At 58.9% G+C, this 54030-nt stretch carries 63 protein-coding genes (2 of these 63 running past the window's edge); 30 read left to right on the plus strand and 33 right to left on the minus strand.

Translation table 11 applies throughout. The annotated features are described in order from the left end of the window. Positions 1–760, minus strand: the 5' portion of a protein-coding gene (locus tag ACR0FG_RS14930; protein ID WP_170714344.1) for a porin. The gene continues 188 nt to the left of window position 1, outside the view; the window shows 760 of its 948 coding nt (coding positions 1–760); the start codon lies at positions 758–760; its stop codon lies beyond the left edge, outside the window. A gap of 280 nt (positions 761–1040) precedes the next feature. Between ACR0FG_RS14930 and ACR0FG_RS14935 the strand changes: the two genes are divergently transcribed. The 4 genes from ACR0FG_RS14935 (at position 1041) to holA (ending at position 5633) form a co-directional block, all read left to right on the plus strand. Continuing rightward, a complete protein-coding gene (locus tag ACR0FG_RS14935; protein ID WP_480893786.1) occupies positions 1041–1523 on the plus strand; it encodes a DUF3576 domain-containing protein in 483 nt (160 codons plus the stop codon). A gap of 72 nt (positions 1524–1595) precedes the next feature. After that, entirely contained in the window at positions 1596–4130 is a 2535-nt protein-coding gene (gene leuS, locus ACR0FG_RS14940) for a leucine--tRNA ligase (protein ID WP_480893787.1), read from the plus strand. Next, a complete protein-coding gene (lptE, locus tag ACR0FG_RS14945) occupies positions 4117–4608 on the plus strand; it encodes an LPS assembly lipoprotein LptE (RefSeq protein WP_480893788.1) in 492 nt (163 codons plus the stop codon). Before leuS ends, lptE begins: the two co-directional genes overlap by 14 nt. Then, the gene (holA, locus tag ACR0FG_RS14950) at positions 4605–5633 is read left to right on the plus strand and encodes a DNA polymerase III subunit delta (RefSeq protein ID WP_480893789.1); all 1029 of its coding nucleotides are present in this window, start codon (positions 4605–4607) and stop codon (positions 5631–5633) included. The genes lptE and holA overlap by 4 nt, the downstream gene beginning before the upstream one ends. On the opposite strand, the gene ACR0FG_RS14955 is transcribed toward holA, so the two are convergent. Next, a complete protein-coding gene (locus tag ACR0FG_RS14955; protein WP_480893790.1) occupies positions 5630–6811 on the minus strand; it encodes a TIGR03862 family flavoprotein in 1182 nt (393 codons plus the stop codon). The genes holA and ACR0FG_RS14955 overlap by 4 nt on opposite strands. A 45-nt stretch (positions 6812–6856) precedes the next feature. Between ACR0FG_RS14955 and ACR0FG_RS14960 the strand changes: the two genes are divergently transcribed. After that, complete coding sequence (locus tag ACR0FG_RS14960) at positions 6857–7153, plus strand: HNH endonuclease (protein WP_480893792.1); 297 nt, start codon at positions 6857–6859, stop codon at positions 7151–7153. Here ACR0FG_RS14960 and ACR0FG_RS14965 read toward each other — a convergent pair whose 3' ends face one another. The 3 genes from ACR0FG_RS14965 to ACR0FG_RS14975 are packed head-to-tail and all read right to left on the minus strand — an operon-like array spanning position 7154 to position 9242. Continuing rightward, complete coding sequence (locus ACR0FG_RS14965) at positions 7154–7891, minus strand: VOC family protein (protein ID WP_480893793.1); 738 nt, start codon at positions 7889–7891, stop codon at positions 7154–7156. Continuing rightward, positions 7888–8496 (minus strand): enoyl-CoA hydratase/isomerase family protein, encoded by a 609-nt coding sequence (locus tag ACR0FG_RS14970; protein ID WP_480893794.1) that lies wholly within the window; start codon positions 8494–8496, stop codon positions 7888–7890. The genes ACR0FG_RS14965 and ACR0FG_RS14970 overlap by 4 nt, the downstream gene beginning before the upstream one ends. Then, complete coding sequence (locus ACR0FG_RS14975; RefSeq protein ID WP_170714665.1) at positions 8493–9242, minus strand: SDR family oxidoreductase; 750 nt, start codon at positions 9240–9242, stop codon at positions 8493–8495. Before ACR0FG_RS14975 ends, ACR0FG_RS14970 begins: the two co-directional genes overlap by 4 nt. Positions 9243–9374: 132 nt before the next feature. On the opposite strand from ACR0FG_RS14975, the gene ACR0FG_RS14980 reads away from it, so the two are divergent. The 5 genes from ACR0FG_RS14980 to lpxK all read left to right on the plus strand — a co-directional run bounded on the left by ACR0FG_RS14980 (position 9375) and on the right by lpxK (position 15433). Next, entirely contained in the window at positions 9375–10904 is a 1530-nt protein-coding gene (locus ACR0FG_RS14980) for a DUF2125 domain-containing protein (protein ID WP_480893795.1), read from the plus strand. A gap of 178 nt (positions 10905–11082) precedes the next feature. After that, on the plus strand, positions 11083–12429 hold the full coding sequence (locus ACR0FG_RS14985) for a TldD/PmbA family protein (protein ID WP_480893797.1): 1347 nt from the start codon (positions 11083–11085) through the stop codon (positions 12427–12429). After that, entirely contained in the window at positions 12416–13216 is an 801-nt protein-coding gene (locus ACR0FG_RS14990; protein WP_480893798.1) for an inositol monophosphatase family protein, read from the plus strand. Before ACR0FG_RS14985 ends, ACR0FG_RS14990 begins: the two co-directional genes overlap by 14 nt. Continuing rightward, positions 13213–14448: a 3-deoxy-D-manno-octulosonic acid transferase gene (locus tag ACR0FG_RS14995; protein WP_480893800.1), complete on the plus strand. Its 1236-nt coding sequence runs from the start codon at positions 13213–13215 to the stop codon at positions 14446–14448. Before ACR0FG_RS14990 ends, ACR0FG_RS14995 begins: the two co-directional genes overlap by 4 nt. Continuing rightward, positions 14435–15433 (plus strand): tetraacyldisaccharide 4'-kinase, encoded by a 999-nt coding sequence (lpxK, locus tag ACR0FG_RS15000; RefSeq protein WP_480893802.1) that lies wholly within the window; start codon positions 14435–14437, stop codon positions 15431–15433. The genes ACR0FG_RS14995 and lpxK overlap by 14 nt, the downstream gene beginning before the upstream one ends. Before the next feature lie 47 nt (positions 15434–15480). On the opposite strand, the gene ACR0FG_RS15005 is transcribed toward lpxK, so the two are convergent. Together ACR0FG_RS15005 and ACR0FG_RS15010 are read right to left on the minus strand one after the other, a co-directional pair. Beyond that, positions 15481–16143 carry a DsbA family protein gene (locus tag ACR0FG_RS15005; RefSeq protein WP_170714297.1) on the minus strand — a complete coding sequence of 221 codons (663 nt, stop codon included), beginning with the start codon at positions 16141–16143 and terminating at the stop codon, positions 15481–15483. 13 nt (positions 16144–16156) lie between these two features. Further along, entirely contained in the window at positions 16157–16663 is a 507-nt protein-coding gene (locus ACR0FG_RS15010; protein ID WP_170714294.1) for a DciA family protein, read from the minus strand. 81 nt (positions 16664–16744) lie between these two features. Between ACR0FG_RS15010 and mutY the strand changes: the two genes are divergently transcribed. Together mutY and ACR0FG_RS15020 are read left to right on the plus strand one after the other, a co-directional pair. After that, entirely contained in the window at positions 16745–17800 is a 1056-nt protein-coding gene (gene mutY, locus ACR0FG_RS15015; protein WP_480893803.1) for an A/G-specific adenine glycosylase, read from the plus strand. A gap of 61 nt (positions 17801–17861) precedes the next feature. After that, positions 17862–18998 carry an alkane 1-monooxygenase gene (locus ACR0FG_RS15020; protein ID WP_480893805.1) on the plus strand — a complete coding sequence of 379 codons (1137 nt, stop codon included), beginning with the start codon at positions 17862–17864 and terminating at the stop codon, positions 18996–18998. A gap of 28 nt (positions 18999–19026) precedes the next feature. Here the strand turns inward: ACR0FG_RS15020 and ACR0FG_RS15025 are convergent, their stop codons facing one another. The 3 genes from ACR0FG_RS15025 to ACR0FG_RS15035 form a co-directional block, all read right to left on the minus strand. Next, a complete protein-coding gene (locus ACR0FG_RS15025; RefSeq protein WP_480893807.1) occupies positions 19027–20409 on the minus strand; it encodes an adenylate/guanylate cyclase domain-containing protein in 1383 nt (460 codons plus the stop codon). A gap of 132 nt (positions 20410–20541) precedes the next feature. Continuing rightward, on the minus strand, positions 20542–21645 hold the full coding sequence (locus ACR0FG_RS15030) for a DNA methyltransferase (protein WP_480893809.1): 1104 nt from the start codon (positions 21643–21645) through the stop codon (positions 20542–20544). Between the two features lie 105 nt (positions 21646–21750). After that, entirely contained in the window at positions 21751–22368 is a 618-nt protein-coding gene (locus ACR0FG_RS15035; protein ID WP_480893811.1) for a ribonuclease HII, read from the minus strand. Between ACR0FG_RS15035 and ACR0FG_RS15040 the strand changes: the two genes are divergently transcribed. Beyond that, positions 22367–22489: a hypothetical protein gene (locus ACR0FG_RS15040; RefSeq protein ID WP_480893813.1), complete on the plus strand. Its 123-nt coding sequence runs from the start codon at positions 22367–22369 to the stop codon at positions 22487–22489. The two genes, ACR0FG_RS15035 and ACR0FG_RS15040, sit on opposite strands and share 2 nt — an antisense overlap. Here the strand turns inward: ACR0FG_RS15040 and ACR0FG_RS15045 are convergent. After that, the gene (locus tag ACR0FG_RS15045) at positions 22483–22983 is read right to left on the minus strand and encodes a hypothetical protein (RefSeq protein WP_480893815.1); all 501 of its coding nucleotides are present in this window, start codon (positions 22981–22983) and stop codon (positions 22483–22485) included. The two genes, ACR0FG_RS15040 and ACR0FG_RS15045, sit on opposite strands and share 7 nt — an antisense overlap. A gap of 176 nt (positions 22984–23159) precedes the next feature. Between ACR0FG_RS15045 and ACR0FG_RS15050 the strand changes: the two genes are divergently transcribed. The 3 genes from ACR0FG_RS15050 to ACR0FG_RS15060 all read left to right on the plus strand — a co-directional run bounded on the left by ACR0FG_RS15050 (position 23160) and on the right by ACR0FG_RS15060 (position 25774). Continuing rightward, entirely contained in the window at positions 23160–23447 is a 288-nt protein-coding gene (locus ACR0FG_RS15050; RefSeq protein ID WP_480893817.1) for a hypothetical protein, read from the plus strand. Beyond that, the gene (locus tag ACR0FG_RS15055) at positions 23419–24120 is read left to right on the plus strand and encodes a helix-turn-helix domain-containing protein (RefSeq protein ID WP_170714270.1); all 702 of its coding nucleotides are present in this window, start codon (positions 23419–23421) and stop codon (positions 24118–24120) included. The genes ACR0FG_RS15050 and ACR0FG_RS15055 overlap by 29 nt, the downstream gene beginning before the upstream one ends. A gap of 82 nt (positions 24121–24202) precedes the next feature. Continuing rightward, entirely contained in the window at positions 24203–25774 is a 1572-nt protein-coding gene (locus ACR0FG_RS15060; RefSeq protein ID WP_480893820.1) for a DUF427 domain-containing protein, read from the plus strand. A 216-nt stretch (positions 25775–25990) separates the two neighbouring features. Here the strand turns inward: ACR0FG_RS15060 and ACR0FG_RS15065 are convergent, their stop codons facing one another. From ACR0FG_RS15065 to ACR0FG_RS15090, 6 genes are all read right to left on the minus strand, one after another. After that, positions 25991–26782 (minus strand): DUF1217 domain-containing protein, encoded by a 792-nt coding sequence (locus ACR0FG_RS15065; RefSeq protein WP_480893822.1) that lies wholly within the window; start codon positions 26780–26782, stop codon positions 25991–25993. Beyond that, complete coding sequence (flbT, locus tag ACR0FG_RS15070; RefSeq protein ID WP_480893823.1) at positions 26779–27180, minus strand: flagellar biosynthesis repressor FlbT; 402 nt, start codon at positions 27178–27180, stop codon at positions 26779–26781. Before flbT ends, ACR0FG_RS15065 begins: the two co-directional genes overlap by 4 nt. Next, a complete protein-coding gene (flaF, locus tag ACR0FG_RS15075; RefSeq protein ID WP_480893824.1) occupies positions 27180–27554 on the minus strand; it encodes a flagellar biosynthesis regulator FlaF in 375 nt (124 codons plus the stop codon). Before flaF ends, flbT begins: the two co-directional genes overlap by 1 nt. Before the next feature lie 77 nt (positions 27555–27631). Then, entirely contained in the window at positions 27632–28843 is a 1212-nt protein-coding gene (locus ACR0FG_RS15080) for a flagellin N-terminal helical domain-containing protein (protein ID WP_480893825.1), read from the minus strand. Positions 28844–29052: 209 nt separating this feature from the next. Beyond that, positions 29053–29400, minus strand: a complete 348-nt coding sequence (locus tag ACR0FG_RS15085; protein ID WP_480893827.1) for a flagellar biosynthesis protein FlgN — start codon at positions 29398–29400, stop codon at positions 29053–29055. Next, the gene (locus ACR0FG_RS15090) at positions 29390–29665 is read right to left on the minus strand and encodes a rod-binding protein (RefSeq protein ID WP_480893828.1); all 276 of its coding nucleotides are present in this window, start codon (positions 29663–29665) and stop codon (positions 29390–29392) included. Before ACR0FG_RS15090 ends, ACR0FG_RS15085 begins: the two co-directional genes overlap by 11 nt. Positions 29666–29776: 111 nt before the next feature. Between ACR0FG_RS15090 and ACR0FG_RS15095 the strand changes: the two genes are divergently transcribed. From ACR0FG_RS15095 to ACR0FG_RS15105, 3 genes are read left to right on the plus strand one after another with little or no spacing between them, the layout of a single operon-like run. After that, entirely contained in the window at positions 29777–30976 is a 1200-nt protein-coding gene (locus ACR0FG_RS15095) for a flagellar hook-length control protein FliK (RefSeq protein WP_480893830.1), read from the plus strand. Positions 30977–30979: 3 nt separating this feature from the next. Continuing rightward, a complete protein-coding gene (locus tag ACR0FG_RS15100; protein ID WP_480893831.1) occupies positions 30980–31645 on the plus strand; it encodes a flagellar hook capping FlgD N-terminal domain-containing protein in 666 nt (221 codons plus the stop codon). Between the two features lie 57 nt (positions 31646–31702). Then, on the plus strand, positions 31703–32566 hold the full coding sequence (locus ACR0FG_RS15105; RefSeq protein WP_480893833.1) for a phosphotransferase: 864 nt from the start codon (positions 31703–31705) through the stop codon (positions 32564–32566). 180 nt (positions 32567–32746) lie between these two features. Here the strand turns inward: ACR0FG_RS15105 and ACR0FG_RS15110 are convergent, their stop codons facing one another. Beyond that, positions 32747–34057 (minus strand): lytic murein transglycosylase, encoded by a 1311-nt coding sequence (locus tag ACR0FG_RS15110; RefSeq protein WP_480893835.1) that lies wholly within the window; start codon positions 34055–34057, stop codon positions 32747–32749. A 63-nt stretch (positions 34058–34120) separates the two neighbouring features. Continuing rightward, positions 34121–34834 carry a helix-turn-helix transcriptional regulator gene (locus ACR0FG_RS15115; protein WP_170714240.1) on the minus strand — a complete coding sequence of 238 codons (714 nt, stop codon included), beginning with the start codon at positions 34832–34834 and terminating at the stop codon, positions 34121–34123. Positions 34835–34916: 82 nt separating this feature from the next. Between ACR0FG_RS15115 and ACR0FG_RS15120 the strand changes: the two genes are divergently transcribed. Both ACR0FG_RS15120 and ACR0FG_RS15125 read left to right on the plus strand, forming a co-directional pair. Beyond that, complete coding sequence (locus ACR0FG_RS15120) at positions 34917–35615, plus strand: glutathione S-transferase family protein (protein ID WP_480893837.1); 699 nt, start codon at positions 34917–34919, stop codon at positions 35613–35615. Further along, the gene (locus ACR0FG_RS15125; RefSeq protein WP_480893839.1) at positions 35612–35998 is read left to right on the plus strand and encodes a DUF1801 domain-containing protein; all 387 of its coding nucleotides are present in this window, start codon (positions 35612–35614) and stop codon (positions 35996–35998) included. Before ACR0FG_RS15120 ends, ACR0FG_RS15125 begins: the two co-directional genes overlap by 4 nt. Here ACR0FG_RS15125 and rnr read toward each other — a convergent pair. Genes rnr through dapE form a run of 3 tightly spaced genes read right to left on the minus strand, consistent with a single transcriptional unit; the run spans position 35989 to position 40013 of the window. Next, a complete protein-coding gene (gene rnr / locus ACR0FG_RS15130; RefSeq protein WP_480893840.1) occupies positions 35989–38247 on the minus strand; it encodes a ribonuclease R in 2259 nt (752 codons plus the stop codon). The genes ACR0FG_RS15125 and rnr overlap by 10 nt on opposite strands. A 47-nt stretch (positions 38248–38294) precedes the next feature. After that, a complete protein-coding gene (locus ACR0FG_RS15135; protein WP_480893842.1) occupies positions 38295–38870 on the minus strand; it encodes a TIGR04282 family arsenosugar biosynthesis glycosyltransferase in 576 nt (191 codons plus the stop codon). 3 nt (positions 38871–38873) lie between these two features. Continuing rightward, positions 38874–40013 (minus strand): succinyl-diaminopimelate desuccinylase, encoded by a 1140-nt coding sequence (gene dapE, locus ACR0FG_RS15140; RefSeq protein WP_480893843.1) that lies wholly within the window; start codon positions 40011–40013, stop codon positions 38874–38876. A 208-nt stretch (positions 40014–40221) separates the two neighbouring features. On the opposite strand from dapE, the gene ACR0FG_RS15145 reads away from it, so the two are divergent. Next, on the plus strand, positions 40222–41280 hold the full coding sequence (locus ACR0FG_RS15145; RefSeq protein ID WP_170714227.1) for a transporter substrate-binding domain-containing protein: 1059 nt from the start codon (positions 40222–40224) through the stop codon (positions 41278–41280). Here ACR0FG_RS15145 and ACR0FG_RS15150 read toward each other — a convergent pair. Then, the gene (locus ACR0FG_RS15150; protein ID WP_170714224.1) at positions 41277–41621 is read right to left on the minus strand and encodes a hypothetical protein; all 345 of its coding nucleotides are present in this window, start codon (positions 41619–41621) and stop codon (positions 41277–41279) included. The two genes, ACR0FG_RS15145 and ACR0FG_RS15150, sit on opposite strands and share 4 nt — an antisense overlap. Positions 41622–41720: 99 nt before the next feature. Here ACR0FG_RS15150 and ACR0FG_RS15155 point away from each other — a divergent pair, with 99 nt between their 5' ends. Continuing rightward, on the plus strand, positions 41721–42056 hold the full coding sequence (locus ACR0FG_RS15155; protein WP_480893845.1) for a cupin domain-containing protein: 336 nt from the start codon (positions 41721–41723) through the stop codon (positions 42054–42056). Between the two features lie 87 nt (positions 42057–42143). Here the strand turns inward: ACR0FG_RS15155 and dapD are convergent, their stop codons facing one another. Together dapD and ACR0FG_RS15165 are read right to left on the minus strand one after the other, a co-directional pair. Further along, entirely contained in the window at positions 42144–42971 is an 828-nt protein-coding gene (gene dapD, locus ACR0FG_RS15160) for a 2,3,4,5-tetrahydropyridine-2,6-dicarboxylate N-succinyltransferase (protein WP_480893846.1), read from the minus strand. Between the two features lie 107 nt (positions 42972–43078). After that, on the minus strand, positions 43079–43990 hold the full coding sequence (locus tag ACR0FG_RS15165; protein WP_480893847.1) for a threonine/serine dehydratase: 912 nt from the start codon (positions 43988–43990) through the stop codon (positions 43079–43081). A 79-nt stretch (positions 43991–44069) separates the two neighbouring features. Here ACR0FG_RS15165 and ACR0FG_RS15170 point away from each other — a divergent pair, with 79 nt between their 5' ends. Together ACR0FG_RS15170 and ACR0FG_RS15175 are read left to right on the plus strand one after the other, a co-directional pair. After that, positions 44070–44912 carry an LOG family protein gene (locus ACR0FG_RS15170; protein ID WP_170714213.1) on the plus strand — a complete coding sequence of 281 codons (843 nt, stop codon included), beginning with the start codon at positions 44070–44072 and terminating at the stop codon, positions 44910–44912. 3 nt (positions 44913–44915) lie between these two features. Then, positions 44916–46013 (plus strand): cystathionine gamma-lyase, encoded by a 1098-nt coding sequence (locus ACR0FG_RS15175; protein WP_480893848.1) that lies wholly within the window; start codon positions 44916–44918, stop codon positions 46011–46013. Here ACR0FG_RS15175 and ACR0FG_RS15180 read toward each other — a convergent pair whose 3' ends face one another. Next, positions 46014–46397 (minus strand): hypothetical protein, encoded by a 384-nt coding sequence (locus ACR0FG_RS15180; RefSeq protein ID WP_480893849.1) that lies wholly within the window; start codon positions 46395–46397, stop codon positions 46014–46016. It abuts the gene before it with no gap. A 162-nt stretch (positions 46398–46559) separates the two neighbouring features. On the opposite strand from ACR0FG_RS15180, the gene ACR0FG_RS15185 reads away from it, so the two are divergent. After that, positions 46560–47486 (plus strand): J domain-containing protein, encoded by a 927-nt coding sequence (locus tag ACR0FG_RS15185; protein WP_170714206.1) that lies wholly within the window; start codon positions 46560–46562, stop codon positions 47484–47486. Beyond that, a complete protein-coding gene (locus ACR0FG_RS15190) occupies positions 47483–47827 on the plus strand; it encodes a hypothetical protein (RefSeq protein WP_170714203.1) in 345 nt (114 codons plus the stop codon). The genes ACR0FG_RS15185 and ACR0FG_RS15190 overlap by 4 nt, the downstream gene beginning before the upstream one ends. An 18-nt stretch (positions 47828–47845) precedes the next feature. Here the strand turns inward: ACR0FG_RS15190 and ACR0FG_RS15195 are convergent, their stop codons facing one another. The 4 genes from ACR0FG_RS15195 to ACR0FG_RS15210 form a co-directional block, all read right to left on the minus strand. Then, positions 47846–48469 carry a cytochrome P460 family protein gene (locus tag ACR0FG_RS15195; protein WP_480893850.1) on the minus strand — a complete coding sequence of 208 codons (624 nt, stop codon included), beginning with the start codon at positions 48467–48469 and terminating at the stop codon, positions 47846–47848. A gap of 221 nt (positions 48470–48690) precedes the next feature. Further along, the gene (gene rlmN / locus ACR0FG_RS15200) at positions 48691–49878 is read right to left on the minus strand and encodes a dual-specificity RNA methyltransferase RlmN (RefSeq protein WP_480893852.1); all 1188 of its coding nucleotides are present in this window, start codon (positions 49876–49878) and stop codon (positions 48691–48693) included. A gap of 79 nt (positions 49879–49957) precedes the next feature. Next, on the minus strand, positions 49958–50335 hold the full coding sequence (locus tag ACR0FG_RS15205; RefSeq protein ID WP_170714195.1) for a lysozyme inhibitor LprI family protein: 378 nt from the start codon (positions 50333–50335) through the stop codon (positions 49958–49960). 69 nt (positions 50336–50404) lie between these two features. Then, a complete protein-coding gene (locus ACR0FG_RS15210) occupies positions 50405–50938 on the minus strand; it encodes an invasion associated locus B family protein (RefSeq protein WP_480893853.1) in 534 nt (177 codons plus the stop codon). Positions 50939–51118: 180 nt separating this feature from the next. On the opposite strand from ACR0FG_RS15210, the gene ACR0FG_RS15215 reads away from it, so the two are divergent. After that, the gene (locus ACR0FG_RS15215) at positions 51119–52117 is read left to right on the plus strand and encodes an asparaginase (protein WP_480893855.1); all 999 of its coding nucleotides are present in this window, start codon (positions 51119–51121) and stop codon (positions 52115–52117) included. A 3-nt stretch (positions 52118–52120) separates the two neighbouring features. On the opposite strand, the gene ACR0FG_RS15220 is transcribed toward ACR0FG_RS15215, so the two are convergent. From ACR0FG_RS15220 to ACR0FG_RS15230, 3 genes are read right to left on the minus strand one after another with little or no spacing between them, the layout of a single operon-like run. Further along, positions 52121–52441, minus strand: coding sequence for a YciI family protein (locus ACR0FG_RS15220; protein ID WP_170714187.1), 321 nt, complete (start codon positions 52439–52441; stop codon positions 52121–52123). Positions 52442–52464: 23 nt separating this feature from the next. Continuing rightward, positions 52465–52893, minus strand: a complete 429-nt coding sequence (locus ACR0FG_RS15225; protein ID WP_480893857.1) for an SRPBCC family protein — start codon at positions 52891–52893, stop codon at positions 52465–52467. After that, on the minus strand, positions 52881–53210 hold the full coding sequence (locus ACR0FG_RS15230; protein WP_170714181.1) for a metalloregulator ArsR/SmtB family transcription factor: 330 nt from the start codon (positions 53208–53210) through the stop codon (positions 52881–52883). Before ACR0FG_RS15230 ends, ACR0FG_RS15225 begins: the two co-directional genes overlap by 13 nt. Positions 53211–53398: 188 nt before the next feature. Here ACR0FG_RS15230 and ACR0FG_RS15235 point away from each other — a divergent pair, with 188 nt between their 5' ends. Both ACR0FG_RS15235 and ACR0FG_RS15240 read left to right on the plus strand, forming a co-directional pair. Next, positions 53399–53710 (plus strand): hypothetical protein, encoded by a 312-nt coding sequence (locus tag ACR0FG_RS15235; RefSeq protein WP_170714178.1) that lies wholly within the window; start codon positions 53399–53401, stop codon positions 53708–53710. A 17-nt stretch (positions 53711–53727) separates the two neighbouring features. Further along, positions 53728–54030, plus strand: the start of a protein-coding gene (locus ACR0FG_RS15240; RefSeq protein WP_480893859.1) for a caspase family protein. 2016 nt of this gene lie beyond the right edge of the window; 303 of the gene's 2319 nt are visible here — the first part of the coding sequence; the start codon lies at positions 53728–53730; the stop codon falls past the right edge of the window.

The following is a 54030-nucleotide window of genomic DNA, read 5'->3' on the forward strand; positions in this document are numbered from 1 at the left end:
CAACGTTATAGGCCAGCGACAGACCGTATGCGGTACCGTTGCGCGAGTCGTCTGCAACGTCATCGTCTGCAACAAACAGGGTACCCGAGAAGTCGCCGAATTCAGCGCCCAGGGTCAGAACCAGCAGGCTCTGATCGTCGGTTCCGCTGTCACCTTCGTCGGTCTGACCATAGGCCAGAGCGGCGGTCACGTTGTTGAAGGTGTAGGTTGCGCTGATGTCCCAGCGGTCTGCACCGTCGGTTGCGTCGGTGTCATACGATGCACCAAATGCGAAGTCGCCAACTGCGTACTGGAAGAACACAGCGTTTGCGCCTGCGCCGGTCGACGAATAGCCCAGGAAGTCATAGTCAACGCCCGAGTACTGGCCGATGAAGTTTTCCAGGCCAGGCTCGTTACCGTAGTAGTTTGCCAGGTTGTCGAACGAACCTGCGACGTTGCCCGCGTCAACACGCAGACCGCCGAAGATTACCGAGAAGCGCGCGCCGTTCAGGCCAGCTTCACCGGCTTCACCGGTCGATGCGTCTTCGTCTGCCTGCAGACGAACACGGCCTTCAAAGCGTACGCCACCGTCAGTTTCGGTGATGCCGTCGATGTTCAGACGGAAGCGCGAAACCAGGATGGTGTCGTCTACGTTGTCATCGGTTGAACGGTCTTCCAGGTAGCCAATACCAAAACGGCCGTAACCGCCCAGTTTGACTTCAGCTGCTGCAACGCCCGCGGTCGCTACCAGCGCCGTTGTTGCGAAGAGAACTTTTTTCATCTTGTTTCCCTCGGTTTCAAAGATTTTTCTACTCGACACATGCAAAGCACATGTCTCAGCACGGACACCGTTTCGCTCGTTTTGCCCCCGATGCGCAAGCTCGGCATGAGCGGGTTTCCGTCATTCGGCCCAAATTGGTGCAAGGATGCCACAGTCGATTTTGACGCCAAACGCGGGCCATGCACGGAGAATTCAAAAGAATAGGCTTGTTGCCTGCAGGGTCCTTGGCTAGGAGTATGCCCCAGCATATGCCTTACCAGTGATACAGGACCCACTTACAATGCGCCTGCCAAGGATTTTGTCTTTGATCGTGCTGACCGCGGCCCTTTCCGCGTGCGGACAGAATCGCAGCACATCGACGGTCAACCCCAACCTTGTGGGCGGCACTTCGGATGAACGCGAACTGAACGACCCCAATCGGTCGACTATCTGGGATATCTTTGATCGCGACGAAGGCGAGCGGATTACAAATGTGAACCGCTATCTCTGGACCGCATCGCTGGATGTGCTGAACTTTTTGCCCGTGCAAGAGGTCGATCCTTTTACCGGCGTGATTATAACGGGATACGGTACCCCGCCCGGTGGCGGACGTCAGTATCGCGCCACTGTGCATATCAGCGATCCGGCACTTGCCGCACGGTCGTTGTCGGTTGCCCTGCAAACCAGCGGCGGAGCACCCGTCAGCGCCGCAACCACCCGAGCGGTCGAGGATGCGATTCTGTCCAGGGCGCGTCAGCTACGCATCGCGGACAACAAGTTCTAGCAACCCGCCGCAATTCGCAATATTACCACGCCGGGTTCCTACCCGGCGTTTTCATTCACGAAGGACCGCACGATGTCGCGCTACTCGGCCACCGAAATCGAAGCAAAATGGCAAGAGGCCTGGGACAAGGCCGGGATTTTTACCGCCAACCACAAGGCGGACAAGCCGAAATACTATGTGCTCGAGATGTTCCCTTACCCGTCTGGCCGCATCCATATGGGCCACGTGCGCAACTATACGATGGGTGACGTGATCGCGCGGCATAAGCTGGCAACCGGCCATAATGTGCTGCACCCGATGGGCTGGGATGCGTTTGGGATGCCTGCAGAAAACGCTGCGATGGCCATTGGCGGCCATCCCAAAGACTGGACCTATGGCAACATCGCCGACATGCGCGGCCAGATGAAGCCCTTGGGTCTCTCGATCGACTGGTCGCGTGAATTCGCCACTTGTGACCCGGAATATTACGGCCAGCAGCAGGCTTTGTTCCTGGATATGCTCGACGCAGGGCTGGTTTATCGCAAGAACGCCGTGGTGAACTGGGATCCGGTCGACATGACCGTTCTGGCCAACGAACAGGTTGAAAACGGGCGCGGCTGGCGTTCGGGTGCCTTGGTCGAACGGCGTGAGCTGACGCAATGGTTCTTCAAGATTTCGGACTATTCCGAGGAACTGCTGGACGCGCTGGATACGCTGGACAATTGGCCTGCCAAGGTCCGTCTGATGCAGGAAAACTGGATCGGCAAGTCGCGCGGGCTTCAGTTTTCCTTTGACCGGACGGACGGCGCAGACCCGATCACAGTCTATACGACTCGCCCCGACACGCTGCTGGGAGCATCGTTTGTTGGTATCTCGCCCGATCATCCGATTGCCAAACAGCTTGAGGTTGAAAACGCCGAAGTCGCTGAATTCGTTGCCGAATGCCGCAAGGGTGGCACCACCGAAGAGGCCATCGAAACGGCCGAGAAGCTTGGCTATGACACCGGCATCCGGGTCAAGCACCCGCTGGACGCCAATTGGGAACTGCCGGTCTGGATCGCCAATTTCATCCTGATGGATTACGGCACCGGTGCGATCTTCGCCTGCCCTGCTCATGATCAGCGTGACCTCGATTTCTGCCGCAAATATGGCCTGCCAGTGGTGAACACGTTCTTTGCGCTCGACGATGACACCCCGGTCGACAAGATCGCGTTCATTCCGCCAAAAACCGAAAAAGTCCGCTGGGTGAATCACTTCGCCGGCCTGACCGAAGCGACGGGCGACGAGGCGATCAACGCGACCGTCGATTTCGCCGAAAACGCCGGTTGGGGCGAAGGCGTCACCAAGTATCGCCTGCGCGATTGGGGTCTCAGCCGCCAACGCTATTGGGGCTGCCCGATTCCGGTGGTGCATTGCGATACCTGCGGCGTGGTGCCTGAGAAGAAAGAGAACCTGCCGGTTCGCCTGCCCGATGATGTAACTTTCGACAAACCCGGCAACCCGCTGGACCGTCACCCGACCTGGCGCGACTGCGCCTGCCCGAAATGCGGTGCCCCAGCCCAGCGCGAAACGGACACGATGGACACGTTCGTTGATTCGTCGTGGTATTTCGCCCGTTTCACCGCCCCGCGCGCCGAAACGCCTACCGATCTGGCCGAGGCCGAATACTGGATGAATGTCGACCAGTATATCGGCGGAATCGAGCACGCGATTCTGCACCTGCTTTATTCCCGGTTCTTCGCACGGGCGATGAACATCACCGGGCATCTGCCGAAAAAAGCCATCGAGCCGTTCAATGCGCTGTTCACCCAAGGCATGGTGACGCATGAGATTTATCAGACCCGCGACGCCAATGGCCGCCCGGTCTATCACCTGCCCGAGGATGTAACCGACGGTAAACTGGCAGACGGCACCGAGGTTGAGATCATCCCCTCGGCCAAGATGTCCAAATCCAAGAAGAACGTGGTGGATCCGGTCAGCATCATCTCGGCTTTCGGCGCAGACACCGCCCGCTGGTTCGTCCTGTCCGATTCGCCGCCTGAGCGCGATGTGGAATGGACCGCATCCGGGGCCGAGGCCGCGTTCAAACACCTCAGCCGCGTGCATCGCATCGCATCAGAAATCGCAGAAGCGGATGTTCCGGCTAACACCGAGGACGAAAGCCTGCTGCGTGAGATGCACAAGGCGATCCACGATGTATCGGGCGGCGTCGAATCCTTTGGCTTCAACGCCTCGATCGCTAAGCTCTATGCTTTCACGAACACTTTGGCGAAATCCAAGGCCGGCACTGACGCCAAGCGTCAAGCCGCCAAGACGCTGGCACAGCTGATGTCGCCAATGACACCGCACCTGTCCGAAGAACTCTGGCAGTTGCTGGGTGGCGAAGGGCTGGTGGCGACTGCGCCATGGCCCGTCGCAGATGAGGCGATGCTGGTCGATGACACCGTCACCCTGCCCATTCAGATCAACGGCAAGCGCCGTGCGGAAATCAGCGTGGCCAAGGATTTGGACAAGGCTGAGGTTGAAAAAATCGCGCTTAGCATTGAAGCTGTGCAAAAGGCGCTGGATGGTGCCGCCCCGAAGAAAGTGATCGTTGTTCCAGGTCGGATTGTGAATGTCGTCGTTTGATCGCAGAACCCTGCTTTTGATGCCGTTTGCCTTGGCGGCCTGCGGCTTTCAGCCGGTCTATGCACCCGGCGGTGCCGGTGCAGCGCTGAACGGCAAGGTCGCCGTCTCGGCCCCTGACACGGTCGAAAGCTTTCTGCTGGTCCAAAACCTTGAGCGTAAACTGGGCCGCAGCGCCACGTCAGGCAGCGAATACAAGCTGACGGTTGGCGTGACGACGACAACGGCTGCGGTCTCGATCACAACATCAAACGAGACCGATCGCCTTTCCATCAACGGCCGCGCGACCTATTCGCTGGCATCCGAAGAAACCGGGCAGGTTCTGGCCTCGGGGTTGGTTTCGGATATCGTCTCGTACTCTGCTGCCGGATCGACCGTATCCACCTTGGCGGATGAACGTGCCGCGACCGAGCGGTTGATGTCGATCCTGTCGGATCACATCGTCACCCGGCTTTATACAATTCCCGGTGTCACCGCATGAAGCTGAACCCGCGCGAGGCCGAAGGATACTTTGCCAAGCCAGACGCGGACAAACTCGGTTTGTTGATCTACGGGGCCGATGCGATGCGGGTTGCGCTTAAGCGCCAACAGGTTCTTTCCGCACTGCTCGGTCTCGGTGCGGAAGAGGAAATGCGGCTCACCCGGATGCCGGGTGCCGATCTGCGCGGCGATCCGGCGCTGTTGCTTGATGCGGTTAAGGCAGTGGGTTTCTTCCCCGGCCCGCGCGCCGTATTGGTCGAGGACACAACAGATGCGGCTGCACCCGCTTTGCTGGCCGCGCTGGAAGATTGGGCCCCCGGCGATGCACAGATTATCGTCACGGCAGGGCAGCTGAAGCCAAGTTCCAAGATTCGCAAAGCGTTCGAGACCCACCCAGCGGCCTACGCGGTCGGAATTTATGACGACCCGCCGTCGCGTGCCGAGGTTGAGAGGGTTCTGGCCCAAGCTGGCCTGCAGAACATCCCACGCGATTCTATGGCTGCACTGTCTGAACTGGCTGTGACGCTCAGCCCCGGTGATTTCGCGCAAACCGTTGAAAAATTGTCTCTTTACAAGCGCGGCGACAGTTCTGAACTGTCGATTGATGATATCGAGGCTTGCGCACCGCGATCGACCGAAGCCGCGCTGGACGATGTGCTGAACGTCGTCGCCGAGGGCCGCGCCGGTGAGATCGGGCCGCTGATCCGGCGATTGCAGGCACAGGGCACCAATGGGGTGACGCTGTGTATCGGTGCGACCCGCCACTTTCGCACCCTCTACGCCTGCGCCGCCGATCCCGGCGGGGCGACGCAGGGCATCGGCAAGCTGCGCCCGCCGGTCTATGGCAAACGACGTGACCGTATCCTGCGACAGGCGCAAGGATGGGGCGCGCCCAAGCTGCAAACGGCGCTGACGGTTTTGACGGATACCGATCTGTCGCTGCGATCCGCAGGTCAGACCGCACCGGCAATGGCTGTGGTTGAACGCGCGATGATTCGGCTAGCCATGCTGGCGCGCTCGCGCTAGGTGCGGTCTATCCAATCTAGGGCCGAACGGCCTGCCCATCGCCCCGTCGCCAGACAGGCCGTCAGCAAATATCCCCCAGTGGGCGCTTCCCAATCCAGCATTTCTCCTGAGCAAAAGACACCCGGCATCTTGCGCAGCATCAGCCCATCATCCAGCGCTTCGTTTGAAATACCCCCGGCGGTCGAAATCGCCTCGTCCATCGGGCGCAAGCCGGAATGCAGGATCGGAAGGTGTTTGAGTGTTTTGACCGGATCGGTCTGCGAAAGGTCTGATCGCTTTGCCATCTCATGATATATGGCAATCTTCTGCGAAGACAGGTGCAGCGACTTTCTAAGCCATTGAGAAAAAGTGGTTTTGTGGATCTTTTGCAAAAACCGACGATGCAGAGAATCTGCGTCCAGATCAGGCACCAAATCGACGAACAGCGGCTCTTTGGCCCGCAAAGCAGGGGTCAGAGAATACAACCCGCCCCCTTCCAGACCCTTGGCTGACAGGATCGCCTCACCTCGGCTGCCCAAATCGCCCGCGGTCCAACGCACCGATTTCAGGGCCGCGCCAAAATGGGGTTGCATGTGGGGGCTCCAGTCCACCGAAAGGGCGGAATTGGAGGGGGAGAACGGTGTCAGGGGTATGTCTTTTGAACCTAAGATATCGGCCCATTTCCCATCGGACCCTAATCGCGCCCAGCTTGCTCCGCCCAGGGCCAAAACCGTTGCATCTGCCGGAATAGATAGTCGCCCTTCCGGTGCATCAAATAGCAATGCATCCCCGTCCCAACCCAGCCAGCGCCAGAGCGTTCTGACCTGAACCCCGGCCTGATCAAGCCGCGCCAGCCACGCGCGCAGCAACGGTGAAGCTTTCATAGCTGAAGGGAATACGCGCCCTGTCGTGCCGGTGAACAGATCCTGACCCAGACCTTTCGCCCAAGCCTGCACCGCCTGTGCGTCCATCTCGGCAATCATGGGACGCAACCAGTCGGAAGCCTCGCCATATGCCTGCATCAGGACTTCGAAGGGTTCGTCCTTGGTCAGGTTCAACCCGGACTTTCCCGCCATCAGAAACTTGCGCGCAACCGAGGGTTTCGCGTCGGCCACCAGAACGTCGTGACCGGCTGCCGAGAGTTGCTCGGCCGCCATCAGCCCGGCCGGGCCGGCCCCGATCACAACTGCTTGCGCCATATTCGTCCTCTTGCCTTGTCCGTCCAACAACGCGACTTTGCGATCATGAGTGACAGTGATCCGATCTGCCCGCTTTGCGACCGCCCTATCCCCGAAGGCGGCGGCAGTCTGCACCATCTGATCCCAAAACTCAAAGGAGGCAAGGGCGGGCCAACTGTTCTGTTGCACCAGATTTGCCACAAAGAGGTGCACGCCACCCTGACTGAGGCCGAACTGGCGCGGGATTTCCATACGGTCGAGGCATTGCGCAGCCATCCGCGGCTTGCAAAATTCCTGAACTGGGTCCGAAAACGCCCGCCGGGATTCCGCTCAAAAGTCCCCGGAAAACGGCGCGGACGCTGATCAACCGGGCAGAACCGGGTCGCCGAAGGGATCTTGCAGAGGCTCGGAAAGCCCTTCGACCTCAATCCCCAGATAGTCTGGCACCCGGGCGAACTGCGCCCCCGCGATATGCTGAAATTCCAGCGTGGTGTAGGGACGTTTCCACAGCCATTCCCGGTTGTTTGCCGACCAGAGGTCGGTTTCTGGCGGGGTATCCCGGGTGAACGCATAGAAATGCAGATCGAACCCATAAGGCGCAACGTCTTGCATCGACAGCAGGCGCATACCCAACCCGTGGCAGAACGTATCCTCGGCAGCTATGTCCCCGGTACGCAAGGTGATCTGGCCGATCCGCGCTTGTGCGAACGGGTCATCTGGGTCCGCCGCACCTTCGGGGCGGTTGCCCTCGAAATCATGTTGCAGCAATTCGATTGAAAACCCCTCGGGATCAGTCAGATGGCACATATAGCCGATGTCCAGAAACTGCCTTGGCGCGCTGACCTCGATGCCCAAGCGGCGCAGATGGGCTGCCGCCAGATCGACGTCTGGCAGAGTGATCCCGATCTTCCAGTACCTATGGCCGCGATCATGGCTGTATCCGCCGCCGCCAGTCATCAGCAGCAGATCAGCGTCTCGCCCGGGATAGCCAACGCGCCAGTTGGCCCCGTCGACCTGAACGGTCATGCCAAGCGTATCGCGGTAGAACGCGGCCAGACCGTCAGTATCGGCAACGCGCAGGCAAAGCGCTGACATCCTCATCGGCACAACTCCACAATGCTTTTGGCGATGTTCGGATCGGCGGCCAGACTGTCGGCGACCAGATCACGGGCCGTGGACATCAGGTCGTCTGGCTCGACGATCCGGTCGACAAGGCCGAAATCATAGGCTTCGCTTGCCGTGATCTTTTGCCCCGCCATCAAAATCAGTTTTGTCCGCGCAGGACCAATCAGGGCCGCCATACGTTTCGGGTCGGATGGCTGAGGCAGGAAGCCCAGCTTCATCACCGGATAGAAGATTTTGGCGGATGGTACGGCGATCCGCAGATCACAGGCCAGAACCATGCCATTGGCCCCACCGGCCAGCGTCCCGTTCAGGGCCGCAACCGTCAGACAGGGCAATGCCGCAATCGCGCCCGAGAGTTTTTCCCAGAGGCCCGATGTAGCAAGCCCCGCGCGCGCCTCGTCCAAATCGGCACCCGCGCTGAACACGGTGCCCGCGCCGGTCAGGATCAGCGCCTGCGCAGACGTGGCGGCCTCGGCAATCTCGACCAACTTTTCAAGCATCGCGCGAGTCAGCGCGTTGGCCTTGTCCGGTTTATTCAGAGTGACGGTCCAAAGCCCGTCCTCTTGCTGCAGGTCGATCACGTCAGACCGATCCGCTTGCGAATATCATCTTGCCGCAGCGAAATTTCGGTGCCCAGAAAGTCATCCGCATCCGCTGAACACATCCAGAGCAACGCCCGCGCCGGCCAATCTGCGGGGATGTGGACCTCCCAATCCAACTGGCTTACGGGGTTGATACCGCTGGCCTTGATGACCCGCTGCATGTCCGTGGCAACCGTACCCGGCGACAGTCCCATCGCGCGGATACCATTATGCGCCTCTTCCAGATGCAGACACTCGGTCAGCATTTTTGCCCCCGCCTTAGAGGCGCAATAATGGCTCCACGCCTCAATCGGGTTCGAGGCTGCGCCGGACGAAATGGTCAGCACGGTTCCCCCGCCCGCAGCACGCATCAACGGCAAGGCGGCACGCATTCCGTAGAATACGCCTTTGAGATTGATGTCGATCGCCTGCCCCCAGGCCGCAACATCGGCATTGGACAGGTGGAAAATCGGGTCGATCACGCCCGCATTGCCGATCAGAACGTCCAGACCGCCGAACCGGTCGACGCAATCTGCAACCGCTTGTTCCACCTGCGCAAAATCACTGACATCGCAGGACAGCGCGATTGCATTCTCGCCCAGCGCCTCGGCCAGCGCCTCAATCTGATCGCTACTGCGCGCCACAAGGGCCACATTTGCACCGGCTGCGGCAAAAACGCGCCCAGCCTCTGCCCCGATCCCCCGGCTGGCACCGGTAATAAGTACAGTTTTGCCTTGCATCGTCACCCTCTGACCCTGTTGGTTTGATTTTGTGTCCAGTCGTAGCCCGCAAACGGGGAAATGGTCCAGCCCTTGCCCCTTGACGATACCCGCCACAGGCACGACCATGCCGCAAAATTGATCGAGAAGGGTTCTCTTATGTCTGTTTACTTCCGCCGCAGTTGCGGTGCTGCCCTGGCCTATGTCGTTGCGACCCAGGGTGCATTTGCCGATTTGACCGCCAATGACGTCTGGGCCGACTGGCAAGCCTATCTGGGCGGCATGGGCTATGACGTGACGGGGAATGAGAGCACCTCGGGCGATGTGACAACCATCTCGAACATGACCATGAGCCTGGCCATTCCGGACACCGAAGGCCAGTTCAGCATGGTCATCCCTGAAATGACACTGACCGAGAACGGCGATGGCACGGTGCAGATCGGCTTTCCCGAAAGCTTTCCGATCACGATTTCGGGTGAAGGCGAAGACGGCGGCGACGGTTTTGCGGCCGAGCTTCTGTATACCACCGTCGCGCTGGACATGATCGTCTCGGGCACCCCCGACGATATGACCTATGACTATAGCGCCGACAGCCTTGATGTTGCGCTGACATCACTGGATGTCGAAGGCGAAGACATCCCCGAAGACGCGCTGGCCGTCAACCTGACGATCAACGATGTGACCGGAACCTCGCGGATGCAGGTGGGTGAAAACCGAGATATCGCCCAAAGCTTTACGGCGACTGATCTGGTTTACGACCTTGCCTTTCAGGACCCCGAGACCGGCGAAGATGCGCGGATCAACGGCCAGATGGAGCAGCTGGAGTTCGAAGGCGACACCGTTGTTCCCGCCGAGTTCGATCTGGAGAACATTCAGAACATCTATCAGGCCGGTTTTGCCGCATCCGGGACCTTTACCTATGGCGCGGGCAATACCGAAGTTGCAGGTGTCTCGGAAGGGGAATCGTTCTCGCTGGGCAGTTCCTCGGAAGGGGGCCGCTTTACCGGCAGCATCGATGCCGAGCGCATCGTGTACGATCTGACGCAGAACAGCACCCAACTGGCTGTGACAACTGCCGATCTTCCCTTTCCCATTGAAATCGCAATGGAAAATGCAGGGTTGAAATTCGAGTTCCCGGTCAAAGCCTCGGAAGAAATCCAACCCTTTGCTTTCGGCCTGAACCTGACGGATTTCACCATGTCCGACGTGCTGTGGAGCATGTTTGACCCCGCCAGCGCCCTGCCCCGTGATCCAGCGACCATCGCGCTGGATGCAACAGGAACGGCCAAGGTTCTGGTCGACTTCATGGACCCCGCCGTGGCCGAAACGCTTGAAAGCGGCGATCTGACTCCGGGCGAGCTGCATTCGCTGAAGATCAGCGAATTGCTGGTCTCGCTGGTGGGTGCAAAGCTGACCGGGGACGGCGATTTCACCTTTGACAACTCCAATACAGACGAGTTCGGCGGCGTACCTGCACCGACCGGCGTGGCGAACCTGCAATTGGTGGGGGCAAATGCACTGATCGACAAGCTGATCGAGATGGGTTTTGTGTCGGATGAAGACGCGCTTGGCGCGCGGATGATGATGGGGCTGATGGCGGTTCCGGGTGAAGAACCCGACACGCTGAATTCAAAGATCGAATTTACCGAGGACGGTCAGATTCTGGCCAATGGCCAACGCATCAAGTGATCTTGCAGAACCGGTTGGCCGTGTCTGCGGCCGGTCGAAACGGGCCGCATTCGGAAACGGATGCGGCTTTCTCTTTTCCCGACCCGTTTCAGACCGTTACCATCGTGAAGATTACGGCGAAAGACTTGCGGGCCGGACGGTCCAAGGCTAGGTCCATTGGGGTCAGACCGGAGGCCAAATGGCACACACACCTGAAGAAATCAGTCAGAACCTGCTGGACGCGGCCCGCAAAGCCGGGGCGGAAGCCGCTGATGCAATTGTCATCGATGGCGCATCGGTATCGGTCGAGGTGCGCGAAGGCGCGTTGGAACATGCCGAACGATCCGAGGGCACCGATCTGGGGCTGCGGGTGTTTCTGGGCAAGCGTCAGGCGATCGTTTCAAGCTCGGACAGCCGCCCCGAAACGCTGACGGCGATGGCGGAACGCGCCGTGGCCATGGCCCGCGAAGCGCCCGAGGATCCGTTTACGGGCCTGGCCGATGCGGATCAACTGGTATCAGCATGGGATATAGATGCGTTAGAGCTGTTTGATCCCACCCCCGAACCCGACGCCGAAACGCTGATGCAGGACGCGCTGAGGGCCGAGGCGGCAGCCAAGGCGGTATCAGGCGTCACGCAGGTTTCGGACGCGGCGGCGGGCTTTGGCACCCACCGGGTTCATCTGGCCGCGACAAACGGATTTTCCGGCGGCTATGCCCGCAGCAGCCGCTCGACCTCATGCGTAGCGATTTCGGGCACCGGAACCGGGATGGAGCGTGACTATGACGGTGATGGTCGCACCTTTCAAAGCGATCTGCGCGACCCGGATGAGATCGGACGAACCGCCGGAGAGCGCGCCGTTGCCCGCGCAGGTGCGCGCAAGCCGGAAACAGGCAGTTTCCCGGTTCTGTTTGACGAGCGCATCTCGTCTTCGCTGATCGGTCATCTGCTAGCGGCCAGCAATGGCGCGGCCATCGCGCGGGGTGCTTCGTGGCTGAAGGACTGCCTCGGTCAGCAGGTCTTGCCGGATCATCTTTCGCTGATCGAAGACCCTCACCGCCCGCGCATTTCCGGATCGCGCCCATTTGACGCCGAAGGCCTGCCCACCCAGCGACGCGCCATCGTAGAAAATGGCATCCTGACCGGCTGGACCCTCGATCTGTCCAGCGCTCGCAAGCTGGATATGACCCCGACGGGGAATGCCGCGCGCGGAGTGTCGGGGCCTCCGTCGCCCAGCAACTGGAACCTCAGCCTGACGCAGGGGGATCAAAGCCGCAACGACCTGATCCGCGACATGGGAACCGGGCTGCTGGTCACATCCATGATCGGATCGACGATCAACCCCAATACCGGGGACTATTCCCGAGGGGCTTCGGGGTTCTGGGTCGAAAATGGCGCAATCAGTCATCCGGTCAACGAATGCACCATCGCAGGGAACCTGCGCGACATGCTGATGCGGATTATTCCGGCCAATGATGCGCGCAGCTATCTGTCGCGCGTGGTACCGTCGATCCTGATCGAAGGGATGACACTTGCCGGCAACTGATCTGCCACTGCTGATTGACGCCGCGCATGAGGCGGGGCGGATCGCGACCCGGTATACGGGGACGCAGGCGCAACGTTGGGACAAACCTGACGGGGCCGGCCCTGTGACCGAAGCCGATCTGGCCGTCAACGCGATGTTAGAGCGCGACCTGCGCGCAGCCCGGCCCGACTATGGCTGGTTAAGCGAAGAAACCGAGGATTCGCCGGACCGTCTGAAAAAAGACCGCGTGTTCATCATCGATCCAATCGACGGCACGCGCAGCTTTGCCGAAGGGTCGCGGACATGGGCACATTCGTTTGCCGTGGCCGAGGCAGGCGAGGTCACAGCGGCCGTCATCTACCTGCCGATGCGCGATCTGATCTATGCCGCTTCCAAAGGTCAGGGGGCGACGCTGAACGGAGCTGACATTCGGGCCTCTGCCGTCAGCGACATGCCCGAGGCCGAAGTGCTGGCCGCCAAGCCCAACCTTGATCCGCGCCATTGGCAAGGCGGTTCCGTCCCGGACTTCCAAAGGGTTTATCGCCCTTCTCTGGCCTATCGCATGGCTCTGGTGGCGCAGGGCCGGTTCGACGGTATGCTGACGCTGCGGCCAAGTTGGGAATGGGACATTGCCGCCGGTGATCTGATTCTGCGCGAGGCTGGGGGCCGCTGCACGGACCGGAACGGCCAGAACTTGCGTTTCAACAACGCTCATCCGCGGCTGAACGGTGTTGTCGCCGCCGGGCCTGACCTGCATTCAGAACTTCATGCGCGGCTGGAACCGCAGGGTCCGGGATTACCGGGATGAGCACGCCGCGCTCTCTCAGCCTGGCGGCCTACCGGGTTCTGTCCTGGGGTGTTCAGTCGAAAAGCGATGCGACAGATCTGCAGCGCCCGCAAGGCGAACTGCTATGGGTTCACGTCGAAGATCCGGGCCGGTTGCGCGTGATCAACGACTTTTGCCGTAGGCTGCTGGCCTTGCGTCCCGACCTGTCTGTGTTGTTGACAGCCCCGGCCGGGGCGGACCTGTCTGCCTGGGATGCCTGTGTCGCGCCGCTGGTAAATCTGCCCGCCGAACATGCGGGCGCGGCGCGGGGGTTTCTGGATCATTGGCGACCCGATATGGGGATATGGATCGGCGGAGGGCTGATGCCGAACCTCATCACCCGAGCCCAGGATCGCGGTATTCCCCTGATTCTGGTCGAGGCCGATGTCGATGTGAAGGTCGCGCGCAGCGGACGGTGGCTGCCGGATATCAGCCGATACACTCTGGATTGTTTTGGCAAAATTCTGGCAACCTCCGAAGACACCGCGCGGCAGATACGCCGACTGGGCATCCCGACCAGCAAGGTGACAGTGTCACCCCCCTTGCGCGTCAGCCCCAATCCAAGCCCGTGGCCCGAGGATGAACTGATCGAGACCACGCATTCGCTGGCGGGTCGCCCGGTCTGGCTGGCGGCATGGGTTCAGGACAAAGAGTTCATTTCGGTCCTCAGCGCACACCGGCAAGCCATGCGCATGTTGCCCCGTTTGGCCCTGATCCTGCATGTAGCCGATATCACCGAAACCGCCCCGTTGCAGCGCCGGTTGTCCGCGATGGACTTACGCTGTGCCAACTGGGATGACGGGCAAGTGATCGAAGATACAACTCAGGTCATCCTGAGTTCAGAGCCGGAGGATCTTGGCCTGTGGCACAGGGTATCGGCAGTCACCTTCATGGGCAGTTCGCTGGAACGCGGGGCTGGAGGACAGGATCCGCTGATCTCGGTCGCGCTGGGATCAACGGTAATTCACGGCCCCCATGTCAACAGGCATCGGGACGCCTATGACCGGCTGGATCAGGCCGACGCGGCATTGCAGGTCAAATCCGCCACGGAGCTGGGCGATGGCGTCGTTGCACTTTTGGCCCCCGACCGCACGGCGGATATGGCCCTTGCCGGATGGCAGGTCGTTACCGAGGGCGCGCCGCAGGTGGATCTGCTGATCGATATGGTTCAGAGCGCTTTGGATCAGCGGGGGTCTGAAGATGCGCGCCCCTGAGTTTTGGCAGACCAGCCCCGACCAACCTGATCTGCGCGCGCGTCTGCTGGCTCCGCTGGGTCGGATTTATGCCGCCGCTACCGCCCGGCGGGTGGCGTCTGAGCCCGGTTTTGCGCCCGGCGTCCCGGTGATCTGCATCGGGAACCTGAACGCTGGCGGGACCGGCAAAACACCCACCGCGATCTGGGTGGTGGAACAGCTGCGCAACGCTTGGCATCAGCCGCATGTGGTCACGCGCGGACATGGCGGATCGCTGGAAGGTCCAGTGCAGGTGGACCCCGCACGCCACAGCGCTGCACAGGTCGGTGACGAACCTTTGCTGCTGGCCGCTTTTGCGGATGTCTGGGTTTCCAAGGATCGCGCAGCCGGTGCCCGCGCTGCAGCCGAGGCCGGGGCTTCGGTGATCGTTCTGGATGACGGGTTTCAGAACCCGTCGGTTGCCAAGAATTTCTCAATCGTCGTGGTGAATGCCAAACGGGGTTTCGGCAATGGTCTTTGCATTCCCGCCGGTCCACTGCGCGAGCCCATTGATGTCGGATTGAAACGTGCAGACCTGTTGCTGTCTCTGGGCGGATCAGAGGCGCAGGAGGAGTTTGAGAACCAATGGGGCGATGCGTTGACCGTGCCCCGCGCCACCGGACAGGTCACGCCACTGCAAACGGGTATGGATTGGACAGACACGCCGGTTCTGGCCTTTGCCGGAATCGGCTATCCCGAGAAGTTCTTTCAAACCCTGCGCCAGCAAGGTGCAAAGCTGCTTAGGGCCGAGGCGCTGGACGATCACCAGCCTTTGACCCCGGCGCTGATGTCTCGGCTTGAAGGTGAAGCGCGTGCGCTTGGTGCCCAGATGGTCACAACCGAAAAGGACGCTGTGCGACTGCCAGCAAAGTTCCGCAGCAAGGTCGTGACGCTGCCCGTCCGGCTTCAGATTAACGATGCCGAACGGGTAAAAGAAATGTTGTTGACCGCGGCACCATCGCCTTGAGCCATGGGTTTCCCACCAGCTTCACCGAAGCCGGCCGGAAGAAAGCCTTAGTTGCCCAGCTCGCTTTCGATCAGTGTCTTGAACTCATCATAAGACTGGTTCGAAACAGATTTCCCGTTCACGATGAACGAGGGGGTCGATTGGATCCCATCCCGCTCGGCGTTTTCCTGATACCAGGCAACAAGTGTCTGGGCGCGGGTGCCATCCTGTAAACAAGCCTCTAGCTGATCATTGTCGATGCCTGCCAGTCGTCCGATCTTGCGCAGTTCATCGACGATTTCTGCCGGACCACCGGCACGGGTCCATTCCGACTGACCTTCGTAGATCAGGTCGGAAATACCAAAGAACTTCTCAGGCCCTGCACAGCGCGCGACCATCGAGGCCCAAAGACCGTAGCGGTCGAAATACACCTCGCGATAGATGAATTTCACCTTACCGGTATCGATGAATTCCTTCTTGAGCTGCTTGTACGGCCCTTTGTGAAAATTCGCGCAATGCGGGCAGGTGTAAGACGCGTATTCGATGATCTCGACCGGCGCGTCCTCGGCCCCCAGAACCATTTCCACGATGGTCGAGGTATCAAGATCCGTCTCTTGCGCCTCGGCGCTGCTGATCAGCGGATTGGCGGGAGTGGTGCCTGGCAATGTCAGCCAATAGCCACCTGCGGCCACGGCGACAGCTGCACAGAGTACTGTAGCAATACGGCTCATTCTAAGCCCTTTCTTAGTGTTTCTGTCTGGATAAAACGTTGCGGCCCAAACGTTCAAGGGCCGCGCGCAAATCTTCATCATGTACATCGCGCGACACATTGTCGGCCTCGGCCGCAATTTCAGGCGCGATTTCGGGTTTGGTCTGTTTCGGCGCATGGTCGAAACTGACCTGCCCCTCGGCAAATCCGGTCGGAGCGGTCTGGGTAATGCGAATACGGCTGATGGCGTTGAACCCATAAACAGCGTTGACCCGCTCTTTCAACCGTTCTTTCTGCATCTCAAGCATCGGTGCCTGTGGGCCAGTGGTGAGCACTGTCAAGGTCGCGCCAAAGCCACCTTTGGCATACCCTACCTTCACCGGTTGAGCGATCGCAGCAATATCCTGTCCCACAATCTCGGCCCAATGGGTCAGCAATCGCGACACGGCAAAGCCCCGCGTTTCACCCGCGCGCCTGATCTGATCATTCAGCAAACTCGCGGTGCGCTTGAACCCGCGGGTCGAGGAACGTCTGCGTTGCATCTGGTTTCCAACTCCTGCGGCGCTATTGTAGAGGGCGAATGCCCGGGCGCCAGCGAAACCCGACAGAAAGATGGATAAAACTTGCGTGACTCTGCTGAATTTAACGTGAGCGCCGCCTTGCTCAACTGGTACGACCTCCATGCACGCGAGATGCCGTGGCGAGTCGGCCCGGTGGACCGGGCGGCCGGGGTTGTCCCCGACCCATATCGCGTGTGGCTGTCCGAGATCATGTTGCAGCAAACAACTGTTGCTGCGGTGCGCGACTATTTCCTGCGCTTTCTGACGCGATGGCCGGATGTTGCTGCTCTGGCAGCCGCGCCCGACGATCAGGTCATGGGTGAGTGGGCTGGTCTCGGGTACTACGCACGTGCACGCAACCTTCTGAAATGCGCACGTGTCGTGGCCAATGATTTAAACGGACAGTTTCCCGATACGTATGACGCCCTGATGAAGCTGCCGGGTATTGGCCCCTATACCGCTGCGGCGATTGCGGCCATTGCGTTTGATCGCCCCGAAACCGTTATGGATGGCAATGTCGAGCGCGTCATGGCGCGGTTGTTCGACATCCACGACCCGTTGCCGGGGTCCAAACCGATTCTCAAAAGTAAAGCTGCCGCGCTGACACCTGCGCGCCGCCCCGGAGACTATGCGCAAGCGGTCATGGATCTGGGCGCGACAATCTGCACCCCCAAATCTCCGGCCTGCGGAATTTGCCCGGTTCGCGCATCCTGCATCGCTCAGTCCAGGGGCACGCAACCGGACCTTCCAATGAAATCCCCCAAGAAGCCAAAGCCAACCCGGCATGGGCATATCTATATTGCCCAAAGCGCAGCGGGTGCCATGTTGTTAGAGCGTCGCCCTGACAAGGGGTTGCTGGGCGGGATGCTGGGCTGGCCTGGTTCCGACTGGAGCGAGGCGCCGGACATGTTGCCGCCTTTCCAAGCGGATTGGAGCGCGTTGAGCGACGAGGTGCGCCACACCTTTACGCATTTCCACCTGATCCTGCACATCTGGACCGCCAGGTTACCTGACGGAATGGATTTGGGTGGGTTGATCGTTCTGGACAAACACGAATTTCGCCCGAATGATCTGCCCACCGTGATGCGCAAAGCCTATGACCTTTGGCGGGCGCAGTAAGTCGCGGTGACTGCCAAATGGGGTTTGGCGCATTGTCCCCCAACGGGTTCGGAGCCTCGGAATGATCGCCTCATACACAATTTCTCGCTGGCAGGCCGCCTTGCCGTTCTGGGTATCATTTCTGTTGATCCCGATGATCTGGATTTCGGCCATCGCTGGCGGATGGTGGATACTTCTGGTGCCTCTATCGACATGGTGGGCCTATGCCGTTCTTGACCACTTTGTCGGGCTTAATCTGGAAAGCGCAGACCCTGAAACGCCTGATGCGATGTTGCGCTGGTACATCCTGCTGACAAACGCATGGGCGCCGCTGCAATTCATGACCCTTTATGGCTTGATCTGGTACGTATCAGGGACGGACACGCTGACCTCACTCGAAAAGATCGGGGTCTTTTTTGGAATGGGCGTGATCTCTGGCGCCATCGGGATCAATTACAGCCACGAATTGATGCACCAGAAAGGGCGGCTTGAGCGTTGGATGGGTGACATCCTGCTGGCGATGGTGCTCTATTCGCATTTCCGGTCCGAGCATCTGCTGGTGCACCACCGCCATGTCGGCACCCCCCGCGACCCTGTGACCGCGCGCTATAATGAAGGGTTCCACCGCTTCTACCCGCGTGTTCTGCGCCAAAGCCTGATTTCTTCATTCAAGGCAGAAAAAGACAAGCTCGCCCGCAAGGATCGACCATGGACCGATCGCTCAAACCCATTCTGGCGCTATTGGGCGTTGCAGGGCGCAATGGTGATATTGGCTCTTATCGTCGGAGGTTGGGCCGGTCTCGGTCTGTTTCTGGTGCAGGCCGGAACAGCGATCTGGCAGCTGGAGCTGGTCAACTACGTCGAACATTATGGTCTGACCCGCAAATATCTGGGCAACGGCAAATACGAACACGTCCGGCCGCGTCATTCGTGGAATTCGGCCCAGAAAGCGTCGAACTGGCTGCTGATCAATCTGCAGCGGCATTCAGATCATCATTACAAACCCAATCGCCGCTTTCCTCTGTTGCAACATCATTCTACGAATGCCGCCCCGCAACTGCCCTATGGCTATCCCGTCATGACGGTCGCGGCGATGATCCCACCACTCTGGCGGCGTGTAATGAACCCAAGGGTGCGCGCATGGCGACGTCAGTATTACCCTGAAATCACCGACTGGCGCGCTTACAACAAAGCGCAGAATCCCGATCCGCGCGCCTGATCGCAGCGCCCCCGTCTTGGCACCTAGTTCATAGCACCCAGATATCCATCGGCGTTGCCACGCCTCGCACCCCCTGACCTTCGGTCAAAGCGAAGCCCGTCATTCCCTGCTGCGCCGACGGTTCCTCGTGAATGGCTTGTTCCCGAAGCGCGTCACTGATGACAATGCGTGCGTTCAGGTCGCGTGTCATCGCCTCAAGCTTGGCGGCCACGTTCACCGCATCGCCAATCACCGCAAATTCCAGCCGATTGGCCCCGATATCGCCCAGAACCACTGATCCGTAGTGCACACCGATCCCCACATGGATCTCGGGTTCACCCAATCGACGGCGCTCCAGATTCCACCGATCAATTACACCAACCATAGACCGCGCGCAGGCCAGCGCATTGCTTGCATCCAAAGGAGATGGAACCGGCGTTCCAAACGTCGCCATCAACCCATCACCCAGATACTTGTCCAACGTGCCGTGATGGCGGAACACCTCGCTTTCCATTCGCGCGTGAAAACCCCGTAGCAACTCGATCACCTCGATCGGATCGCGGCCGGCGGCAAATCTGGTGAAGCCGACGATATCGATGAACAGCACCGCGATATTCTCTTTGCGCACCTGCTTGAGTGGTTCGTCATTCTGACTGAGTGCGTCCACCACGTTGGGCGAAAAGTATCGCGACAGATTAGCCCGCTCGCGTTCAAGGCCGGCATTGCTCATCAACAGGCGGTTCAGTCGTTGCATAGACACACCCAAAGTCACCGCGACCATGATAAAAACAATGACTTGCTGAACACGCTGCGGCATCATAAAGCTGTTGGGATCCAGCAGTTCCGCCACATCCGGATAGCCCTGCAGCGCCTCGGCCACCCGTTCGCTAATGTCTGGTATCGGTGTCGAAACCCACCACGCCACGATCCAACCGACTGTCCACATACCTGCCGTCCACGAACCGATTGCGATCACCGTGCGCCAGGAATAGGCCAATGTCCCGGCGGCCAGAATAATGAAGAAATACTGGAAATTGTCGAACCGGTACTGCATCGCCAGAGGCCGCACGTCGTCGCTGAACGGGTTGGGAACAATCATGCCCAGTGTCATGATCAGCAGATCGACAAAGATCAAAAGCAATTCGACCCGCGATTGCCCAACGCGACCGGCGCGACGGATCAACCAGCCGTTTGCGCAAATCAGCAACAAGATGAAGTGATACCAAAGCACCTCCCAATGGGGATTCAGATAGATCAGCAGGATGCCGGTCAGCGCCATCGCGATCCAGCGAGCGCGTACGGCCAATTCCAGCCCTTCGCGCTTGTGCTTTTCCAGCGCGGCCTCGGTGTATTTATTATCCAGGTCGAAATTGTCCGGCTGGGTCAGGAAAATCCTGTCGATACGGGACGGGCTGACGGTAGTGTCGGTCATGGCCATGGCCTTTCGCGGGATATGTCAGGGGCTGCCCCATGCAAACACCAATGGGACAAAAACAAAAGGCCCCGCCGAACACGGCGGGGCAAGGCATAGTGCCTTGTGTCAGGCCACAGGCACCGGCGGTATTCAGTTATGCATTTCGGCCCTGATCTGCTGGCGCAACACGTCGATCGGGACTGTCTTGCCATCACGTTTGAAGCACCAATAGGTCCAGCCATTGCAGGATGGCGCGTTTTCAAGATGCGCCCCGACCTGATGGATCGAGCCCTTGACGTTATCGCCCACCAGAGTCCCATCAGCGCGGACCTTGGCCTTATGGCGTTGGTTCATCGAATAAAGCTCTTCGCCCGGACGCAACATGCCGCGTTCGACCAGCTGGCCAAAGGGCACACGCGGCTCGGCGCGCTTGCTGGCGCTGACTTCCAGCGCTTCGCGGTCGAATTTACGGACCTTTGCGATACGCTTTTCGGCAACCTTGCGATAGCTTTCCTCGCGCTCGATCCCGATGAATTCGCGGCCCAGCATTTTCGCAACGGCCCCGGTCGTGCCGGTGCCAAAGAACGGGTCCAGCACTACGTCGCCGGGATTGGTCGAACCAATCAGAACGCGGTGCAACAGCGATTCCGGCTTTTGCGTTGGATGCGCCTTGTCGCCGTTTTCATCCTTGAGACGCTCATGCCCGGTGCAGATCGGCAGCACCCAGTCGCTGCGCATCTGCACGCCTTCGTTCAGGGCCTTCAGTGCCTCATAATTGAACGTGTATTTCGCGCCTTCCTGCTTGCTGGCCCAGATCATCGTCTCATGCGCGTTGGTAAACCGCTTGCCGCGGAAATTCGGCATCGGGTTCGACTTGCGCCAGACGACGTCGTTCAGAATCCAGTATCCCGCGTCTTGCAGGGCCGAGCCCACGCGGAAAATATTGTGATATGAGCCAATCACCCAAATCGCACCGTTAGGCTTCAGCAACCGATGCGCCGCCTTCAACCAGTCCCGTGTGAACTGGTCATATGCGCCAAAGCTAGAGAACTGATCCCAGTGGTCATCGACCGCATCAACCTGAGAATTGTCGGGGCGATGCAACTGACCCTTCAATTGCAAATTATAAGGGGGGTCCGCAAAGATCAGGTCAACCGACGCCTCGGGCAGACTGTTCATCGCCTCGATGCAGTCTCCGGATAGAATCGTGTTTAAAGGGAGCGCGGCTGCGCCCTTTGTCTTGATTGTGGTCATATCACTGCCTCAGTTCCACGGCGCTTTTGCGCTCATTTGGTTGAGACAAGGATGAGTCAAAGATGATTCGCCGTCAAATTCTTTTTTGAATCAGTGGCTTACGATTTACTCTTGATACAAGATATTGTGCACCGGCTTAAAGGAAACTCTATGATGTGGGGTCACACCAAGATTTTGCAGCGCTTCGCGATGCTGTTTTGTCGGATAACCGGCATTTGCTTCCCACCCATAGCCGGGATGCTGTTGCGCCAAATCCACCATCAACCGATCCCGCCAGTTTTTCGCGATGATCGAAGCGGCTGCAATCGACACCGATTGTGCGTCACCTTTGACAACCGCCTGCGCCGGAACGCTCAGCTCGCGCGGGATCAGATTTCCGTCGATAAGTAGAAAATCAGGCGCAGGGTCCAACGCGGCCACGGCACGCTCCATCGCCAGATGGGACGCACGCAGGATATTAAGCTCATCGATTTCCGCTACAGTTGCCTCGGCAACGGCAATTTCCGCGCGTGAACGCAATTCAGTCTCCAACACGTCGCGGCGTTTGGCGGTCAGCTTTTTGGAATCGTTCAGTCCCGGCGGAATGTCGTCCGGGTTCAGGATCACCGCCGCAGCAACCACAGGCCCGGCCAGCGGCCCGCGCCCGACCTCGTCAACGCCTGCGATCCGTACATGACCGCGTGCCAGCAGCGCTTGTTCAAGTTCGAAATTCGGTTTCGTCATGGATGATGGCAAAGCGCGTTTCGCCGGGAACCGCAAGACAAAAGAGGGGGCGGCCTGCGCCACCCCCTCCGGCGCGGCGCTTCTGATGGCGCCGCTCCTGCTCGATATTCGCGATCAATAGACGACGCGGTAACCGTGCTGGCGCAGGCAGTTTGGCTCATACGCTCGTTTTACCTTTTTCCCGTTCCAGAAGCCAACCTTGCACTGACCGGGCAGGCTACCGGCGTGCTTGTAGTGCTTCTTAAGGCAGCTTGGCCCCAGCAACGGGCGTGCGTCAGAGTAGCCGCGATAGGTCTGCAAGCAACGCTGAGGCAAATCATATTTCGCCACGCGATTTGGCAAGGGGCGCAGCTTGTGATGCTTCTTTTTGGTTTTCTTGAACGGGCGCTTTTCGTAGTTATGCGGTTTGTATTCATGACGATGGGCACGGGTCACAGCCTGCTTTCGTTCTTTGCGCTCTTTCTCTGAATAATGGTGAATCGCAGCGCCTACGATCGCGATCGCGGCCAGGCCGCCCAGAATGTCGCGCGTGTCCGCCGCCCGCGCGTTCGAGGCTGAAAGCCCGGTGATGGCGACTGCGGTGGCAATGATCAGGGCAATGAATTTCCGATGCATGATGCGTGTCCTTTCGGATGTTCAGGCGACCAGATGGGGGGCCGCAAATTCGATGCACCAACCCTGTGCCTGGCACCTACAGACAAGCAATAACGACCCTTTGTTATCGAATAGCACCCTGCAAAACCCCTTGAGGATATTGAATATCAGCGCCACCCATGCGCAGGATGCAGCTTATGAAACAGATCCTCTCTTCTCTGGCCTTCGCGGCCCTGATATCGCTGGGCGCGACCGTTGCAGCGGCAGAGTGCTATGCGGATTACAAAGCCAAACAAGACAATCCGCTGCGCCTGCACTATGGCATCATGGAGGTGTCCGCGTGCGACAAGGGCAAGGCGAAAAAAGAAGTCGCCAAGCGCCTGAAATCATCCGGGTGGACCTTGCTGAACGTCATGTCCGTTTTTGGACCGGAAGGGTTGGATCAAAGGAAGGCCAATGCCGGAAAATACTATCTCCGTTTCTGATGCCCGCCGATCTGGCGTAAGACTGGTTGGCGCAGGCATTGCTGCAATCATCCTGATTCTGATCACCGCCGCCATCTTTCTGTTCTGGACGCTTCCGGATGCGAACGCATTCAATGCGCGGGTTGAAAGACTGTTTGTCGAAAGCGATCTGACCTCGCAGGCCGAAATCCGCCTGTTGGAGATTCTTGCGCAGTCTGGCACGGCCTTTGCGGACACTCTGTCCAGCTATCGAATGGTGATTTTCGTGTTGCTGGTCTTCGCCAGCGCGATGCTGATCACGGCATTGGTGTTTCTGGTGATGCTGGTTCTGCTCAACCGGCGCATGGCGCAGATCGAACGCACCGGGATTCAGGTGACCTCGCTGCTGATCAGTCGCGAGGAAAATACCGTCTACCTCAACAACATGGACTTCCGCCTGACCCCCGCCGCCATGGAGACTCTGTCCGTACTGGCCGAATCCCGACTGGATGACGAAGTGCTTTCGGGCGCTCAGATCGAGGCCGTGATCTCGGGCAAGGACTCTGCCGATTGTGACGAGGCTGCAGGGGCCACTCGGATCAAACGGCTGCGGGATGCGTTGGGCAACCAGATGGTCAGCGAATTGCTGGTCAAGAACATCGCCAAGCGCGGCTATATGCTTTCGATCGAAAAAGACGTCATTCAGATGGTCTGAAACGCTAATTTCCGCGCATCGCCTCTTGGAATAGGGTCGGAAAGGACCCATCCTATTAAGACCCGGGCAAGGGAGGCTGATGATGAATGTCCACGCCACACCAAGAACCAAAGGCTACGGGATCTCCGTCGAACCGCTGCACGGGCGCGTTGCGATTTACCGTGGGGATGTTCTGCTGGCGGAAAGCCACAATGCCAAAGTCATGTATGAAACACGGCTGCCGCCCTCGGTCTATATCCCGCGTGCAGACCTTTGCGTTGAACTCAGCCCGGAAACCGAGTTGCAGACCTTTTGCCCCTTCAAAGGCACGGCCACCTATCACGACATCAGCCTACCGGGTGAGCGGCTGGCAAACTCGATCTGGGCCTATGAAGACGCGCTGCCGGAAAGCGCAGCCATTCAGGGGCATATCGGTTTCAGTTCGGATGCCTTCACCCATATCGATTTCGGTCAGAACACCCTGCGCGAACCCGATGACGGCAATATCAGCGGTCCGCTTATCGACTGGCTGATGCGCGGCGCGTCCGAGATCAAGACGGCCGAAGACTTTACCAAGGCCCTGGCCGAAAAAATGCTGGAACACGGCATCGCCGTTCAACGCCTGAGTGTACTTGTCTGGTCTCTGCACCCGTTGATCGCGGGCAAGCACCATATCTGGGAAAAGGATGTCGCCGAGATTTCCACCAATATCCCGACTTACGAAATTCATGACCATCCGGCCTTCATAAACAGCCCGCTACGCCATGTCTCGAACGGCTTGGGTGGGGTGCGCCAGCGGCTGAATGACGAACATCCCCACAACAGTTTTCCCATCATGGAGGACCTGCGGGCAAAGGGTGGCACGGATTACGTTGCCATGCCGCTGCCCTTTTCCGACGGGCGTATCAACGTGTTGACCCTGACCAGCGATCATCCGAAGGGCTTTACAACCGAAAACCTGGGTTTGGTCTTCGAATGCTCGACCGTCATCGCGCGGTTTTTCGAGGTATTCATGCAGCGCGAAAACGCTCAGGTCCTGCTTGAGACTTATGTCGGCAAGCGAACCGGTGCCCGTGTTCTGGGCGGTGAGATTCGTCGCGGCGACGGAGATGATATTGATGCGGCGATTATGTTTTGCGACCTGCGAAACTCGACCAGTCTGGAAGAAAGCCTCGGGCGTAGCGCCTATATCAACCTTCTGAACACATTCTTCGAAACAGTGTCGGGCATCGTGCACCAAAATGACGGCGAGGTTCTGAAATTCATCGGCGACGCGGTTCTGGCCGTTTTCCCCGCAGAAGAAAACGCCGCCGCCGCGCGCGAGAACGCGCAGCGAACAGCCGTTGAAATCGTAGAACGATTGGCGGAAGCCCGACACTCGGATCAGGCCGATCGCAGCGATTGCTCTATCGGAGTGGCTTACGGCCGCGTGACATATGGCAATGTTGGGTCTCAGGAACGTCTGGATTTCACTGTGATTGGTCAGGCCGCCAACATCGCCGCGCGCTTGGGGGAATACAGCAAGACTACCGGTCACCGCATCGTGGTGTCGCAGGACATCCGGCCCGCCTGCGCTCATGCGATCCCGCTGGGCGAGGTCGATCTGCACAATGTCTCACAACCTGTATCCGCCTACGCCCTGCAAACGCCGATGGACGATTCCGTGACCTGTTAACATCAGCTATTCCTGCAACGGGATTTAAATTGCATGAGTTGACCGAACATCTCGGGTCCTTTCTGCTTTGACGATTTGACTCGCCAGATCGAAGCTATCCACTGGACGATTTCCACCGACCCTCCCCACGCTCAACCGCTGGAGTTGACGGGCTCAAGCGTCAAGTCTTGGATGCATCCGCGTCGCTGGTCCGCCGCCTTGGTCGATCCTCGGCGCTTATGCCCCCAGCAGGATCAACGCGGTCTGCGCTGGTGAGATCGTCGCCTGAAGTTGAGCGATCTGGTTTCGCGCAAGATAGGTATCGGTCAGTTTGCTCACGGCGTCCGGATTCGCAAACTGGGACAGATCATCCGACCCCGTAACGCGGGCCAGCCGGTCTTTGAACTGCGTCAACTGCTGGTCGAGATCAAGCTGCCCAAAGGCGGACGGCAATCCCAGAGCCATCTCCATCATCTTCCGCAGGGGTGGTTTCGCCATAAGATCGTACCATTTTCGGTTGCCGCTGCCGCTTTGGCCCGCAATCTCGGGCAATGCATGTTGCGCGTATAGCGCGATGCGCATCGCCTCATCCGACTGGCCAACCGATATCTCGAACCGGGAAATCAGGCTATCTTCGGCAATCTTCTCCATATTTGTAACCAGCCCGGTTTTGCGAACATCGCCAGGCCCCAGGCCAAAGGCATCCGAAAACGCCCTGTAACGGCTGTCGGCCAGCCGGTTGGCGAGTGCATCGTCTGCGCGGGTTCCATCTGACAGGACTTTCTGGATGAAAAAGGTGTTGTTCAGATCATCTTCCAGACCGAACGCACCCAAAGCCACTTGCAACAGCCGCCGGTCTGACACCAGATCCCCGGCCGTCTGTACCTTGCCGATATTCTCCAGAAAATAGGTCTTGTCTCGTGCATTGACCGCAGAGGCTGTGTGACTGTGCAGCTGCGCCTCATAGGTGCGCTGCAGGAAACGCCAGCCCACCAGCCCTCCGGCAGGAATAACCGGTTGGTATGTCACTGGCGATACGCCATCAGGCGTTCCTCGCGCGGCAGCAGGGATCGCAGGGATTTCAAACATTTATAATATTGCTCAGCCACAAGCGCCTCGGTCGCCTCAGCCAGAACGTGGCGACTATCTGAATCCGTGAATACCTGACTCAACTCCTCAACACGGCGCAGCAATTGCTGCCGCGCCTGATCGGGTTTGGTATCGCCGGAAAGCACCAGTTGAGCGGCGTAGCAGACCCGGCGTACCGGTGTATTGACCTCGTCGGGGTGGATCGCATCCCGCAGACGCAACACGTTAGCCTGCGGGGTCATGATCGAGAACCGGCTGCGGCGATCGCCGTTTTCTATAACCACGCCGTTGATCAGTACCCGTTCCTTGGGCGCCAGCTTCAGAACCAGACCGCTCATTAGGTGCTCCTCATCTGGCGCAAGCCACGCAATACAGCCATGTTGATTTCAAGCAGCGGATCGACGACTGCATTCTTGCTCAGCACCAGACTGCTGTGCTTTTCGGTAAATTCGGCCAGATAGAAAATCCGTGCTCTCAACTCGTTGGGCAGGGCGTTTTGCGAATCCGAGACCCCGTTTGCCAGAACGTTCCACAAGCGTCGATTCTCATGCAGCGCCTGTGCAAACCCCGTGAAATCTGTTGCTTTTCGCGCCGCCGCGGCCTTGAGCCTTTGGGTAATCTTCGAAATCGCCTCGTATTCGGTATCGCGCGGCGTCCGCGTTGGAGTTGCAGTTTGAGTGTAAGCCTGCTGCGCATAGATTTGTGGTGTCACAAAAATTCCTTCCAAACGTCCATCGGGTGGCTGTCAGATCCGGGGCGCGGCAGCCGCGCCCCGGTTTGGTTCAGTGATCAGCGGAACAGCGACAAGATGGACTGAGGTGCCTGGTTCGCAATCGACAGCGATTGAGTCGCCAACTGCTGCTGCACCTGAAGCGCCTGCAAACGGGCAGAAGTCTCTTCCATATCCGCATCGACCAGCGATCCGATACCGGATTTGAACGAGTCCGACAGGTTCGAGATAAAGTCTTTCTGCGTCTCAATCCGGCCCTGCGCCGAACCAAACGCTGCCGAGGCATCAATCGATGTGTCGATCAGCGATTCGACGGCGGCCAATGCAGCCGTGGCCCCGGCGCCGGTCGACACGTCGATTCCGGTCAATGCACCCAGACCACCGGACCCTGCGTTCACGTACTGGGCCGAGAACGAGATGTCCGAACCTGTGGCGTTGGCGACAGACAGGGTGCCAGCGGTACCGGAATCATAGTCAACCGTCAGGCCGGTGATCCCCAACTCTTCGATCTTGGCTTTCAGGCCCACGGCGACAAGGTCACCAGTGGTCGTCGCAGCCGCATCCGCTGCGGATACGGTATAGGACACGACCTGATCGTCGATTGCGACAATCACCTTGTCACCAGCCGCAAAGGTGCCGCTGGATTCGTCGGTGACCAGCGCGGTTGCCGAGGTCGCGCCATTGTCGATCGTCGCACCAACACGGTCGTTACCCGTCGAAGCTCCGGTCGATCCGTCAAATACCTGCGCCGCCGTATAGCCGCCGGTTGACAGGTTCTGCCCGGACACCGAGATCGAGGACGCAGTCACCGCACCCGTGTTGTCGCGATCCAGCGACGCCAGGATCGAAGCTGACCCCGCCGAGCCATCCACCAGATTCAGACCGTTGAACTGGGCTGCACCAACGACCGAAGCGATCTGATCTTTCAACGCGGTTACGTCGTCGTTAATCTTGCCGCGGTCCACATTGTCCTCTTGCGCGGCGACAATCTTGGCCTTCATCTGGGTCAGCAGATCGGTCACTGTCTCTGAGGCGTTCCGCGCCACAGCAACGGTCGATTCCCCCAGCGCAAGGCTGTCCTTGATCGCGTTGAAACCTTTGACATCCGATTCCATGACCTTGGAAATCGCCCAAACCGCCGAGTTATCCTTGGCAGTCGCGACATCCTTACCAGTCGAGATCGCATTTTGGGTCTGAGCAAGGTTCTTGTTGACCGATTTCAGTGTCTGCAGCGCAACCATCGCGCCATTGTTCGTCAGAATGCTGGACATATATGTCATCCTTTGTTTGTGCGGGCGCGTTTGGCACCCAGTTTTGCCCCACCCATCAGGCAGGCATTCTGTCGTTCTGACCTTTGCGCCTTGCCCTTCGGGCTGCGCGCCACCTGCTAGTCAGGTGCAAAGCCACCTTTGTCCCTCATCCCCTAACGGAGTGCTAAAATGCATCGCCGGAAAATCTTGGATTTGATTTAAAGGGCGCATCAAGCGCGCCGCTCCAGCTTGACCGCACTGCGCATGGGATAGCCGCTGCGATGTCCGGTGGCATCATATGTTCTGAACTCCTGCCGCACGCGGCGCAGTTCCGCCATTCGTTCGGCCACCGCGCGAACCCCTTCGGCTGCGCTGTTCAGCAGTGCCTGATTTCGCTCCAGTTTTCTGTGCAGCACAATCAGATCGGCACTTTCCCGTATCTGCAACTGATTGATGGCTCCGATCAGCTTTTCCTTTTCTGGCATCATGCTATCCATCCGCTCGAGGTCGCCTTCAACCAGAGCAGTGCGTTCAAGATCCAGCACCTTTTGCAGTGCTTTGACCGGGTCATTTTCCATCAGATTTCTCCATCATAGCTGTGATCAGAAGTTCCGACAGTCCAATACCGCCGGACTGCGCCAGCTGTCGGGCCTGTTGCTGCAGAAGGAGCGAGGCAAACTGATCCTCGCCGACACCACCGCCAAAGGTTTGACTGGGTTTCCCTAACCCGGCGGATTTCAGCATTTCGGCCAGAAATGTCGCTTCTAGTTGAACCGCTGCGGACTGCAGCCGCGCACCAGCCATCGGGACATTTGTCACCGGAACATCAGGGAAAACCTTCATCAGACTCTCGGAAGTTTGCTTCGAACTTTCTCGAACAAATCGGAAAGCAGTTAAAAAAAATGTAACTTCCTGCAGGCAATGTCTGGATGGATGACCCTACCGGAGCTGAACATGCCGAACCCGCTGACAAGCGTAGTTATCCCGCCGCAGAAAAGCGTTGCGCCCGACGCAGCGCACACCAGCGAAACCGAGGTCGTCGCGGGTGCGGGCTTTCTGGATATTCTCAATATGGTGGATCAAATCACCCTGCCGGAACCCGAGGCTACAGATGCCGAGATGCCCGACCCGGGTTTCGAAAACGCCAGTGATCCGACTGAGCCTGCAGCGCCGGAAGTTCCCGAAGGCTCGGACCTTTCCACGGCGCAGCCATCAACACAACCTCTGGACCTTGCTTCTGATACGTCTGAAACCAAGGTTATCTTTCCAGCCCTCCAACCTGACGTCTCGACAAAGCAGGGCGATGAGGTGTCGAAGCCCGAAACGCGTGCTCCATCCAATACTCAGGCGCGGACCCAACCGGATGGGTTACACCAACATGTTGGTCAGGTCGACCTGAAAGCCGATTTACCGGAAAAGTCCCAAAGACCCATGGCTGAGACGATTCAGCAAGCGGCGATCCTGCGGGCGCACGAAAGCGGGTCAAGGCAGGATACATCAACTGACAAGGTCGGAGAAACCGGTTCTTCCCCTGTGAAGCTCGCGTCAGCAACTAAGGATCAAGCACCTCATCAACAGCCGGCGCCGATCGGTTCGCTAGCGGTTCGTGTTTCCGCACTGGACCCGGACGCGAAGGGCCGTGATGACAAGTCGGTGCTCGAACCCACGACAGAAGCGGCTGGCACCGTCAGAGAAGGCACTCTAACTGCCAACACGCGGGATATCGCCGCCGGGAATGGCACAACCGCCGCGCGGGCTGAAATTGCACGGGCGGTTGCCGGGCAATTGGCTGCCGCCATCACCGCAAAACCTGGCTCTGGTCATATCGAGATTGCGCTCAATCCCGAGGAACTGGGTCGCGTGTCGATCACGATGGGCGGGCGGGACGATGGCCTGCATCTTTTGATTGCAGCAGAGAGGCCGGAAACGCTGGACCTGATGCGGCGACATATGTCCACCCTCGCGTCTGAATTTCAGAAGCTGGGATATAGCGATCTGTCCTTTGATCTGAACCTGACAGGTGGCCAGGATCGCGACACCGGCCGCGAGTCTGCGCCATCCTCCTTCGACGTTGCCGATCAGGACAGTACCACGGACGCCGTCCCGCAACCCTATCCAAGCAGCCCCGGACGGGGCCTTGATCTGAGGCTTTGAATCATGATTACCAGCGTCAATCCATCCGCCTCAGCGACCGGCACACCCGAGGGTGCGGCAAAATCCAAGGCCTCGGCCCTGACATCAGACTTTGAGACGTTCTTGCGAATGCTGACAGCGCAGGCCCGAAATCAGGACCCTTTGGAGCCTTTGGATTCATCGGAATACGCATCGCAACTGGCACAGTTTTCGATGGTCGAACAGCAGGTCCAGACCAACGGTCTGCTGGCGGACCTTGCCAAGGCGATTGGAGCAAACAAACTGGATCAACTGTCGAGTTGGATCGGCGCCGATGTTCAGACCGCCGCCGCCTTTCAATACAAGGGCAAGCCGGTAGATATTGAAACCCGTGCTGACCTTACCGCCGATCGCGCCGAATTGGTCATTCGAAATTCTCAGAAGGCAGAAGTTGCCAGGATACGGGTTCCGGCAGACAAAACTCAGTTCTCGTGGGACGGCACGGACGGAAAGGGCGGTACCCTGCCACAAGGTATCTATTCTGCGGCTCTGGAAAGTTTCAAGGGGCAGAAGATGGTGACGGACAAACCAGCCGCCGTTTTCAGCCGGGTGGTTGAGGCGCAGATACAGGGTGATGTTGTGACGTTGAAACTGGACAGCGGCGCAACTGTGCCGGCCGATGAAATCCGCCAGATACGCAAGGGCGCTTGAACTGACGGGCCCTCCGGTTCAACTCTGGGCAAACCGCGATTCGCCCAATGACCTGATGTGACCCTGACTGATCCGCTTCTTCCTCCCTCTGCACTTGTGGCACAGCTTGAACAGCGGGGCCTTGTTCAGCCGTCTTACCAGTTCGAAACCCTGTATGGCGGGCGGACCAATCAGGTTTGGAAAGTGCTCGGTGGGGCAAATGATGCGGTTCTGAAACTCTATCGTTCGCCATTCGAGAACCCACTGTTTCGCAACGATGCCAGCCTTGAGACGGCCTGTCTGCGCGCGCTCAGAGGCACCGGTTTTGTCCCCGGATTGCGGGCGGCAGGAACGCATGGGCAGGCCAGTTGGGTTCTATACGACCACGCGCCGGGTGCGCCCTGGAAAACAGGAACCGCAGATGTGGCGCATCTGCTGCGCGCGGTTCATGATCTACCGATTCAGATAGACGCGCCGCCGGGGTGCAATGGCAGCGAGGATGTTGCCCGACACACGCAGAGGATTTTGGCAGCGTGCCGGTCAGATCGCGCAATCGAGCTTGAGCGGTGCAAACCCCGGTCACACATCGCCCCGCTGTCGCGGCGTTGCCTGATCCACGGCGATCCGGTGGCAGGCAATATTCTGGTGGCTCCTAACGGGCTGACGCTGATTGATTGGCAATGCCCCGCGCTTGGCGACCCCTGCGAAGATTTGGCGATATTCCTGTCGCCAGCCATGCAGCAGATATATCGCGGCGCATCGCTGAATACTCAGGAAGTTGAGCAGTTTCTGTCGACCTATGGGCAGCACGAAATCACCGCACGTTACCTTGCTCTGCGCCCCTGGTACGCGTGGCGAATGGCGGCCTATTGCCTGTGGCGTAGCGAAAATGGAGCACCGGATTACGCCGCAGCATTGGATCTGGAATTGGCCGGGCTGTGATCGACTCGCTATTCGCCGACCTCGGTATAGGAATCGAGGCAGGGCTGCAGGTCGACCTGATCTTCCCCGCACGGCCCTGAAGCCGCTAAGCGATCGGGCGTGGACCGGCGTGACACAGGAGAATTTGGTCCCTGTCCGAACTAAATCAAGCGCCTGGCAAATTAGCCAAACAGCACGCCCTTACCGCATCCCTTGCAACAGTTTTAACGAAGGATACCCATCCGGAAGCAACCCTTGCGCCAACTGATAGGCGCGCACAGCATCGATCGTGTTTGGCCCGGTGCGCCCGTCAATCCCTTGGGTATCAAAACCGGCCTGTGTCAGCCGCTCCTGTAACTCCTTCCGCTCGGTGAAGCTGAGCGTTCTGTCACCACGGGGCCAGCTTGCCTCGAATGCGGCGCGGCCTGCCAACCGGTCAGACAGATGACCGATGCCAATGACATAGGCATCCGCACCGTTATAGGCCTCGATCACTTTGAAATTGTCAAAGATCATCAACGCAACACCCTGCCCACCTGCAGGCAACAGGATCGCCGCGGGCCCGTGATCCGGCACAGGTTGACCGTCGCGCGCGACGACCCCGACAGCGGCCCATTCTGATGGCATCTGGGCAAAGTCACGCTTTGCGGTGGCATAGTCAAAGCCATCCGGCAGGCGCACTTCGATCCCCCAGGGTTGTCCTTTGATCCAGCCATGCCGCGACAGATAAGACGCCGCCGAGGCCAACGCATCCGTTGGATCATCCGACCAGATATCGCGACGTCCATCCCCGTCGAAATCCACCGCATTTTCCAGATACGAGGTTGGCATGAACTGCGTGTGCCCCATTGCTCCGGCCCAGCTGCCGACCATATTCGCGGGCGCAACATCGCCTGACTGAATGATTTGCAGCGCCGCAATCAGCTGTGTTTCAAAGAACTGCGCCCGCCGCGCATCAAAGGCCAACGTCGCAAGCGAGCGGATGGTGTGATCGTTGCCGCGAAATGTCCCGAACGCGGTTTCAAGCCCCCAGATCGCGGTCACTACCTCGGCCTCAACACCGTATACCGCCTCAATCCGGCGCAATGCGTCCGCATGGTCCTGCAATGCCGCCTGCCCGCCTGAAACGCGTCTGTCCGAAACCGCCGAGTCTAGATAATCCCAGATCGGTTTGCTGAACTCGGCCTGATTTCGGTCGCGCTTGATGACGTTCTTGTCATAGCTCAGTCCTGCAAGCGCATGATCCAGCGTCGCCGGAGATATCCCCTGCGCCCCAGCCCGCGCACGAAACGCGCCCAGCCACGCCTGAAACCTTGCATTCCCTTCAGCCGACACGCGCCGCACCTCTGTCGCGGGCCGCAGAACAGGCCGGATTGAAACAGTTACATCGGCCGAGGCCAATTGAATCTCCGTCCCGCCTGACCGAGGCCAGTTTGCGTTGTCCGATACGTCCGCCTGCACAATGGATGCCCACAATGCGGCGGTCATGATGCCACCTTTGCATTTATGCATTCCGATTTTTCCTGAGTACTGCTCGGCCTCAGAATAGCGCAGATACGGGTTTTTTCAAAACGCTCAGTTCTGATCTTCACGCTCTATTGCGTCCCGATCCGCTCGGATCCGATCCAGCGCGGCGCGCAGCAAGGGGACGCGGTTGGGTCTGAAACTTTCGTCCGTCACCGTCATCTCTTGCATCCGGTCCAGACGGAAGACACGAAAATCCTCGCGCAGGTGACACCAGCTGAGCAATACGCTGGCGCGATCCATATAGACGATGCTCAGCGGGTTGACCCGCCGTTTTGTGTCGTCTCCCTTGGCGTCGGTATAGGCGAACTCGACCGCGCGTTCATCCCACGTCGCCTGACGCAAAGCCGCAACCTCGATGCCCGGCAGGGCCGGTCGATCGAACCTTGTGGCCGTCAGAACCGCATGGCTCAAGCGATGGGATTGTCGTTGCGGAAGCCGACCCTGTAGCTTGCGCAGGGCCGCTGCGGCCGCATCGGACAGGGCCGGGTCGCCGATTTGCTGAACCTCGCGCAGGCCAAGAACCAGCGCTTCAAGTTCATCATCGGTGAACCCCAAGGGTGGCAGGGTTGCGTCTTCGATCAGGGTGAAACCAAACCCGGCCTCTCCGTCTATCACGGCACCCAAACTGCGCAGTGAATCGATATCCCGGTGCACGGTGCGTGCCGAAACGCCGAGGTCCTGCGCCAGTTGCACCGAGGTTTTCGGCGACGGGCCTGAGCGCAGGGATTGCATTAGCTGAAACAGACGGGCGGTTCGGGACATGGCGCAGCCTAGTCTAAACCTAATGTCAATTTCTGTCATTAGGCAGGTCTATCAAATCGGCATACCAAATATGGAGCACCCGATGCTGACCCTTTTGACCTACCCCTCTGCCTTTGGACTGTTCAGTGCCAGTCCCTTCTGCGTAAAGACGGCTTACATGCTGCAAAAGTCTGGCCAGCGCTGGCAACGGTCCGACCTGCTTGACCCGCGCAAGATGCCACACCAGAAATTGCCGGTTTTGCGCACGCCCGAGCGGTTGGTGCCCGACAGTGACCTGATCCGAGACTGGCTGGAGGCACAAGGCGCTGATTTCGACAAGAATCTGACCGATCTGCAAAAAGCCCAATCCCGCGCCCTGGTGCGCATGGCCGAAGAGCATCTGTATTTTCAGATCGTTCTGGATCGTTGGGGCAATGATGAGGTCTGGCCGATCCTGCGGGATACCTTCTTCACCGGAATTCCTCCGTTGATCCGCAAACCCATCAGCAATTCGATACGTAGATCCGTCCTGAAAGGGTTGGTCGCACAAGGCGTCTCGCGGTTTTCCGATACGGAACGCAAAGACCGGATCGAACGGGATCTGGAAGCGATCTCAGCCTATCTCTGGCAGTCTCCGTTTCTGATGGGGGATCACCCCACATCAGCAGATATGAGCGTCGCGCCGATGCTGGCGGCTATGCACGCCACGCCGGCAGAAACCCCGCTGACGCGCCGGATCAAACAGGATAACCTGCTGAGCAGCTATATTGATCGGATGGAACAAGCGATCCCAGTGGCATGAGACAGTTTGACGATCCCGCAGTCGCAGCCGCGTTCGAGGCGCTGCCACAGGAAACCCGCAAGGGCGCAATGTCCCTGCGTGATCTGATTTTCGACACCGCCCAGACGCTGCCGGCGGCTGACCCATTGCGCGAAGAATTGCGCTGGGGACAACCTGCCTATCTTGCGCCAAAAGGATCAACCATACGATTGGGTACGCACAAATCGGCGTGTTTCGCCTTATTCGTCCATTGCCAAAGCCGGTTGATGGGCGAATTCACGACTGCGTTTCCAGGCGAGGACCGCATCGACGGCAATCGGGCCATCCTGTTCGATGAACCGGCTCAGATCGATAAGACCCGCCATGGCTGGCTGATCGCGCGGGCGCTAACCTATCACCTCTGACGGCGTTTGCGTTCCACCTTGCGCTTGATTTTGTCCTTCTTGCGCTTGGTGCTGACCGCCTTGCGCCGCGTTGCCCTTTTGCCTGGGCCCCGTCCGCGCGGCAGGGCCTGATCATCAATCGACAGCAATTCCAGTTCCAACCCACCCGTCACCGGCGTCGCCTGAGTGAGCCGAACGGTGACGCGCTGACCGATGGCGATGATCAGGCCCGTGTCCGACCCCATCAACGTCCCGGCCTCTCGGTCAAAATGAAAGAACTCGCGCCCCAAGGATCGCACAGGCACCAGCCCATCCGCGCCGGTTTCATCCATTTTCACAAAGGCCCCAAACCGGGCGATACCGCTAATGCGACCTGTAAACTCATTGCCCACACGCTCGCTGAGATAGGCGGCCAGATAACGGTCGGTCGTATCCCGTTCCGCCATCATCGAGCGGCGCTCGGTGTCCGAGATATGCGTGGCCGTTTCATCCAGACGCGCGATTTCATCCTCGGTCAGACCATCTTTGCCCCAGCCATGGGCCGAGATCAGTGCGCGGTGCACGATCAGGTCTGCGTAGCGCCGGATCGGAGAAGTGAAATGCGCATAGTTCCGCAGCGCCAGTCCGAAATGACCAAAATTCTCGGGGTTATAGTAAGCCTGAGCCATCGACCGCAACGTCGACAGGTTGATCAGTTCCGCATCCTCAGTTCCGGCTGCCGCGTTCAACAGAGCATTCAGGTGGCGCGTTTGCAGCACCTGACCCTTGGCAAGGTTCAACCCCGCCGCCTGCGCCGTTTCGCGCAAACTTTCCAGTTTCTCGGGCGCGGGTTCTTCATGCACGCGGAACAGCAATGGGCGACGCTTTTCGATCAGCGTTTCGGCTGCGGCGACATTGGCGAGGATCATGAACTCTTCGATCAGCTTATGCGCATCCAGCCGGTCGCGAAACGCGACGCTGGTCACTTCACCCGTATCGCTGAGCACGATCTTGCGTTCGGGGAGGTCCAGTTCCAGCGGCTGGCGCTCGGCACGGGACTTTTTCAACGCGGCATAGGCGGCGTAAAGCGGTTTCAGGGCCGTCTCTAACAATGGTCCGGTGCGGTCGTTGGGTTTGCCATCAATCGCCTCCTGCACCTCGGCATAGTGCAGCGAAGCGGCCGAGCGCATCAGACCCCGCACGAACCGGTGGCCGATCTTATTGCCCTCGGCGTCGATCTGCATTCGCACGGCGATACAGGCGCGCGGAACGCCTTCATGCAACGAACACAGATCTCCCGACAGACGGTCCGGAAGCATTGGTACCACGCGGTCTGGGAAATAGCTGGAATTGCCGCGCTTGCGTGCCTCGCGATCCAGCGCAGTGCCCGGCTGCACATAGGCGGCGACGTCGGCAATCGCGACCCAGATCACATGTCCGCCGGGGTTCTTTGGGTCATCATCGGCATGGGCATAACAGGCATCGTCATGATCCCGCGCGTCTGAGGGATCGATGGTCAGCAGGGGCATGTCACGCAGGTCCTCGCGCCCTTTCAAACCCGCAGGCTTGGCCGCATCAGCCTCGGCAATGACCTTGTCCGGGAAATCATCGGGGATGCCATGTTGGTGGATGGCGATAAGCGAGACCGCCTTGGGGGCCGATGGATCGCCCAATCGCTCGACGATACGTGCGCGGGGCAGGCCCATCCGGTTCTTGGGTCCGGCTTGTTCAGCCTCGACCAGCTCACCATCCTTCGCGCCCAGCACAGCACCGTCAGCGACCAGCCATTCTGTCTGACCGGTCTTGTCGATTGGCACAATCCGCCCGCCTTCGGCCCCTTTGCGAAAGATGCCAACGATCTTGCGCGGATTGGTTCCGATACGGCGGATCAGGCGCGCCTCGTAGTTGTGGTCTTCTTCCTGCACCACTGTCAGTCGCGCCAGAATCCGGTCGCCTTCACCCAGCGCGGGATCGCTGGCGCGGGCAATCATCAGAACGATGGGTTCAACCCCTTCACCGTGCCATTCCAGCGGGCGGGCAAACAGATCCCCATCGGCATTCGGAGCCTTCACCTGCAGCACACTGACCGGCGGCAACCTGTCCGGGTCGCCATAGCTGCGTTTGCGCTTTTCCAGATGCCCTTCGGCCTCAAGCTCGCGCAGGATACGTTTCAGGTCGATCCGCGCAGCGCCCTTGATACCAAAGGCTTTGGCGATGTCACGTTTCGAGGTCAGGGTGGGGTTCGCCGAGATCCAGTCCAGGACCTCCTGCTTGGTGGGGATGCGAGTCATGATTCCGGCCTAGCACGGGTGTGCGACCGCGTCATGACCAAAATGGATCAAGGGGTCAGATCGGCAACCGTGTCCACATCCCGCAACTGGTCTAGCAGCGCGATCCGACAGTCGGGGACCGATGCCAGCGTGTCCGCCAGCGCGTGTTCGCTGGACCAGCGCACATTGTGGAACAGCCTGCGCGGCAACGCCCTATAGCGCTGTGCGCCGACCAGCCAATAGCCACCATCCGGGGCCGGGCCAAACACCATCTGCGATGATCCCAGCGCCCTGAATGCGCGCGCAACATGCGCGCGCGATATTCCGGGAATATCAGCACCAATCAGACAAACCGGCCCTTTCGGCATACCCCGCAGCATCCGACCCATGCGATCACCCAGATCGCCCGACCCTTGCGCGGCTCGGGGCAGATCGGCAGGCCAAATCCGGCTGTTCAACCCTTCACGGTCGGGGGATACCGCCAGAACGATACGCCATCGTGGATCGCGCAACCGTCGAATCAACGCCCGCGTTTGGTGCCTGAACCACCAAGCCGCACCAACCATACCGATATCCCGCCCCAACCGTGTCTTGACCCGGCCCGGGCGCGGTTCTTTGATCATGATCACCAGAGTCCGCTGCATGGATCAGGCGAAGTAGTCCCGCAGGATGCGTGCATATATAGCCTTGAGCTGTTCGATCTGTGCTACTTCAACACATTCATCGACTTGATGCATGGTGCGACCTACCAGTCCGAACTCGACCACCGGGCAGTGGTTTTTGACAAATCGCGCATCCGAGGTGCCACCGGTTGTTGAAAGCTCGGGCCTCACCCCTGTTTCAGCCTCGACCGCATCTGCAACCAGATCAGACAGGGGGCCGGGCGGCGTCAGAAAGCTCTCGCCGGAAATCTTGATCTTTACCTGCACATCTACATCGAACGCGCTTGCAACATGATCCGCCTCGGCCTTCAGCCAATCGCTGAGGCTGGCACCGGAATGCGTATCGTTGAACCGAATGTTAACCGCTCCGGTGCATTGTGCCGGGATCACGTTGGTTGCGGCATTGCCGGTGTCGATTGTCACAACCGCCAGTGTCGATGCATCAAAGTGATCGGTGCCCTGATCCAGTTCATGACTGGCCAGACGATCCATCAGCCGCGCCATGGCGGGCACGGGATTTTTTGCACGATGCGGATAAGCCGAATGCCCCTGAACCCCGGTCACAGTAAACCAAGCAGTCATCGAGCCGCGGCGCCCGATCTTCATCATCTCACCCATCGTGTTCGGGCAGGTTGGCTCGCCCACCAGACAGGCGCTCATCTTTTCACCGGCCTCATCCATGTAGTCCAGAAGCGCGGTTGTACCATCCAGCGCATCGGCTTCCTCATCCCCCGTTATGGCAAGGATAACTGCCCCATCGGGCGGCGTATCTTGAACGAAATCCACAGCAGCGGCAGCAAAGGCGGCCACGCCGGATTTCATATCCGTCGCGCCGCGGCCATACATCACGCCATCGCGGATTTCGGCACCGAAGGGTTGTGCCGTCCAGGCCGCCTCGTCCCCGACAGGGACAACATCCGTATGCCCGTTAAAGCCGAAACTGCGGGCATGGCCCTTTGGACCCCAACGCGCAAACAGATTTGCAATACCGCCGCGATCCACGCGTGTGCAGTCAAAGCCTGCATTGGTCAGCAAATCCTCCAACAACACCAGCGCGCCGCCTTCGACAGGTGTGACCGATGGGCAACGTATCAGAGCAGCCGTCAGTTGAATGGGATCGGTCATAAAGCGCCTCGCAATCAGGTTCGGGTCCGTGTTCGCGCACAGATTCAATGAATTGACCGGATTGCCAACCCCGGCAGCGCAAAAAATCTACCTGTTCCGTCAGAGGTTCACTTTGATACGCCAATAAAAACAGGGCTGTTGACCCGGTGTTCGTCTTGCCGTCCGGCCCACAATTGCGTTACAGGGCCGCGAAACAGGTAAATTGACGATGATACGCGTATACTTCGCACTGATCTGCCTGACTTTCGCGGTTCTCACCCAACAAAGCCAGGCCCAGACCCTGACGGTCACAACAGTGACCCGCCCGCCGTTTTCCTATGTCGATGACGGGGCGCAGGCCGGATTCTCGATGGATTTGTTGGCCGCTTTGGCCGAGTCACTGGATTGGGACTATCAGATCAACCGCGTCGAGGATTTTGGCGAAATGCTGAACTCGGTCCAGCAAGGCGCGGCGGATCTGGCGATCGCCAATATCTCGATCACCGCCTCGCGAGAAACGCTGATGGATTTCAGCCAGCCGATTTTCGAGGCTGGCCTGCAGATCATGGTCCCTTCGGACGCTGCCCGCAGACCATCCCTGTTGCACGCGCTGCTGTCGCGCGAACTGTTCATCGCAATCGGGCTGGCCTTTGCCATCCTGTTGGGGGGCGGGATGCTGATGTGGAGCTTTGAACGGCGCGCGCAGCCATATTTCGACCGCAAACTGGATGAAGCGTGGTTTCCATCGTTCTGGTGGGCCTTGAATCTGGTCGTCAACGGCGGATTCGAGGAACGGATGCCCCGTACGCCGTTCGGGCGATTGCTAGGCGTTATCCTGGTGGTGTCATCTCTGTTCATCGTGTCGGTCTTTACCGCGCGCATCACCTCGGTGATGACGGTAGACGCGATCAGCGGCAGCGTGAACTCGGTCAACGATCTCTATGGCAAAGAGGTCGGCACGATCTCGAATTCGACCGCCGCCACATTCCTGAACCGGCGCGAGATCGAGTTTGCAGGTTATGACAATCTCGACGAACTATTGAACGCATTCACTGACCGGACCTTGGATGCCGTCGTCTTTGACGCGCCAATCCTGTCCTATTTTGCGTCACATGAAGGTCGCCGCATTGCAACAATGACAGGCGGCATATTCATGCGCGAGAATTACGGTATCGCCTTCCCAACCGGATCGCCACTGGTCGAAGATGTCAATCAGGCGCTGCTGGCACTGCGCGAGGATGGCACCTATGACGAGATCTACCGCACCTGGTTCGGGTCGCGGAACTAGGCGGGTTCATCCTCTCCGAAAAACGGGGTCATTTGGGCCACAATCACGGCGTTTTCATCCAATGCGCGCTGCATCAGGGCACGTTCGTCCGGGTCGATATCGTGCCCCTGCGCCTCACGCTCGGACAGAGTACCGTAACCCGTGACATCCAAAGGGGCGGTATCGGCTTGTTTGAGGATCGCAACAGTTTCACGCACCGCCTCGGCCTCGTCGACGCCGCTGGCAAAACACATCAGCGCAGCACCGGTCGCGCCTTCGGGCAGGCCGTCGCCCTCTTTCCGGCCTATCTGGACAAGAAGGGTATAAACTTGTTGGCGCGAAGGTTTCTTTTTCTTTTCCATGAGTGGGGCCATAGCCCTGCGCCCTTGCCCGGTCAAGCAATTGCGCAGAGCTCAGCAGGTCGTCATAGTGACCACGCCGCGAATTAGCATAGGTGCCATATGACGTATCCAGATTTCATCACTGCCTTTCCCAGCCTTGACGTCCCCTTTCCCGAAGACGTCGTACAAACCGCTGTCATCCGCTCGGACGCGGGGCTGGTTGCGTTTTTCACCTTTCTTCAGGACTTCGAACTACCCATGCACGCGCACAAGGCGCAATGGGGCACCGTTGTCGAAGGCGAGATCGAACTAACCATCGGGGACGAAACTAAAACCTATGGCCCTGGCGACAGCTATTCGATCCCATCAGGGGTTGAGCATGGCGGTAGGATCAAAGCCGGATCACGGGTGATCGACGTATTCGAGGAACCCGACCGCTATCCTGTTAAAAGCTGACAAAAAGGCCGCAGCTTATTTGCTGCGGCCTGACATTCGGGGGCTGACGGTTTGGATCGCTTAGCTTCAGATAAGTCGCAAAACACTTTAGTCGCGCAGCAGCTCGTTGATCCCGGTTTTTGACCGCGTTTTCTCATCCACCCGCTTCACGATCACCGCGCAGTACAGGCTGATGTTGTTCTTGGACGGCATTGAACCGGCCACAACGACCGAATAGGGCGGCACTTCGCCATAAGTGACTTCACCAGTTTCGCGATCCACGATCTTGGTGGATTTGCCGATGAACACACCCATCCCCAGAACCGAGCCTTCGCGCACGATGCAGCCTTCGACCACTTCCGAACGCGCGCCGATAAAGCAATTGTCCTCGATAATCGTTGGGCCGGCCTGCATCGGCTCCAGAACACCGCCAATGCCGACACCGCCGGACAGGTGCACGTTCTTGCCGATCTGCGCACAGGAGCCGACAGTGGCCCAGGTATCGACCATGGTGCCTTCGTCAACATACGCGCCCAGATTAACGAAAGACGGCATCAGAACTGCTCCAGGGGCAATATAGGCCGACTTGCGCACGACACAGTGGGGCACCGCGCGGAAACCGGCGGCCTGCCACTGATTCTCGCCCCAGCCGGCGAACTTGCTGTCGACCTTGTCCCACCAGCCACCGGCTTGCGGGCCACCGCTCTGGATTTCCATATCCTTGATGCAGAAGCCCAGCAGAACCGCCTTTTTGGCCCACTGATTGACATGCCAGTCACCGCTGTCCAGCTTTTCAGCGACCCGCAGCGAACCGCTGTCGAGCGCGTTCAGCGTATCCTCGATCGCCTCGCGCGTTTCGCCCGTGGTCGCGGGACTGATTGTATCGCGCGCCTCCCAGGCGGCTTCGATTGCGGCTTCGAGTTGCGCATTGGACATTTGAGGGCTCCCTGAAGAATCTGTTCACGTTGGTCTTGCGTATAAGCGCGCGCAGAACTGGCCGCAATGCGACGCAGAACGCGCAGTTTGCGGCTGTCAGGCGCGCGTTAGCCGCCAAACGGGTCCGGTGAGACGTTGCCGCCACAAATCAGTACCGCCACACGTTCGTCGGGTTCGGGCGTATAGGCATCGCACATAAGCGCCGCCAGCGCCGTCGCGCCTGCGGGTTCGACCAATATGCGATGTGCCTGCCACAGGCGTTTCTGCGCCTCGGCAATTGCAGAATCCGGCACCAATACCGAAGTCATCCCCTGCGCAAGATCAAAACAGATCGACCCGATCCGCCGCGCGCCTAGCGCGTTTGCGGCGATACCCGAGACGCTGACATCCACCGGCTCACCAGCCTGCAAAGCCGCGTTCAAGGCGCAGGAGGTCTCGGGCTCGACCGCCACAACTTTGCGTGCTCCCTTAAACCACGCCAACGCCCCGGCGATCAGACCGCCACCGCCAACGGCGATCAGGACTGTATCGGCCTGCAGGCCCTGCGCGTCCCATTCGGCAAAACAGGTGCCTTGCCCGGCCACGGTGGCGGGCGCGTCATAGGCGTGGATCTGCATCGCGCCGGTCTCGGCCTCATGCGCTTGCGCGCCCGTCAGCGCATTAGCGTATTCACCGGGCACGACGCTCAGGTCGGCACCAGTCTGCTCGATCAATGCGATCTTGGACGGCCCTGCCAATTCCGGCACGAAAATCTTGGCTGGATGACCCAAAGCTTTTGCTGCATGGGCAGCTGCCGCCCCATGGTTGCCACCGGATGCGGCCACAACCCCTGCCTCAGGCACGTCCGAACTGAGCAGCGTATTGAACGCCCCGCGCGCCTTGAAGCTGCCGGTGTGCTGCATATGCTCCAGCTTCATTTCAACGGGATAGCCCAGCATTTGGCTTTCCATCACCGGCGTGACCTGTGCGTATCCGGCGATGCGATCCCGCGCAGCGGATATTTCACTCTTCCAATCCATTCTTGTCTTTCCGTGACTGGCACTCTGCCCGCGAACCCTATAGCTGTTTGAGAAACACGCAAGCAGGGATCGATCACCCATGAGAGAAGACCGCCTCAGCCCTTTCCGCGACGCACAAACCGACCGCTCGACCGCGAGCGAGGTTCCCGACACGCCGCAGACGCGGTCTCCGGCCTACCGCCTGGCCTTCGCCGATGACGATTTCCTTTGCCGGGACGAGCTACGCCCTGTGCGCCTGCAACTGGAACTGCTCAAGCCTGAGATGATCATGACCGAGCGCCAGATCACCTCGACCATCGTCATGTTCGGCGGCGCGCGCATTCCCGAGCCGTCGCAGAAACACACCGCGCGCACTGAAACGCTGGCTGGTCTCTCGCAATATTACGACGAGGCGCGCGAGTTCGCCCGGCTGATGACAGAGAAATCGAACGCAACCGGCTGCCGCGAGAACGTCATCGTTACAGGCGGCGGCCCCGGCGTGATGGAGGCCGGGAACCGAGGTGCGCAGGATGCGGGTGGCTGCTCGATTGGCCTCAACATCGTGCTGCCGCACGAGCAAGCGCCGAACCTCTATGTCACACCGGACCTCAGCTTCAACTTCCATTACTTTGCCATCCGCAAGATGCATTTCCTGATGCGCGCTCGTGCCATCACCATCTTCCCCGGCGGCTATGGCACCATGGATGAACTGTTCGAATCCCTGACACTGATCCAAACCGGGCGCATGGACCGTGTTCCGTTTCTGCTGTTTGGTCGCGAATTCTGGGAAAAGGTCATCAACTGGGAAGCACTGGCGGATGCGGGCACGATCTCGGACGAAGACCTTGATCTGTTTCGTTTTGTCGACACCGCGCAAGAGGCGGTCGAAATTATCGAGAACTGGGAACCCGCCCCACCGCGCGACGAAATTCCGGGACGCTAGACTATGGCCCGCAAGATCGGAGAGATGCTACACCTGCGCGGCAACGCTCTGAACAAGGGCGAGCCGGTGGCGCTGCCGCTGACACAAAGCAGCATGTATCACCTGCCGGGCACGCCCGATGGACAACCAAGCTATGGCCGGGTCGACAATCCGACATGGGTGCAGCTAGAGCATGTGCTATCCCATCTTGAAGACGCGCCTTGCCTCAGCTTTCCGTCGGGCATGGCGGCGATATCGGCGGCTTTGTTCGCGACGGTGCAGGCCGGGTCTCGCATTCTGATCCCGTCGGACGGATATTACGTCACGCGCCTGCTGGCCGACCGCTTCCTGTCGCGCTTGGGTGTCCATGTTGAAGAACGCGCCACCACACGTTTCACGGAGGACGGATTCGAAGGGTTCGATGTTGTCTTTGTTGAAAGCCCCTCAAACCCAGGGCTCGACATGATCGACATGCAGGCCGTGGCCGGGCAGGTTCGGGCATCTGGTGGCGTGACCATCGCGGACAACACGACACTGACACCGCTGGGTCAACGGCCTCTGGATCTGGGCATAGATGTCGTTGTCTCGTCGGATACCAAAGCGATGGGCGGGCATTCTGACATGCTGATGGGCCATGTTGCCAGCCGCAATGAAAAAATCATGGAGCGCATCGAGGAGTGGCGCAAAGTGTCTGGCGCGATCCCCGGACCACATGAGGCCTGGTTACTGCATCGCGGGCTCGAAACGCTCGAGGTGCGTTTTGACCGGATGTGTCAGTCGGCGCAGGTTCTTGCGGACCGTCTAGGGACGCACCCCGCTGTTCAACAGGTGCGCTATCCCGGGTTGCCTGACGATCCGTCTTACACTCTTGCCAAAGCCCAGACCGCGCGTTTCGGATTCATGTTGTCGCTGACCTTGGCGAACGAAGACAAGGCCGAGGCGTTCATAAACGCCTGCCCCCTGCTGCGCCCTGCTACATCGTTTGGCGGCGTTCACAGCTCGGCCGAACGTCGCGCACGTTGGGGCGACGATGTCGATCCCGCCTTTGTTCGCCTGTCCGTCGGCTGTGAACCGGTCGAGGAATTATGGCAAGCGATTGAGGCCAGCCTGAACGCGCTGTAACTATATTTTGGTGTTCCGCAGTTCGGGGAATACATAGATCGGCAGCACGATGCTTGCGATCAGCGCCCCCAGCCAGACCAGAAGCGTTGCGGCCAACAGGTTCGCCACACCTCCGACGGTTAGCCCGTTTGTCACCAGATCGGTCACCAGCAGCCCTACGAACGTCACAATCAATGCAATGCCCCCTTTCAGCGCGGGCGCTTTCTTTTCACCCAGCTTCAGGATCAAAGGTTCGGCCACGACCTGAATGACGGTAAAGACCACGACCACCACGATGAACGAGATCGGTCGGATCGCAAATTCCGACAAAAGCAGCGAGGCCAGCAACAGGCCGATGGCGTTCCCTGCCAGCAGGGCGAGGGCGGATTTGATTCTGCGCGACATGACTGGGACCTCTTTGTGCAGCGACAGTTCAACTTATGCAGATATTATCAAACCAATCCTGTTTGGCGAGGTATTTCAAAAGTTCCTTCCTTTTGACCGCTTGAAAACGCATGATAAAACGCATTCATCAAGATCAGACCTGCCACATCCGCGAGAGGTGAGATGAGCGACGATCCCTATACGGTTCTTGGCGTTGCCAAAGACGCCAGCGACGCTGACATCAAGAAAGCCTATCGGCGAATCGCGAAAGAATGTCACCCGGACCTCAAACCGGGCGACGCCGAGGCCGAGGCCAAGTTCAAGGCCGCAGCTGCCGCATATGACCTGCTGAAAGACCCTGACAAGCGCGCGCAATTTGACCGCGGTGAAATCGACGCCTCAGGTCAGGAGCGCCCGCAGCAGCACTATTACCGCGACTACGCAGAAGCCGCCGGAAACCCCTATCGCTCGGGCGCGGGGTATGGCGATCCCGAAGATATGTCGGATATCTTTTCCGAATTCATGCGCGGGCGCGGCGGATATGGTAATCACAGAACACAAGAGTTCCACGCTCCGGGCCACAACCGCAGCTATACATTGCAGATCAGCTTTCTGGATGCCGTCTTTGGTGCAAGCCAGAAACTGACGCTGCCGGATGGGGACAGGATCGAGGTCAAGATCCCCGCCGGGATTACCAACGGGCAGACAATCAGACTGCGCGGAAAAGGGGCTCCGGGCTTTGGCGAGGGGCCGCCGGGCGATGCGTTGGTCACTGTCTCGGTCGCCGATCATCCGGTGTTCGACCGCCAGGGTGATGATATCCATATCACGCTGCCGATCACCATTGACGAGGCCGTTCTGGGCGGCAAGGTTCCCGCACCCACCATCGACGGCGGGGTGAATGTCACAGTCCCGGCGGGCACCAGCAGCGGCAGAACCCTGCGCCTGCGCGGCAAGGGAGTGAAAAAACGGGGCTCATCCGATCGCGGCGATCAGCTGATCGAACTGACCGTGACGATGCCCGACACAATCGACGATGGGCTGAAACACTTCATGGAAACGTGGCGCGACACGCACCGCTATGATCCGCGAAAAGGAATGCCGTCATGACCCGCGCACTGACAGAAGACGAGTTGATCGAGACCATCGCCCGCCTGACTTCGGATCGGCTGAGCGACTATCTGGCCGCAGAAATTGTGATTCCGGAACAGTCCGAGCAGGGATTGGTCTATCAAAGCATCGACATCGCACGGCTCGAACTGGCCTGTGAATTGCACGACCAGTACGACATGGAGGCGGACGCGCTGTCGATGATGATTTCCTTGATCGATCAAATGCATTGTCTGCGCGCTGAACTGCGCGAGGTACTGAATGCGGTCGAGGCGCAACCAGACCCCGTGCGGCAGCAAATGATCGAGGTCATCGGCGCGGCGCGGTTCCGTCGCAGCTAATTGCGCCAGCGCAACCCGTTAGTTTTCAAGCCGAAACTCTTCGGGCACGTAAAACGTATAGTCCCGGTCTGCGACCGCCTCGTGGCAGACGTGGCAATAGGCCACTGCACCCGCGCGCGCGCCCATCGTGTCACCAAATAGCGAGCCGTCCGGCATGACCATAATATAGCGCCAATCGGCAGTGTCCGGGCTGGTGCCTGCAGGCAGCTTTTCCATCACAAACAGAGCGCCGGGATGAATGTTGCCCTCATCAGTCACCGTCATACTGTCCTTGGCCAGCACCGAGCCAACGGGCAGCACATCGCCCTCTTGCATGGTTCCGTAATTATGCGCCATGCGATTGGCATAGCTATTCACGAAACGTTGCCCATGGGTGGCTGAAATATAAGGCGCGTCGTTGAACAACGGCCACGCCTGATAATTCCGAAGAATATCCAACTGGGCCGCCGCATATCCGCGCGCCATACGTCGCTCTAGAGATTTATAGTGCTGCCTGGCTTCTTCCTTGGTCAGATCTGCAGGGTTTTCGATGGCCAGATGCGCATCCTCATCGCTTGTCTGGGCGAAACTGCCCGAGACGCCAAAGAAAAAGACAATCAATACAACTGCGGTTCTTAAAATATCTAGGTATCTTGCGATCATGATGTTGGCCTGCCTGAATACTCAGTTCGCCTGAATGCCGCCCGTCAAACAATATATAGGATAGCGGCCATAAAAGAACTTTCCAGAACCGTCCCTGCAACCTCACCAGCTTGTGCACAATGGTGAGGATCCCCATCCAAGGCCGGTTAGACTTAATATAGCAAGTTCTGCATATAAAAAAAGCCACGGAAAAATTAAGTTTTAGGTCACGCGGTCGCGTGCTACCTGCTCAGGCCCGCCTCGGCTTCGATCTGCTTGCGGGATTTGCGCGCGCGTTCGGTGGCCGATTTCAACTGACCGCAGGCCGCCATGATATCCTCGCCCCGCGTTTTGCGGATGGGCGAGGCATAGCCCGCCTGATAGATGATGTTGGCAAAGGCCCGGATACGATTGTTCGAGCTGCGCTTATACGGTGCACCGGGCCATTCGTTGAACGGGATCAGGTTGATCTTGGCCGGAATATTGTGGCGTTTGATATGCGCGATCAGGCGATGCGCGTCTTCGTCGCTGTCGTTCACGCCGTCCAACATCACGTATTCAAAGGTGATCCGTTCCGAGTTCGACGCGTTCGGATAGCTGGCCAGCGCCTGCAAAAGCTCTTCGATATTCCAGCGCTTGTTGATCGGGACCAAAACATCGCGGGTCTCATCGGTGGTGGCATGGAATGAGATCGCCAGCAGGCAGCCGATTTCTTCTGCCGTGCGCGCGATCTCGGGCACGACACCCGAAGTCGATAGCGTGATCCGGCGACGCGACAGGGAAATCCCTTCTGGGTCCATGGCGATCTTCATCGCGTCGCGCACGTTTTCGAAGTTATAAAGCGGCTCGCCCATGCCCATCAGAACGATGTTCGACAGCAGACGGGTTTCATCCTTGGGCGCGCCGGGTGTCGGCCATTCCTCAAGATCATCACGGGCCATCATCACCTGCCCGACAATCTCGGCCGCTGTCAGGTTGCGCACCAGCTTTTGCGTGCCGGTATGACAGAACGAACAGGTCAGCGTGCAGCCTACCTGCGATGAGATACACAGCGTGCCGCGATCTTCCTCGGGGATATAGACGACCTCAACCTCATGTCCGCCAGCGATACGGCAAAGGTATTTGCGGGTGCCATCCTCGGACACCTGACGCGTCACCACTTCAGGTACTTCAACCACAAAGGTTTCCGCCAGCTGCGCGCGATAGGCTTTGGCCAGATTGGTCATTTCCGAGAAATCGCGGACACCCCATTGGTAGATCCACTGCCAAATCTGCCCCGTCCGCATCTTGGCCTGTTTTTCAGGCGTGCCATGTTCGATCAACACCTCGCGCAGCTGATCGCGGGTGAGACCGACAAGGTTTACCTTCCCCTCGGGCAGTTTGCGGGGGATAGTCATGACATCTTGAGTGATCGGCGCTTTGGGCGACATGTGGCTGTCTCAACGGATTCTGGCTTGGGATGCGCCTCTATATAGGACTGCGACGAAAGATCAAAAGGAATCGTCAGTGTCAGGTGCCATATCTCAGCAATTCATCCACCCGGGCGCGTCCCAGATCGATCCGGCAGGCCGTGATGCCGATACCGGTTCCTGATCCCCCGCCAAACATGGCCCCAACCGCGTCACAATGGGCATCCCGATATGCGAGCCATGCGGCTTGCGATGCTTCGATAGCGGGTAGTGCCACAACTCGCTCCGTCACATCATCCAATTGCGTGGCCGCTTGCACTGCAAAACCATATGCGACGTCCAAAGCAGCGTTTACGCGGTTTTCCATGTCTCCAACGCAAGCCCCGATTTCCACCTGAGACCCGGCATCAGGACATTCCAGTGTGGGATCAGCGAAACCGATGGCAGGACAAAGACAAAACAAGGCCGCATAGCGCATTAGGAACCTCCTGTGGATAACCCAGTTCAGATTACCATAGGATTCAGCCAGGCGTGCAGGAAAACGGGATCAGTTGGTGCAGCGTTTCTCGGCGTCTTCGATTGCCGCAGTAAACCCGAGCAGAGAGAACGTATCCTTCGTCTGGGTCCCGCGTTCCGAGCGCGCAGTGAGAACCGCCTCGGTCCCGCGTTTCATGGCGGTGACGATCTTGGCATCATCTGCCGCCGTGGCAGGCCAAGCCCATTCGCCATCGGTGAACAGCTCAAACTCGGTCCCGTCGACCACCAGATTTACCGTTGAACCGGATGCAAACGGATAGCCGCCTGTGAATGTCACCTGACCTTTGACCTCGGCATTCGGACGGTAGAACACAAACAGTAAGATATCGCTTCGACGCACCGAAACCACGCGTCCGCCGCGAGTGTTTACGGTTTCCTTGGGGGCAGACACACTCCAGCATTCGGTGGGATCGTCTTCGACAAAAACGCTCCAGTCCGTCTTGGCCGCGACGCGGTTTGTGCTTGTCGCCTGCTGCGCAACCGCCGTGGTCGCCAACCCTGCCATGCACAGGCCCGCAATTGCGCGGACGAGTTTTGATCCCATTTGTCCAGCCTCCTAGCTCGACCCATACCTCATACCCATCGGAATTGGCTGCGAACCCTGCCAGTTCGTCTTTGATAAGTTGCGCATCCCGATGATTGCCGACATACACACACTAACGCAGGTTTCGCCACAGGCGAAAGGGCGATTGGCAGAATTTTGCGCATGAACAAGGGGGGCCAGATGACGCAGCCGGTACCAATGACGGAATTGTGGCGCGGACCGCTGCTGGAGAGCCTGCATCTGGGGCACGCAGTGGTTTGCGATGACACAGGCCAGATCGTGAAAAGCTGGGGCGATCCGCAAGCGGTCATCTATCACCGTTCTTCGGCAAAGATGATACAGGCGCTGCCGCTGATCACTTCGGGCGCTGCGGCTAAATATGGGCTGAACAGCGAACATCTGGCATTGGCTTGCGCGTCACACAACGGCGCTCATATCCATACTGACCGGGTGTCTGCCTGGCTGGATCATCTGGGGCTGGCCGAACCGGACCTGCGGTGCGGCCCGCAAGAGCCTCAGGACATGGCCGCGCGTGACGGGCTGATCCTGGCGGATGACACGCCCTGTCAGATTCACAACAATTGCTCGGGCAAACATTGCGGCTTTCTGACCGTTGCCCAGCACATGGGGGCCGGGCCGGAATATCTGCAGATTGACCATCCGGTGCAGCAGGCCTGTCTGACAGCGATAGAAGAAACCACCGGGGAAACCAGCCCCGCCTATGGCATTGACGGATGCTCGGCCCCGAATTTCGCCACGTCGCTGGCGGGTCTGGCGCGGTCGATGGCTTGGTTCGCCTCTGCCGCAGATCGATCCGACCGGGCCAGCGATGCGGCCGGGCAATTGACGGCGGCGATGATCAAACATCCAGAACTGGTCGCAGGCGAAACCCGCGCCTGTACCGAACTAATGCGCGCGATGAACGGACGCGCAGCCATTAAAACCGGGGCCGAAGCCGTTTTCGTGGCCATCTTGCCAGAGGAAAAACTGGGCATCGCGCTCAAGATCACCGATGGCACCACCCGCGCCAGCGAATGCGCCATTGCCGCGATTCTGGTCAGCCTTGGCGTGCTGGAGGCCGATCACCCGGCCACCCGCAAATTCATGAACGCCACACAATACAGCCGTCGCGGGCTGGAATGTGGGGTGATCAAACCTGCGCCGGGTTTCCCCGGCTAGAGGCTACATCTCGATTTCGTGCACCTCGGCCACTTCGACCGAGCCTGATCCGTTCACAACCATAGGGCAGCCCTTGGCCATTTCGGTTGCGGCGTCGATACTGTCGGCCTTGATCACGGTGAAACCCGAGGCCGGGTTGGCGCCGCCATTGTCAACGACGCCATCGCTGCTGACGGTATAGGACTGGCCCACCGGATTTCCCGGGATGTCCAGCGCGTCGCCCATTCCCCCGAACCATGCGCCCCAGGCGGCCATGGTGGCTTCGATTTCGGCGGGGTCGGTTGGGGTATGACCGCCGTGATAGACAAACAAATATTGGGGCATTCTTGCTCCTCCCTGATGAAAACCTATTTGCAATGCGCTTCGAGCTTGCGCAGCGAAGACGTCCAACCCTGTTCATGGTTCGCCGCAGCCTCGGCGTCTGCCAGTTCTCGATGATCCACCACAAGACGCGATCCGATGCCAGTGGCGGCGACCGATAAGATTACATGGCTCTCGGGGCCACGCTGGTCCTGATCGTCGTGCCAGGCCCATGTAAATCCGACCGAGTTCGGTGGGTCGACATGGGTGACATGGCCCGAAACTTTGAATTGTTGGCCCTCGTTGTTCTGCATAACCGAAAACCACGGACCAAGACGCGAGAAATCCAGATCATGTTCGGGCACATGTACTCCTTCAGGACCCCACCACTGCAACAGCTTCGCACCATCGCTGATCCAGGCGAACAGAATGTCGGGGCTGACGGGAAACTCCCGCTCAAGATTCAGGTCGGCCATGAATTCTCCTTTTCAAGAATGTCGCCCAGACGATCCAGGCTGCTCTCCCAGAACTGCCGTTTTGAGATTGTCCAGTCGGCAATGGCACGCAACCCGTCAGGCTGTATGGAATAAATCCGCTGAGTTCCCCGAACGCGCTGCCGGATCAGTCCGGCCTCGCGTAGAACCTTCAGATGCCGCGAGATCGCGGCACCGGACATGCCTTTGCCTTCGATCAGTTCTCCTGCAGGTAGCTCGCCCCTGTCCATCAATTGTTCAACGATCGCAAAACGGGTTGCGTCGGAAAGCGCAGAAAAAGCGGTAAGAAGGTCTGTCATGATCCAATAATTAACACATGCGTTAAATAAAGGCCAGTATTTACCTGTGACAAATAAATACCTCTGAAGGTGAGTTAATTCACATACGGCGATATCTATTAGTCTAGAATAGACACGTACAAACCCCGGGCGCTATAGTCCTAAGCGCAATATTTGTTTGGTTAACGGGTTTAATGAGGAGACATATGATGCGTATCGCGTCCACATCACTGGTAGTTCTCAGCACGCTGGCACTGGCGGGCTGTGCGTCCCCCTGGTCCCAGACCGAAGTTGTAGCAACGCCCGCTGCGGCAACGGCTCCATCAACCGCGGCGGCGACATCCAAACCAACACCCGCGCCTGCGCCCACAACTGTCACACCGGCAGCAACGAACTCAACAAATGTGGGTAGCGACGACAACGGCGGTGGTGAAAGTGACAGTGGCGGTGACAGCGGTGGTGGAGACGGCGGCGGCGGCGGCGGTGGTGCCGGCGGCGGTGGCGGCGGAAGTTGGGGTTGATCTGAAAGGATCGCGTTATGTCTCAGCTTGGTCTGCGCCTTGGAACGGCATGTTTTCTGGCAACATTTGCCGTTTCCCTGTCTCACCCTGAAATCCTGCAAGCCCAGAGCTCTGCAATGACTGCCGAGCAGCCCATAGGCGGCAATCGGATCGCAATTGTGATTGGCAATCAGGACTACGAAGCCGTCGGCGACCTTGCCAATGCACGCAAGGACGCCGAAGACATCGCCGAGATGCTGCGCGGCTTCAACTTTCGGGTTTACGACGGCTACGACCTGAGCAAGCGCGAATTCGAAGACCTGATCCGAACCGCTGTTCTG

Source organism: Ruegeria sp. E1 (genome assembly GCF_056534225.1).

Bases quoted from the DNA above. Each gene is read 5' to 3' on its own strand.
- ACR0FG_RS14955 (WP_480893790.1), bottom strand. From the start codon at position 6,811: ATGGCGCAAGCAGTTGTGATCGGGGCCGGCCCGGCCGGGCTGATGGCG.
- ACR0FG_RS15230 (WP_170714181.1), bottom strand. From the start codon at position 53,210: ATGACAGACCTTCTTACCGCTTTTTCTGCGCTTTCCGACGCAACCCGT.
- ACR0FG_RS15235 (WP_170714178.1), top strand. From the start codon at position 53,399: ATGCGTATCGCGTCCACATCACTGGTAGTTCTCAGCACGCTGGCACTG.
- ACR0FG_RS15165 (WP_480893847.1), bottom strand. From the start codon at position 43,990: ATGGATTGGAAGAGTGAAATATCCGCTGCGCGGGATCGCATCGCCGGA.
- ACR0FG_RS15180 (WP_480893849.1), bottom strand. From the start codon at position 46,397: ATGTCGCGCAGAATCAAATCCGCCCTCGCCCTGCTGGCAGGGAACGCC.
- rlmN (WP_480893852.1), bottom strand. From the start codon at position 49,878: ATGTCGCCCAAAGCGCCGATCACTCAAGATGTCATGACTATCCCCCGC.
- leuS (WP_480893787.1), top strand. From the start codon at position 1,596: ATGTCGCGCTACTCGGCCACCGAAATCGAAGCAAAATGGCAAGAGGCC.
- ACR0FG_RS15205 (WP_170714195.1), bottom strand. From the start codon at position 50,335: ATGCGCTATGCGGCCTTGTTTTGTCTTTGTCCTGCCATCGGTTTCGCT.
- ACR0FG_RS15100 (WP_480893831.1), top strand. From the start codon at position 30,980: ATGATTACCAGCGTCAATCCATCCGCCTCAGCGACCGGCACACCCGAG.
- ACR0FG_RS15170 (WP_170714213.1), top strand. From the start codon at position 44,070: ATGAGAGAAGACCGCCTCAGCCCTTTCCGCGACGCACAAACCGACCGC.
- ACR0FG_RS15125 (WP_480893839.1), top strand. From the start codon at position 35,612: ATGAGACAGTTTGACGATCCCGCAGTCGCAGCCGCGTTCGAGGCGCTG.
- ACR0FG_RS15220 (WP_170714187.1), bottom strand. From the start codon at position 52,441: ATGCCCCAATATTTGTTTGTCTATCACGGCGGTCATACCCCAACCGAC.
- dapE (WP_480893843.1), bottom strand. From the start codon at position 40,013: ATGACCGATCCCATTCAACTGACGGCTGCTCTGATACGTTGCCCATCG.
- ACR0FG_RS15215 (WP_480893855.1), top strand. From the start codon at position 51,119: ATGACGCAGCCGGTACCAATGACGGAATTGTGGCGCGGACCGCTGCTG.
- ACR0FG_RS15115 (WP_170714240.1), bottom strand. From the start codon at position 34,834: ATGTCCCGAACCGCCCGTCTGTTTCAGCTAATGCAATCCCTGCGCTCA.
- ACR0FG_RS15175 (WP_480893848.1), top strand. From the start codon at position 44,916: ATGGCCCGCAAGATCGGAGAGATGCTACACCTGCGCGGCAACGCTCTG.
- ACR0FG_RS15095 (WP_480893830.1), top strand. From the start codon at position 29,777: ATGCCGAACCCGCTGACAAGCGTAGTTATCCCGCCGCAGAAAAGCGTT.
- flbT (WP_480893823.1), bottom strand. From the start codon at position 27,180: ATGAGCGGTCTGGTTCTGAAGCTGGCGCCCAAGGAACGGGTACTGATC.
- ACR0FG_RS15060 (WP_480893820.1), top strand. From the start codon at position 24,203: ATGAATGTCCACGCCACACCAAGAACCAAAGGCTACGGGATCTCCGTC.
- ACR0FG_RS15030 (WP_480893809.1), bottom strand. From the start codon at position 21,645: ATGACCACAATCAAGACAAAGGGCGCAGCCGCGCTCCCTTTAAACACG.
- ACR0FG_RS14980 (WP_480893795.1), top strand. From the start codon at position 9,375: ATGTCTGTTTACTTCCGCCGCAGTTGCGGTGCTGCCCTGGCCTATGTC.
- ACR0FG_RS15225 (WP_480893857.1), bottom strand. From the start codon at position 52,893: ATGGCCGACCTGAATCTTGAGCGGGAGTTTCCCGTCAGCCCCGACATT.
- ACR0FG_RS15035 (WP_480893811.1), bottom strand. From the start codon at position 22,368: ATGACGAAACCGAATTTCGAACTTGAACAAGCGCTGCTGGCACGCGGT.
- ACR0FG_RS15120 (WP_480893837.1), top strand. From the start codon at position 34,917: ATGCTGACCCTTTTGACCTACCCCTCTGCCTTTGGACTGTTCAGTGCC.
- ACR0FG_RS14995 (WP_480893800.1), top strand. From the start codon at position 13,213: ATGAGCACGCCGCGCTCTCTCAGCCTGGCGGCCTACCGGGTTCTGTCC.
- ACR0FG_RS15150 (WP_170714224.1), bottom strand. From the start codon at position 41,621: ATGGAAAAGAAAAAGAAACCTTCGCGCCAACAAGTTTATACCCTTCTT.
- ACR0FG_RS15090 (WP_480893828.1), bottom strand. From the start codon at position 29,665: ATGAAGGTTTTCCCTGATGTTCCGGTGACAAATGTCCCGATGGCTGGT.
- ACR0FG_RS14985 (WP_480893797.1), top strand. From the start codon at position 11,083: ATGGCACACACACCTGAAGAAATCAGTCAGAACCTGCTGGACGCGGCC.
- ACR0FG_RS15080 (WP_480893825.1), bottom strand. From the start codon at position 28,843: ATGTCCAGCATTCTGACGAACAATGGCGCGATGGTTGCGCTGCAGACA.
- ACR0FG_RS14935 (WP_480893786.1), top strand. From the start codon at position 1,041: ATGCGCCTGCCAAGGATTTTGTCTTTGATCGTGCTGACCGCGGCCCTT.
- ACR0FG_RS15020 (WP_480893805.1), top strand. From the start codon at position 17,862: ATGATCGCCTCATACACAATTTCTCGCTGGCAGGCCGCCTTGCCGTTC.
- ACR0FG_RS15025 (WP_480893807.1), bottom strand. From the start codon at position 20,409: ATGACCGACACTACCGTCAGCCCGTCCCGTATCGACAGGATTTTCCTG.
- ACR0FG_RS14965 (WP_480893793.1), bottom strand. From the start codon at position 7,891: ATGAGGATGTCAGCGCTTTGCCTGCGCGTTGCCGATACTGACGGTCTG.
- ACR0FG_RS15155 (WP_480893845.1), top strand. From the start codon at position 41,721: ATGACGTATCCAGATTTCATCACTGCCTTTCCCAGCCTTGACGTCCCC.
- ACR0FG_RS15085 (WP_480893827.1), bottom strand. From the start codon at position 29,400: ATGGAAAATGACCCGGTCAAAGCACTGCAAAAGGTGCTGGATCTTGAA.
- lpxK (WP_480893802.1), top strand. From the start codon at position 14,435: ATGCGCGCCCCTGAGTTTTGGCAGACCAGCCCCGACCAACCTGATCTG.
- lptE (WP_480893788.1), top strand. From the start codon at position 4,117: ATGTCGTCGTTTGATCGCAGAACCCTGCTTTTGATGCCGTTTGCCTTG.
- rnr (WP_480893840.1), bottom strand. From the start codon at position 38,247: ATGACTCGCATCCCCACCAAGCAGGAGGTCCTGGACTGGATCTCGGCG.
- ACR0FG_RS15190 (WP_170714203.1), top strand. From the start codon at position 47,483: ATGACCCGCGCACTGACAGAAGACGAGTTGATCGAGACCATCGCCCGC.
- ACR0FG_RS15050 (WP_480893817.1), top strand. From the start codon at position 23,160: ATGAAACAGATCCTCTCTTCTCTGGCCTTCGCGGCCCTGATATCGCTG.
- ACR0FG_RS15145 (WP_170714227.1), top strand. From the start codon at position 40,222: ATGATACGCGTATACTTCGCACTGATCTGCCTGACTTTCGCGGTTCTC.
- ACR0FG_RS14960 (WP_480893792.1), top strand. From the start codon at position 6,857: ATGAGTGACAGTGATCCGATCTGCCCGCTTTGCGACCGCCCTATCCCC.
- ACR0FG_RS15005 (WP_170714297.1), bottom strand. From the start codon at position 16,143: ATGAGCCGTATTGCTACAGTACTCTGTGCAGCTGTCGCCGTGGCCGCA.
- ACR0FG_RS15040 (WP_480893813.1), top strand. From the start codon at position 22,367: ATGGATGATGGCAAAGCGCGTTTCGCCGGGAACCGCAAGACAAAAGAG.
- ACR0FG_RS15110 (WP_480893835.1), bottom strand. From the start codon at position 34,057: ATGCATAAATGCAAAGGTGGCATCATGACCGCCGCATTGTGGGCATCC.
- ACR0FG_RS15210 (WP_480893853.1), bottom strand. From the start codon at position 50,938: ATGGGATCAAAACTCGTCCGCGCAATTGCGGGCCTGTGCATGGCAGGG.
- ACR0FG_RS15135 (WP_480893842.1), bottom strand. From the start codon at position 38,870: ATGCAGCGGACTCTGGTGATCATGATCAAAGAACCGCGCCCGGGCCGG.
- holA (WP_480893789.1), top strand. From the start codon at position 4,605: ATGAAGCTGAACCCGCGCGAGGCCGAAGGATACTTTGCCAAGCCAGAC.
- dapD (WP_480893846.1), bottom strand. From the start codon at position 42,971: ATGTCCAATGCGCAACTCGAAGCCGCAATCGAAGCCGCCTGGGAGGCG.
- ACR0FG_RS15045 (WP_480893815.1), bottom strand. From the start codon at position 22,983: ATGCATCGGAAATTCATTGCCCTGATCATTGCCACCGCAGTCGCCATC.
- ACR0FG_RS15195 (WP_480893850.1), bottom strand. From the start codon at position 48,469: ATGATCGCAAGATACCTAGATATTTTAAGAACCGCAGTTGTATTGATT.
- ACR0FG_RS15185 (WP_170714206.1), top strand. From the start codon at position 46,560: ATGAGCGACGATCCCTATACGGTTCTTGGCGTTGCCAAAGACGCCAGC.
- ACR0FG_RS15055 (WP_170714270.1), top strand. From the start codon at position 23,419: ATGCCGGAAAATACTATCTCCGTTTCTGATGCCCGCCGATCTGGCGTA.
- ACR0FG_RS15010 (WP_170714294.1), bottom strand. From the start codon at position 16,663: ATGCAACGCAGACGTTCCTCGACCCGCGGGTTCAAGCGCACCGCGAGT.